We start from the raw sequence: 41693 nt of genomic DNA on the forward strand, positions 1-41693 counted from the left end.
CGCTTCTGCCGGCTTCTTGGCCGGTCCGGATGTCTGCTTCATCTTCGCTCCTCAGGGGCTACGATGAACCAGCCATCCTCCGTTCGTGAAGACCCTCATTCTGTCCCACAGGTGCTGACGTCGGACATCGGATCACGAGCGAGACAGCCTCGCCGGAGAGACGTTCCTCCTTGACGTGGCCATGTCGATCGACGGGTCGGAAGATTGGCCCACTATGTATGTCCGAGTGCGAGAGCCAGGCCTGTAGAGCGGCTACGGGACAATTCCGTGTTCGGCCGTAAGGAATGCCAATTTCGCGGCCCTTGCCTTCCTGATCGGTTTTCGAGAAGCGCAGCGTCGCAATGAGCCCCTGACGAACTTGCACGATGTCGTCGTGGTCGAGGCCTACCAACTCTGAACGGCGAAATCCTCCCAAAAAACCCAGCAGCAGCAACGCGCGATCGCGTGTATCTCGTACCGTCTCGTTGAGGCTGTTAAGCACGAGGACGAGGTCCTCCTTAAGAAGCGGCTTGGCTTGCCGCTGCGCAGTTCCGCGAGTGCGTTTAATTCCCCGCAGGGTCGCTCGCACAATTTCAGAACGGCACGGGTTAGGATGCCCGGCCATCTCATGAACCTTCGAGAGGGTGGCGATGCGGCGGACGAGAGTCGCCACGCTTAGGTCGTCAGCGTAGGCAGCGAGGTAGGACGCTACGTGCTCCGGGGAGGCGGGCAGCCGACCGCCCCACGCTTCAAAGTGAATGAGATCGGACTGGTAGGCACGGCGGGTACTCTCAGAAATGCTGTTTGCGGCAAGTTCCGCTACCCGTGCCAAGAGGGTGTCCTGTTCCTCTCTGACAGCCACCACAGGGCATCGATCAGCCCAAGTGACATTAATTGCACTTAGGTCAAGCTGTATACGATCGCTCCTGTTGGGGCCCGATAAGTGATGATTATGACGAGTGAGCGCGTCAGAGAGCATGGCGGACGCTCCCCATTACGGCAGCGCGGATCTCGTTGAGGCTGGGGACGTCGCTCCTTATCAGCGTCAGCACCTCGACCGCCTCTGAAGGGCTTAGACCCTGGCACTCGATGTCGAGAAGGCGCCGAAGCTCGAGGGCGATAGGCCAGCGCAGGCGGCGAGCAACGAGCCCACCTTCGACCCGGAAGAGAATGCCACCGAGCATGTCGAGCCGCTTAGCTGGTGGAATGCGGTCCCGGACCCACTTCGCCGTGTTTGTCTCGCCTGCCCCGAACTGATTCAAGGCAGCTCGGCCTTCGCGGGTATAGATGTCCAACGCCCAACCGGGTACGGGACCGATCATCGCTTGCTCGGGCAGATCGTCATCCTCGACGCTGCTCCCCTTTGGCTTCCTGTCGGCCATAAGCATTCCGACGAAGGGACACAAAACCTCTCGGGTGCGCCGGAAGCCCTCTCGCGCAATTTCGACCATCGTTGGCGGCGTCCCAAGCTCGTCGAGGAGATCGAACACGATGGTCGGCTCGCCTCGATACGCCCGGAGGTGGCGAGAAGGCCTACGATCCGTCCCAAGCACGTACCACAGAGCAAGTGCCCGCTCCTGCAGGGTGGCTTGGCTCAGCACGATCCGTCGCAGCTGATGGACCGACAGTTCGGCTTGGGTCTGACGGGCTTGTGTGAGATCGGGATGGAGTTCCACGCTCATGAGCAGATCGTCGGCCCCGCGACACTTAGGTGCCTCAGCCATCGCTTCGACGATGAAGCTGGCAACCTGCCACTCCCCACCGAGGGTTACGCGTATTCGTTTACCGCCGAGTGCGGCAGTCACAAGACCGACAGTCTCGGGATCTGCGGCTCCCACATCCTCGAATGCGATGCCTCCGCAGCGCCGCCAGAGCCGCTCAGGTGAGTCCGTCAGCAGCCTCGCTGCAGCCTGCAGGGCAAGGCGTGGGAGGCCACGGCGAATGGCCTTCTGGAGAAGGCTCATTGCGATCCATGGGGAGACTGGCAGAGGATCAAAGGCAGGGAGTTGAGGGCGTGATGCGATCTGCTTTCCAAGCTGATCACGGAAGTCTGCGAGTACGTCAGGGCCGAACATGTACCTCTCCTTGAAACCAAGGGAGGTCGAAAACGTCTGACCCTCTATGACTTTAGCTTAATTGCGGTACTGATAAAGAGGGCTGGCGACCACGGCCAATTTAATGCGAAGTCTCCGTCAATTATCTTCGCCGAACAGCCATAACGAAGTCGCAAAAAATGAAGAAAAGCTTCAGTGTCTCTGATCGGAAAGCAGTTCCTTTTTCCACCCTCAATCCTCTGCTAAACACTTGCTTGGCACTACGTGAGCTAAACACCCGGCAATGTGCCTCAACCTGTCCCTCAACTCATGAGGTACATAATTTTTGTCCCCACGATGAAGCCGGGTTTCTGGGGACATATATTTTCAGTCTGGCCAGTCCTTGAGCGGGACCAACCTCATGTTTTTTAAGGTCTCAGGCCATTGCGCCCACACCTTCTTTACGTCCCACCAAGGCTGCTCGTATCCTTTGAAGTGCTTCCGATAGACGGTCATTTTTGCCTGGGGTAGCAACTTGAGGGCTGGGCCGAGCGTCCGCCTTGCAACGCTATCTAAAAACAAAGTCCATATGTATTTGTTCTTCGGCGTTTCCTCCCCCGCAGGAGGGCCGGGCGGCGTCGACACGATATTGAACCCGAGGAACGGATTATCTAGCTTGCCGAGCTGTGATAAGGATTTGCCGAGTTTTTTTAAGCGCTTCTCAATTCGAACAGTTGGTACGGGGAGGGGCTTACCACTTGCCGCCATCTCTGCACTTTTCGAATAAACCGCGAGCTGATTACCGGTCGGCTTTCCAACGTAGATCGTTTTCAGCTTCGCTTGTTTTTCATAGGTTTTCGTAACCAGCACCTGCTGAGGAAGCAGATGGAAATGGTGCATCCGAATCCCTTGGACATCGACAGCTATGTCTAGCCGAGATATTTTGCCCTTCTCGTATAGGAAGTCCCAGCCCCCAATGGGCAGTAGGTGGTGCAATACCTCGCGCAGTGCTCCCATCCCGAATGGTCCCGCCCTCACGGGATTGAACTCAAGCCTCAGATCCGGGAAGTAGCTCTTCTTTGGGTCGAAAGAGATGTGAGCTGTTTCCTCCCCAAGTGCAATTAACTTCACAATCGCATATGCGGCTGATGGGTGGGCGTCCTTGAGCACATTGGCTTCTTGCAACTCGGCGAACGCAGAGTGGGTCTTGTTCCAGCAGCTGTGAGGCAGCTTCGCCGTAATGACTATTTTGTCGACAAGCAGGATGACAGTAGGAGTCGAGCCGCTTTCCTCGGTGCCCTGCGCAGGCGCCTCCGAGGATGTTTTCCCCTTGTTAGAGGCCTTCCAAAAATTCATCGGCACGGGGCATAATCTCGACGTCTTCCCGATCTAGCACCAACCTCGTTAACACTTCAGCGCGCGACCGCCCTCTCGCTAAACGGTCGCGGCTGATCTGATTGCTGGTACGGGGTACTCGACCCTCTCGATCGCCTCCCTCAGCTTGGTCAATGAGAGGCCCTGACCGTAGTTGTCGTGCGTGTCTTCGCCCTCGTGTCCCGCAATCTCTAGGCGGACCTCTTTAGGCACCCCAGCCTCTTTCATCGCCTGGATCATATTATGCCGGAAGCTGTGAAAGGTTGTTTTCTTAGTCCAGAAGCTGATCGCGCGGCCGTAACGACCCCAATGTTTCGTAAAATTTGCGGAGGGATAGCCGTCAAGCCCGAAGCTCACGTCCTCGAAGATGCGCTCGCCCTTCTTTGCTTTGGCGACATGATCTAAAAATCCTGCTTCAATCAAGGCTCTATGAATTGGCACCCTGCGGACGCCCGCAGCAGTCTTGATATGCTTATTCTCGTTTTCGCCCTTCGAAACGTCAAAGTACCAAATCTCACTCTCATGCTTCACGTCAGATTTGAGCAGCTGCACAATCTCGCCAAGTCTCATACCCGAATATAGGCCGATCCAAGGAATCCAGAACTTGCCGTCGCGGATTAGCATGTCGCCCGGCTCCATCCGACGACTAGGTGTACGATGACCAGTCAAAGCTGGTGACGTGAAAATCGTGTTCAGTTGCTCCGCAGAGTAAGGGAAACGCGAGTCCTTTTTGCTGCCCTTCTTGACAGCCGGCAGCTTCACATTAGCTCCTGGCTGTTTCGGTATCAGCTCCATCGCCTCAGCCCATTTTAGTGCGGCTTTAGCAAAGCGGAAGAGCTTTTCCTGAGTCGCAGGTTCAAGCCTCTGACCGCTGATGTTTGCAGCTGCGGCCTCCACAAGCGAAGTCTTGCTCTTCAGCTTGGCGTAGTTTGGGGGGACAGTGCCGATTACCTGTGCGAGAAGAGCTACGTCGGCTGTCGTGATGCTCGTAGCTGGCTTGTCCGCCCCGATCACTGCATAGGCAAGGCGGAGTGAACGCGAGAGGTCGCCGAGCGTCTTCTGCTGGTTTCCTGCCTTCCCAGCGTAGGCAAGATAGCGGTCGCCTAGCATTTCGAACGTTAGGACCGAAGGCGCAGTAGCTGGCTCTTCACCGGGTAAAGGCGGGAGGGTGTTGGTCTTCAGGCCTTCGAACAGCGGATCGCGGAGAGAAGCCTCATCGTACCTTCCCTCCAACCGCGCCGCGAGGATGCGGGCGTTCTCAACCCTAGCTCTTGCAACGCCTTCACATGCGTGCTGAACGGCCTCTAGCGGTTGCGACTCCATGTCTAAAGGCGATTGGGCGAGGAGATTGCGTGCGGCGCTGACGATATCTGGCCCAAACGATTGTGTAGCAAGCTGGTGGCGGAGCCGCACAATGTCCTCGCGGAGGCCAATCACCTCCGTCTTCGTGTCGATCATCGTGTCGCCCGGCAGGAGGCGCGCAAATTCCAGTCCTTTGTCGAGGCTTTCCTGCATGTAGGACCGGAGACGGTCATCAATCTCACTGAATGTCAGCTCGGGCATCCGGCCCAACTCCTCGAACAGCATCTCGCATGCCTCGCTCAGACGTCGCGCCCGCGTCCGAGCCATCAAGAGGTCGCTCGTTCGCAGCGTTGTTTTCACCTCGGTGCGACGTATGGCTGAGACGAGCGCTTTTGGCACTGCCATGCGAAAATAGAAGATGCCTTCGCGTCTGACGAGTCGCGGCATTGAGCGCACGCAGGACGTCCCTCTGTACCAGGATTCTGTACCAGAGAGAGGGGTCGGCGGTGGTGCCCGGAAAATTTGTGAGTTGCATAAAGCGGTTGCAACTAAAGTGGCGGAGACGGAGGGAGTTTCCCTGTAGGAACGCTAACCCATTGTTAACCATATAAGTGTTTGCGTGTGCTGAGGTTTCCGGGACATGACCAGGGACAAATCGGGGACATATGGCCCCCGCCAGGGGTCTCCCTCGTGCCTCGCAAGCCCCATCCCAAGAACGCCTACCTGGAGATGCACGACGGCCACTACCGCGTGACGATGGGCGTCCCCGCGCCACTGCGCGGCATACTCGGCAATCGCCTGAAGCACTCCCTCGGGACCAAGTCGCTCATCTCGGCGAACGTCCTCAAGGTCCCCGTCGTCAAGCTGTTCAAGTCGCGCATCGAGAAGGCCTGGGAGACCATCGGCGGACGGAAGAGGTCCGAGCTTCAGGAAGCCGTCTCGTGGGCGAAGGTGCTGGGCGATGCCGGCCTGCCGGGCGGCGATGCTCACGACCACTATGCCCAGCAGCTCCGCGAGCGGGTGGCCGAGATCAAGCAGAAGGGGTCTCGCTGGATCACGGATGTCGACGAGGACGGGGAGGCCTACGAGGTTGAGGTGTTCACGAACGAGTCCCTGAAGGCGGCCGAGACCTTCTCCGCGGTTGCACGTGGGACGGCGACGCCCATCGCTCTTCACCACGACGCCTACATGAAGACATTGAAGATCAAGGCGCGGTCCCTGACCGACGATCCGAGGTCGCTCAAGATCCTGCTCGACTGGTGCGCCGCGCGTGAGATCCAGCCCTATCTGGAGCGGATCGACATCAAGGTCGCCGTTCGCTTCATGGACGAGCTTCAGGACTTCACCGGCTTGAGCTGGGCCACCTCGGCGAAGTACCTCGGCCGGCTGAACCGGTACTGGACCTATCTCGTCCGGCGAACGCCCATCGACCGGAACCCCTTCGAAGGCCTGAACCTGGAGAAGCCGACGGCAAACCGCAGCGAGGAGGAGAGGTCGTTCAAGGACGTCGAGGTTCAGACCCTCCTGATGGGCAAGGCTGATCCGGGTATGATGGACGTCATGCTCATCGCGGCGCTAACGGGTGCGCGGCTGGACGCCGTCATCGACCTGCGGGTGGGGGAGTGCGCCGACGGCTGGTTCACTTTCAAGCCGCAGAAGAAAGAGGTCTCGGCACGCGACGTACCGATCCATCCCGACCTACGTCACCTCGTCGCCGCGCGCGTGAAGGGGAAGTCACCCGAGGACGACCTTTTTCCGGAATGGCCCGGCCCCGCGGCTACGGACTCGATGCGTGAGCGGAGCGCTTACTTCTCGAAGCGTTTTACTAAGTACCGGAGGGATCTCGGGGTCGACGAGGTGGTCGAAGGCAAGCGCCGGTCGCTGGTCAACTTCCATAGCTTCCGGCGCTGGTTCATCACCAAGGGGGAGCGCGCGGACATCGACGGCAACCTGCTGGCAGCCATCGTCGGGCACAAGCGATCGGGGTTGACCCTGGGCCGCTACAGCTAGCGTCCCGAGATGCCGGCAGCGATAAAGGCCGTCGCAAGGGTCAGGCTTCCTCCCCTCGACGGTAGCCCCATTACAGAGGCGCAGGCTTTGACGCCACGCAGCCGGAAGTCTCCCACGAAAGCCGGCCAGGCCAAATAGGCCAATGTTCGCCACTAGGTCGGAGGGCCTACCCATCATCGTGAACCGTAACGGCAGGTGCCGGCCGTTACGGCTGCTCGAAAGGTAGCAGTTACCTTCATGGTGCATCCTTACAAAAAAGGGGGTGTTCCATGGTTGCGAAAGCAGAGATCTACCAAGTGGCTGACCGCATGGTCGCTGAAGGCAAAGTTCCCAAAAACCGTGAGATAAGAGACCGGCTTAGCACAAAGGGTTCTCTGGAGGACATTTCGCCAATCTTCAAGCAGTGGCGTGAAGAGCGACGATACAGTGCGGCACTCGCCTCTCTTATGTTGTCAGATGCTGAAGCCACCGCATTAGCAAATGCGGTGGCTTCATTGAGGGCTCCATCTATGGCAACTAAAAAAGCGGAGGCTGCAAGCCCATCGAATGTTGGCCTCCCGGAAGCCACAAAGATTTTGACCGCTGATATTGAGGCCGAGCTTATTGCTTTGAAGAACGAGAATGCACGGCTTCGCACCGAGACTGTCGAAGCTCGCTCGCTGAAAGCTTCCATCTCCTTTTTGAAGCCAGTCCGTTCAAAAGGTGATCGACCAAAAGGGGTCTATGCCGCCACCCAACGCTTTTTCTGGAATGCCGTAATGAGAGAAATCTATGGCCTCCTCAAAGACGGCCCTAAAGACGCATCGAAGATATTAGACCAGCTTAATCCAGACACTTTGCTGATGGTTCAGATGCTAGGGAACGAAGCCCTCGACGAACCAGAACTTGTATCACAGATGCGAAAACGTAAAAACGAAGGGTACTACTTTTCCGAACCCATCGACCGTACTTTCGCACGAAATGGCAAAATCCGCGGCCGCCCAATTCTATGATAGATTGGCGGACAGGATCGGGGCAAGCCAGACGCTGAGGGCGTCTTGAATGCCTCCGATCTCGTCATCGTGGTGCCGTAACGACGAAAGTCAGCCGTTACGCAGCATCCGTCCAGAGCTCTACGGGGACCCACCCTTCTGGGTCCATATCTTCCGGTTCATCAAGTTGCTCGCGTAGCGGGGTAGTCGCAATGAAATGCTCTATGTCGAAATAGCTCTGCTCTCCCATCGACGAATGCATTTCCCATCCGCCTGGATCGCAGCCAAGCGAGCTTATCATCCTCTTGCGGATATCGTCTGTGTCGAGAAGGCGTTCGGTATATAGGTCGGCAAACAGCCTTGCTGGGACGATGCGCCCGCCTATCGATACGTCGGCTTCGAATGGCTCGATTTGGTTGTGCTCGAACCACGTCGGGAGGTTCCGCAGGTAGTAGCGCCATCCGAAGGTTTCTCCGACGGCCAACGGAGCGCCTGGAGCCATCGGGACGACACGGAACTCGCCCCGGACGCTCTCGATGATGCCTTCGCATCCGTGGTGGCGTCCTACGACATGCTGAAGCCCACGCGGCGGGTAATGGGGCTGTGTCGGATCCTGATATTCGATGGGTCCGCCCATCTGCAGTATGTTGGCTGCCGCCTGAACGGCCGAGTGCCTTTCCCAACCTCCCGGATCTCTGCCGAGGTCGGCGATCATCCGCTCCCGAACAGCATCGGTCGTCACCACCGCTTGGCTATCCATGTCCACAAAAATGCGAGATGGGACCACCTCGTACTCTATGAGGAGCTCTGCATCGAGGATGGCAATCCGGGCGATCTCGAACCAAGCGTCCAAGTGCGGCAGGAGGTATTTGGACCCGGCAGACTCGTACTCGCTCAGGTGCAAAAACGGCGTAACGGGCTTGTAGGAAACTTGACGGAAACGGCCCTGAACACCATCGATCAGGCCCACGTTTTCGACCGTTTTCCCTGCCAAACCCGTCAAATCCCTAGTTAGGCCGCGGGGCAATGCTTCACTTATAACCCCATCTTTGAGCGCTTCACGCCTTGCGGCGGCAATGGCCTTGGCGGAATTTTGACGGAAAAGGGACCCGCCGGACAGTTCGTCGAGCTCCAGGAGAATGCCCTCGACCGATGCCATGGCGGAAGCGAGGTACTCCTCATCGAACATGCCATACCTCATGTGGTTCTTAGTGAAGACGGCATGGCCCATCCAAACCATCTGCTCGATAGCATGGGCCTTGGGCACGCCGTACAGCTTGCGCGCCTTGCGCATCTCGGTACCCATGAAGTCGCGAATACAGGAAGGCATGAAATCGCGGATACCCAGAGCCTTGCAGAGCGTTCTTGTCTTTTTATCAATGATTGCAAGCGTCGAGTTGACCCAATGGTCTTCTGGCCATCCGCGAACCTCAGCTAAAATCGCATCAGCAAACGGCAGGATCGGGCGCACCTTCTTTGTTGGGTTCATAGTGGCAGGTAGCAGGTTGAACAGACGTGTCCCTTCAATCATGCTCGTGCTGTGTGCTTGCAGTGCGCACCCGGGCCTTGAAGCCCATGTCAACGTGAGAAGAAACCAGCGTCTGAGAAGCTCATCATCTGCCGCAGCTTCAATTAAGCGAGCCATATTCTCCAATGTCGGATGCTTATTTAGCGGCTTTGGGTAACTCATATCTAGCTTGTCACAAATAGCCTCGACATTCGACATTACCCTGTGTCGATTATTAATGAAGAGCCCGTATGTCTCTCCCCATTCCTCTACCCAGGTGATAGCCGCCGAGGCAAACCTCATTGCATTCGCCATATAGTTCGGCGCTCGGCCTTCCTTCTGATAGCGCTCCAGAATTCTGAGTTGGAATGGCTTAGTGAAGCGCCCAACAGTCACAGTAATGTCGATTGCCTGGATTGCTTCGACCAAAATCTTAGTTGCTCCGCCCCAGGTATCAGTCTTGAGGTTGGCGTTCTTCAAATAGCAATCTAGAACGACCATCATATGAGGGTCTTGCGCGAGGCCCGCCGCGTCTTGGCCCTTAGCCTTAACAATGGCGACAAGCTTCTCCTTTGCCTCATCGAGATCTGCAGTGCTCAGCGTAAGGCGGCGGTTCTTTCCCGTCTCTGGGACATACCAAAAGTAATAGAAATTCGGCGAATTGGGGACTTGATCGATCCAGTATACACCATACTGGAAAAGTCCGCGAGACTTAGGCTCCGGCGAATTAAGCTTTCTATACATGCAAAAACTGCCCATCAGATCAGAAGATTTCGATTTTATTAGATTTTTTATTTAACAAGCATCATCAGCTTTTTCTTGGCTTCTTCAAAATCTGTTGTGCCAAGCGAGTAACAGCGGAGATTTCCATCTCTCTCATCGTCTTTGACGAGGTAGTAGTATGGCGATCTTGATCGAATGCAGAGTTTGTGCCCCTTGTATTCCCAGTTGGTTGGGGTGAACTGTTGTTCAATCGTTCTAGGCATGGTGGAACATAATCCTGTAGAATGAGCCGATTTACAAAGTTGATGAGTTCGTCGCGCCGATAAAAAATTGTTCGCTTTCGGCGGAGGAAGCCGATGCGTCCTTCCTGTCGCGCATGCCGTAGTTCCTTGTCCTCAAGGACATGACCAAAGGCGGCGTAGGCCTGGGTCTCAGTAAGAAAGCTGTTTGCGAGGCAGCCAGAGTCGTCTGGGTTGGCATCACGACGATCTTCGATCTGCCTATCTCGCCCAGCGGAACTGGGCTCTTGGTCCGACATCATCGGAACCTCCAGTGCATATTTGATTGATGTGATGAATTCTCTGGAAAGGAACTTCCGGCCAGCGTTACCGGACTGTGACTAGCTAAACGGACCTCGGCGGATCCGTTTGGCTAATGCTGAGTAGCTATTTTATGCGATGGCGCCCGGCCCACTTGATCGAAGCCGCCGTAGATGTTGGCGGGGGGCAGGCGAACGAGGGTGGAGAACCCGGATTTCCTCAACGATGGCAATGACTGTCGGGTAACGGGAAAGAGATCACGTTACTCTCTGTCCGGCGCCGAAACTTGGCTTCCAGCGCCATTTCGTCGGCAAGCTGCATTCCCATGTCGACCTCGGTCAGGATCGAGCCGATGAGGTCGTCGAAAGTTTGCGGATCGAGGGTACGCCTTGCCCTCATCAGGTCCATGAGGACCGTTCCAATCTGCTCGTCGGCAGTGTCCCTACTCATGGCTGCCTCCCGTGCTGATCGAGCCGTCATCCTCAGCGCCAATCTCGGGCGGGGCTTCGGTGATGGCGCCTGCCATTTCGAGCTCGGTGCCCCGAGAGCCCATCCCTCGGCTGAGCGCCACGAACGGAAAGCGGATGACATTGCACCGCTTCGGACTCGTCGGAGGGGGCTCGTGGAGCAGCCCCGAGCGCCGTTCGGCCTCGGCCATGGCAGCCGCCCCAATCTCCTTCATGATGGCCCCGGCCAACGCCCTGAAGTGCTCCGGAGCGATGACTCGCTGGATCATGGAGAGGCGCTGGTGGACCTCCGTAACGAGTTCGGCTGACGTTACCTCACGCATGGTTGCCTCCTGTGATGAGCAGGGGCTCGTCGGTGACGGTTGGCTTCCGCTGAAATTCACCGATGATGCGGCGCAGTCCCTGGCCGTCGATGATCCGTGATGTGGCAAGAACGTGGGCCACGGCGTCGATCACGTCGGCGTTTGCGGCGACCTGCGATTGAGCCTGGGCATACAGCCGGGCGAGATCGCGCTCTACGACCGCTCTGAAGGTCGCATCGGTTCGCACGAGATCGATGGCCTGTTCATCGGTAGCTCGCATGGCAAGGCTTCCACCAAGGCCGAGCGCGGCGTGGCAGGACGCGATGATGCGGGTGGCGGTTCCGAGATCTGACGTGGGATGGCCCCCGGAGCCCGCGGAGACGGCGCCCCAGTGTTCATCCGCCGCCCTGCCGGCGAGGATTGTCACGACGTAGGCATTGAGCTCTTCTCGGGTGGGCGAACCCGAGCACAACAGCTTGGCCTTCATGTTGCCCGCCGTCATCCCGGTGGGGATGATGGAGACGTGGGAGACTTCCGAGACCCCCATGATGACGGACAGGCACGCATGGCTCGCCTCGTGTCTTGCCGTCGAAAGGATCTCAGCCGGGGAGCGCCTGTCCGGCGGAGCGATCTCGGCCATTAGGTCAGAAGCGACCATCGGGCGGCCGCCGATCCTAGCGGTCCTCCTGGCTGCCTTCACCCAGCCGGCGATCTCCGCACCCGTGGAACCTGCGCCCAGGGTCGCGAGGCCTGATAGGTCGAACCCCGCCAGGTCGTTCCCGAGATGCTGCCGCATGATGCCGGCGACGGCGCTCGCATCAGGACGCGGCAGATGGATGACACGATTGAGCCGGCCTGGGCGGATCAGGGCCTCGTCGAGCGAGCTCGCATGGTTGGTCGCGCCGATGATGACCAGCTTCCCGGCGTCGCCGGAGACGGCCGAGTCCAGCGCCAGCAGGATGTGCCCAATGATCGGCGTCCAGTAGTCCCGATTGCGGCTGCCGAGCGCCGATCTCCGGGGGAGTCCATCCAGCTCATCTAGGAGTAGTACCGCCGGTCCGTTTGCAACCGCCTGGGCGAGAAGCGTGTCGACGAACTTGATGACCTCGTTGATGTACCCGCCGGTCGATGAGAACCAGTGGGCGACCGAAGTCGGGACTAGGGGCATGCCCAGCGACTTGGCTACCGCGCGGGCGAAGGTGGTCTTGCCCAGGCCGGGGTCGGACGCGATCACCACGGCGCGGTCAATCTGGTCCCACGCAAGGTGACCCTCGCGCCATAGCTGCACGTCATCGATGAGCTTCAGCGCCCATTCCTGGGCGCCCTGGTAGCCATGGAGATCCCGGACGTGAGGGACGTCGCCGAGATGGGGATCGGCCATCGACCGAGATCGCGTCATGGCAGTCAGCCTGCGCACGCAGCCAGCCGCGGTAGACTGAATGCGGATGGCCGCGCACAGGTCGTGGAAGGAGAGGCCCGAGGCGACCCTGGGCGGAAGCTTGCGCGGGCGCTGCTTCGTCACCTCCCGGATCGTATCCGAGATGACCCTGTTCGAGGGCGTGGTGATCTCGATGCGGATGTCGGCCCCCGCCACTAGGGCAGCTGGGAGATACCGTTCCGGAAGGTTGGAGATTCCGACCACGTTGTGGTTGGCTGAGAGGTAACGGCCAACTTCGTCGTTACCCACCTCGGCGCGGTCCTGGAGACGGGAAGCCCCAGTCCTAGCCACGACGTGGGGGAAGGGGCCGAACCGCCGTAGGGCATCCTTGATCGGATCAACCCATTCGGCCGAGGGGACCTGGATGACGACGCCTACCGCGAGGAAACCTTGGATGCGGGCGCAATCCCGGACCGAGAACGCCTCTTCCAGGACCGCCCGCGCCAGGACGCTGGAAACGGGACGGGCCTGATGCGGTTCGAGTTCGGAGTCGGCGACCTCGGCGAGGTAGTCGTCGAGGCTGGAGGGCTGCTCGCCCTTTGCGAGCGTCTTGAGAGATGGTTGCTTCTTGGCCATGGGGCTGCCTCCGTCACGAGGCAGCCGGGCTCAATCGAGCGCGCCGGTCAGGCCTCGGGGGTTGGATCGGAAAAGAGTTCGGTGGCGCGGTTCTTGGTTATTCGAAGTTTCATCGGAAGCCTCTGGATGGGCGTTTCGCCATGTTCGGCGGGACCGGCCTCCTCGCGTCGGGGAGGGTGCTTGCGGCGGTCAGCGAGAGGGCTTGCTCGCCGTGGCGATGCGATGATCCAGCGTTACCAGGACGGCCCTCAGGGTGCCGGCGAGGCCATCCTCGCAGCGTGCGGCATCCTCGAAAATTCGACGGATCACCGTGGCGAGAAGGGCGTCGGTGCTGATCGCACGCGGCGGCGGGTCTGCGAACGATGGATAGGACTGCGTGTGTCGGGTCGGGGTATCGGTCATGACGCTCGCCTCGGACGGAGGCGAGCGGACGCAAACCGGTCAGGCCTCGGAGGAATTTCGGGGAATGGGCGCTGGTCCGCCGGTCGGCGGCAGGGCTATCCCTATGAGGCGGCGATGGGTCGACACGGTCCTGGCCCAGGCGATGAGTGATGCTCTCGAACCCGCGATATCGGGAACGGATGAGGAACGGAAATAAGGAACGTCGGCGCGCGAAAATCAAGCCCGCCGGAAGAAAACAACGGGTTTGGCGCTCGGAAATCAGCTTGGGGGTGTGGATCCCTTGGATATCTTGCCGGGGACGGCAGTACGCGAGGACGGGATCTTCAGCCCGATTAACCGCCAAAGCCGGAACGCAAGTTCCGATAAGTGGTTAGACTGTCAGGATATTCGAACTTCGCCGAAGATGGGCTTTAGGCTCCTGGACCCTCCATAGCGACGTTGTCCTGATAGCTCCGGACCTTGGGTGCCGGTTGGATGCCATTAGCGCTGAGGTCGTCGTGGACGGTGCCCCCTTCGATCCTGCCGAGCTTCAGAGAATACTCGCAGGCCTGACTAGCAGCCATGACGACCTGGGCGTCCGGATCCGTACGCTGACCCACACCACCAAGAGCGGCAGCGCGGACGTGCGATTGCATGGCCACTATTTTCCGTTCCGTGGCGGGAAACCCACCGTCGAGGAGTTCATCGAGCTGCTGACGACCAAACTCGTGTCGTTCTGCATGTCCCGGAAGTCCATCAACGCCGCCCAGGAAAAGTGGCGCGACCTGCCCGCCGAGAAACAGATCGAGAAGGTCCTGCACCTGCGCAACAAGGCGTTCGACCTCTTCAAGAAAGCCCAGCGCAACACCAACCGGAACGGCGAATTCGGGGAGGTCATCACCTACCTGCTGATCGAGTACGTGCTCAAGGCGCCTCAGCTCGTTGCCAAGATGAGCCTCAAGACCAACCGACAGATGCCCATTCACGGATCAGACGGCATTCACGTCAGCTTCGACCCGGCGACGGGCGGCCTCTCCCTGCTTTGGGGCGAGTCCAAGTGTTACGCTTCGGTCACGGATGCCATCTCGGAGGCGGCTGGATCCGTCGCCGAGAACCTCCGGCACGACAAGATGGGGCATGAGCTGTTCCTCATCGAGGAGCATGGCGACCTCTCGGCTTTTTCCGAGGCCGCCCAGGAAGCGCTCATGTCGTTCCTCAATCCGTTCAACGAAAATTACAACAAGCGCATCGATAGATCGGTCATCCTGATCGCGTTCGATTTCAAGCGATTCGCGGCCATGAATTCCCTTAAGCCCCATGAAGTGGAGGCTGCCTTCGAGGCCGCCCTCCGGACCGAGCTCGACGCATGTGCGGTCCGTCTCGACGGGCATCTCAAGAAGCATGGGATCGAGCATCACGCGCTCGACGTGTTCTTCCTGCCGGTGCCGTCCGTGCATGACTTCCGAACCGGGTTCCAGGACAGGATCGGCTGGGCCGCGTGATCGAGGCTCTGGGCGACCGGATCTGGGGCGCTGACGAGTTCCATGTCCGCAGGGCGGAACTGGGCGGGGCATGGTTGCAGCGCGAGCTTGGGATCGATCAGACGCTCGCCGTGTCGGATGCCGATCTCCTGCGCTGCGTGCAGGCCGCGACGATCCTCGCACTATCCGGCATTCCAGAGCGCCAAGGGGCGGCCTACGGCATCGCGGCTTGCGCGGCGGGCCTTGACCGCGAGGATCTACCCGGACTGGCGGGGGTCCTGCGTATCGTCCTGACCCGACTGGGCAACTTTCCCGCCCTCGCGTCGTCACCCCACGTCGAGACCTTCCGCAGGTTGCCGTTGCTCTCGGCGCTCGCGGAGGAGGTCCGTCGGGACGGCAACCGTATCGACATGGGTGACGTCCCGGTCGACCTCACCGATTTCCAACGCGACCTATGGCGCGATCTCTCCGACGGGGCCAACGTTTCCATTTCGGCACCCACCTCCGCCGGCAAGTCCTTCGTCCTGCAGTCGTACCTGCGAAGCCTTGCCCGGGACGGGAAGCTTTCCGTCGCATGCTACATCGTGCCCAGCCGGGCACTCATCGCCCAGGTTACCGAAGCCGTTTCCAAATGGCGTCGTACCGACGACCTGCAGGACTTCCAGATCGTGAACGTGCCGCTGTCGGCGGAGACCCGGCTTCCGAAACGGGCGATCTACGTGCTGACGCAGGAGCGGCTCCAGGCCATCATGGGAGCCCACCCCGAGTTTCATGCGGACGTCGTCATCTCCGATGAGGCGCAATCCATCGAGGACGGTTCCCGCGGCGTCCTTCTGCAGGACGTGATCGACCGGCTGATCGCCAAGCGTCCTGGGGCGCAATTCATCTTCGCCGGACCGAACATCCGTGACCCTGGGATCTTTGGCCGGATATTCGACCTTTCGGAGATGAAGCCGGTGTCGACGCGTTCGCCGGCGGTGCTCCAGAACCTCATCGTGGTGAAGACACGCTCTCCCCTCCAAAAACTCGTCGTCGAACGGATGGCGGGCGGGGGGCGGCTTCCGCTCGGGCATGTCGAGATCGACGGCCCGTTGCCCAGCATCAGGGAACGGTTGGTTCGCGTCGCCGAACGGTTCGGGCAATCGAAGCCATCCATCGTCTACGCCAATGGCCCCAGCGACGCGGAGCAGGTTGCACTCGGGCTAAGGGAGGTCTCTGCGGCGGATGCGTCGGAGGACCCTCGGATCCTGGAGCTCATCACCTTGGTCAAGGCCGCGGTGCACGAGCATTACGATCTCGTGAAGTGCCTGGAGAAGCGTGTCGGGTTCCACTACGGCCGCATCCCGGCAATCGTCAGGCGCGGGGTCGAGGCGGCCTTCGCCGACGGCGGCATCACCTACCTCGTTACGACCAGCACGCTGATTCAGGGCGTCAACTTCCCGGCAGCTAACCTCTTCGTGTGCAAGCCGAGGAAGGGACAGGCAGGCCCGTTGGGGACCGCCGAGTTCTGGAACCTCGCGGGACGCGCGGGTCGCTTGGGGCGCGAATTCCAGGGCAACGTCTTCCTGATCGACTACGACGATTGGGAGACGAAACCGGCCGACGAAGGGAACGAGGTCGACGTGCAAAGCGCCCTAAGGCGCACGTTGTCGGGGAGCTTCGAGGACGTCGTGAATTGCGCGCTGGAGCCTGCCCCGAAACGCGAAACGGCTGGAGTCGTCGACGTCGAGGCGACCTTCAGCAGATTGCTGTCTGACCTCGGATCCGGTCAGCTGGGCCGGACACTGGACAAGTGCGGGGTCGGGCGAGCCGATCAGGTTCGTCTCGTCGAAGCCCTGGAACAGGCGAGGATGCGGATCACCATCCCGCCGGCGGTCCTGGCAAAGTCCCCGACTGTTTCCCCCCTCCGGCAGCAGCGGCTGGCCGGCTACTTCGAGGCCGAGATCAAGGGTGGGGGCTTCAGGCGCCTAGAGGAGTTGCTACCTCGCCATCCCCGCGACGAGGATGCATGGATGCACCTCAGCGAAGTCTTCCGCGTCTGTCATGAGGAGCTCATGGGCATGGATGTGCCTAGATTGCATCTTCGCATGGCGGCGATTGCGGTGAAGTGGATGCGCGGGGAACAGCTTCCGGAAATCATCGAGGAAAACCGGCGTCGCGATAAGGACAAGTCTCTTTCCGCGGCGATCAGGGGCACGCTGAAAGACATCGAGGAGGAAATCCGGTTCAAGTATTTCCGCCTGACGCTATGCTACTTGGCGATCCTTGAGCATGTTCTGGTTGCGACGGGTCACACGGACTACGTCAAGAGCCTGCCGCCGCTGCCAGCCTTCCTTGAGGTCGGCGCGTCGGATCCCACGATGATCAGCTTCGTCGGGCTGGGTATATCCCGCTTCGTCGCGAGTACGCTCACGGACCGGACGCTGAACAAGCGCATGGACCAGGCGCAAGCGCTTGTCTGGCTCAGGGACCAGGATCTCGAAGCGATGCTCGGGACCGGCCTGATGCTGGCCGACGTGCATAGGGCGTTGGCGAATGCGCCAGCCGCCTAGGTAGGCTGGCGCGGTGGCTCAGGCTCCAGCCCGCGCTGGGGCAACGCAAGTCTTGTAGGAGAAGCGGGACCAGGTGCCGTCCCGTCGCACGGCCCTGAAGCACTGCGTCCCGAAATCAGCTTTTTGCACCTCGAAGTGGTCGATGCCATCGCCCGACCTCTCATCGTATTCGGGATGCCTTCGGAATAGGTCGCCGAGCTCCGCCGCATCCTCATCGGATACCCGGTCCCCTGGCCTATATCGCCTCAGCATGGACGCGAAATGCTCGCGCGCTCGTAATTGGTTGTCGAATTCTCGCGAGGCGAGGACCACTGGTTTTCCACGCGCCATATCTGCGTCTCCGCTTGATCCAGGCTATTTAAGGTTGTGAGTGCAGCCCTTCAAGATTGTCCAACTGATCCAGCGGATGATCATTAGCCTGTTTTGAGATCGCCTGGTGGTGCTTCAGGAGCGCCGGCGAAGGGTGGCCTCCCAGCAGCTTGGTGGAGTTATGCAAAAAATCTCCTGACAGTTCTACGGAACGTATGCCCCGGCGGTCCTGTAGTCTCAGATACCCGACCGGCACGATCCAGGCCTAGCATCCTGTCATTGCCAATGACCGGAGTACGGCCATGACCGAACGCAACAGCCCAGCAGTCGAAGCCATCATCCAGGAGGCACTGACCACCGTGAGGCCGACCCAACTCCTCGCCGAAGCCGTTCGAAGGACGACTAAGGGCGGTCGCTGGAAGGGAAGACTGAAGATGACCCGGGACGAGGCGCTGGCCGCCACGCGGGTCGTGACCGACCTGGTGCACCGTCATGGCCTGAGGGCGACCACGGTGCTGCAGCGTGATGGACGGGCTTCGGGACGCGGCCAGACCTATCGGTTCTTCCTGACGGAGGAGGAAATGGCGACGGGCGCGATCTCCCCCGAACGTTCCCTGGCGAAGGGGATCTCGGCCCATGTCGACAATGTCCGGGCGGTGGCGGCGGCCGCCCGTTCGGCCGGGTGCGAGGTCGACGAGGACGCGATGATGGCCGAACTGGCGGACGCAGTCGCGGGCTTCCTTGATCAGTTCCGGGACATGTCCGACGAGGACCCCAACGCCGAACTCGCCCGGGACGTCTGCAGCATCGCCACATGGCTGGCCAAGCCGAGCCGGCGGTTCGAGTTGGTCCGGTGCCTTTCCGGCGCGAACCGCCTCGACCTCGACTACGACCGCGTGACCGGCGAGATGTCCCACGTCGGGCAGGACGTCAGCTCCTATGCCTATGGCGTCATGCCCTGGGTGGCGCTGAGGACGCGTGCGGTCGCCCGTGGGGACTGCATCGTCTTCCGCCGTGACGAAGCGGAGCTGGCCGAGGAGACCCGTGACAGGGAAGGGGGCGGCTTCTCCTTCTACGCGAGCCCCAAGATACACGAGATCGGGCGTGAGGGTGCCCTCGTCTGCGAGAAGGTCGGGCTGGGGGTATGCGTGGACGGTGCCCGGGGTCTTCGTATGATGTTCACGGTCGACCACGTCACGTGTGCGAGCACCTCGTTCTTGATGAATGCGGCTTCCGGTCCGCCAAGGATGCCGGGACATCTCGCCTGCCCGGGCATCCCGGAGATCGGAAGCCCGAAGCTCGCTTCGGATGAGGTTCACTACGTGCAGGTCGCATCCCCGCTCGAATACCTCTGCCCGGACTTCGAGGCCTACGTCGCCGAGGCGTTTGGCGAGGAGAGCCAGTACGGTATCGGGGAGGCCATGTACGTCCGGCGGTTCCTCCCCGTCACGCCCGAGACCTGCCGGTTCCTGCTGGACGGTGGCGGTCGCGATGCCATTTTCGCCTGGCGCCACTTCGCCGCCGTGGCCGAAGAAAGCGTCCTGCCGTCGTCGGCAATCAATGACGAGGGCGCCGAGTCCTGGCTTATCCGGGAACGGTTCTCCGAACTCCTCTACGACCGTGGGGAGAGGGGCTTGGTCGGGTTGCTGGAAGCCGAGTCGATGAACAGGGCGCAGGCCTACGACGACTTCCTGATGAGGTCCGAAACGGGGGCGCGCAGGCGCAAGCTCGAATTCCGGTCGCGGATGCGGGGGTAATCGCCTGGCGAGTGCTCGGATTGGGGTACCGACGGTCGCCCCGATCCGCGATCAAGTCGTCGACGACTTCAGGCGGCGGCGACCACGGGCAGTTCGTCGAGTCTGGTGGTGTAGCGGGGCGAGCGCATCTCGAACTTGGTCGACCACTCGCGCTTGGGGGCGAACCCGGCCGCGCCCGGTACGACCGCCCCGCGTCCGAAGCGCCGGTTGCAGGCGTCGAGAGCCTCCATCAGGGCCGCCCCCATCTCGCGGTCGAGTTGGCCGAGGCCGGGCATCGCCCGTTGCGAAGCGGCCAGCGGCATGAGGTCGGTGGTGACCACCCCGGCCTTCGAATAGCGGTACCCGTCCCGCCAGGTCTTCCGGACGCCGTGCGTGGCGGCCTTCACGAGGGCGAGGGTGTCGTTGGTCGCCTCAGGGAGCGTGACCACGGTCGAGACCGAGCGCTGCGGACGGTCGCGGTCATGCTCCGAGGTGTGGAAGAAGACCGTGACGTGGTTGGTTGCCAACCCCTCGCGCCGGAGCTTCTCCCCGAGCCTGGACGCGTGGGTGGCGACGGCCTGCTCCATGGTGGCGCGATCCTCGACCCGCTCGGAGAACGACCGCGTGACGGCGCATCCCTTCCGGGTGGCGGCGACCGTCTCCAGGTCGAGGCAGGGGGTGCCGCGGAGCTCGTGCACGAGGCGCTCGCCGACCACGGTCATGGTCTTGCGGGCGACCTTCGGATCGAGGTCGCGGACGTCGGCGGCGCTGTCGCATCCCAGCGCCTCCAACCGCCGGGCGTTGGCCGGCCCGACGCCCCAAATGTCGGCGACCGGCACCCGGATGATCCAGTGGTCGTACTGCTCTGGATCGGTCAGGTCGCAGACCCCGCCGAGCACGGGGTTCTTCTTCGCCACATGGTTCGCGAGCTTGGCCAGCGTCTTCGTGGGGCCGATGCCGACGCAGGTCGGAATGCCCGTCCAGGCCCGGACGGTCTCGCGCATGTCGCGGGCCAGGGACTCCCGATCCCTCTCGCGCACGTCGGAGATGTCGAGGAAACTCTCGTCGATGGAGTAGATCTCGATGCGGGGCGAGAAGTCCCGGTAGACAGCGTTCACCCGGGCCGACATGTCGCCGTAGAGGGCGTAGTTCGAGGAGTAGACCCTGATGCCCTGGGCCTTGCACAGGTCACGGATCTTGAACCAGGGCTCACCCATCTTGATGCCGAGCGCCTTGGCCTCGTTGGTCCGGGCGATGGCGCATCCATCGTTGTTGGACAGCACGATCACCGGCAGCTTGGCCAGGCGCGCGTCGAAGACCCGCTCGCAGGAGCAGTAGAACGAGTTGCCGTCGGAAAGGGCGTAGGCCCGGGCGCTCATTCCGAGCGGCGCCTCGGGCTCACCGAGCTGGACACCACGCCCCAGACCTCGATGACGGCGTCGGGGGAAAGCTGGAACTCGGGGAAGCGGGGGTTGGCGAAGTGCAGGGTGATCCGCGGACCCTGACGCCTCCAGACCTTGAATGAGCGCTCGCCGTCGATATCGACCACGACGATGTCGCCGTTGCGCGGTGTCAGCGACCGGTCGACCACGGCGAGGTCACCGTCGTGCAGGCGGGCAAGCAGCATGCTGTCGCCGGAGACGCGGACCAGGAAGGTGGCCGGGCGGTTGACGATCAGCAGGCGCTGGAGGTCGATCTCCTCCTCGATGAAGTCGTCGGCGGGGCTCGGGAAGCCGGCCCGGACTGGCTTGGAAAGAAGGGACACCGGCATGGGAAAGCCGATGGTGACGCCGCTGACCTGCATGGTGCTCCTCCGCGAATCCAGGAACAAAAGCAGAACACGTTCGCGCGGTTCCGTATAGCGGCTACGCTTGGTCGGGGATGCACATTCTGGTGGGGCCGGACATGCCCGGCTCGACGTCTCGGCGCGGTGTCAGGCTACGCCGAAGGCCCGATGATATCGGACCTCGCCCTGCGAGTGGTTCCCGCGTAGGCGCAGGCATTGGAAGAATTCGGGGGGCACTCCGGCGAGGGAGACGGCCGGATCGGCGAGGAAACCGAAACGTCGGTAATAGTGCGGATCACCCAGCACGACGCAGCCAACGGCATCATGCTCGCGCAGGCTGCTCAGTCCCGCCTCGATCAGACGCAAGCCTATTCCCTGGCCGCGATATTCGCGCTGAACCGCCACGGGGCCGAGCCCGAACCAACCTTCGGCCGTGGCCCCCACCACGACGGGCGAGAAGGCAACATGTCCGACGATTTCGTCGGCCAACGTGCAAACCAAGGACATGCTCAACGCGCCGTCCTCGCGGAGGGCGTCCACGATATCCGCCTCGGTGCCGCTTGCGTGGGGCGCATCCCGGAAGGCGGCGGAGACAAGGGCACGTATCGCGACGGCGTCGGAAGGGTTTTCTGGACGGAGGACCATGCCGACCGCATACCCTGTTCACGTCGCGAGGTCAGCTGTGCGAAGCGGCCTGCGGCAGGTTCGCCGGGGTCGGAACGCCGGCATCCAGGACCGGTTCGCATTTAGGGGACCGTCTCCCCGGAGCTTGGTCCCCTTGCAGTCATCGCCGCCACGGTTGCGCTTCCTCGTCGCCGAGAGCGAGCCACCGGACGCACGCGAGAAGCGTCGCGAGAGCGTGGGGAAGTCGTCCGGCGAGACCTACGTCGAGCTCCTCGGCCGTCTTGCGCCGGGCGCCATCTGCCACCGGATCATGCCGGCGGACGCGGATTGCAGCCTTCCGGACGGCGAAAGCCTTGGCGGGTACGATGCCGTCTTCCTCTCCGGCTCGCCCCTGTCGCTTTACGAGGAGACGCCCGAGGTCAGGCGTTCCCTGGCCTTCATGGGCGCCCTGTTCGGTTCGGGCACCCCGTCGTTCGGGTCATGCGCCGGGCTGCAGATGGCGACCGTCGCCGCGGGTGGCACGGTCCGGCAGAACCGCAACGGTCCCGAGGCCGGCTTCGCCCGCCGGATCGTGCCCACGGACGCTGGACGGTCTCATCCGCTGCTCAAGGGCCGCTCGGCTGCCTACGATGCGCCCAGCATCCATACCGATGAGGTCGAGACCCTGCCGGACGGGGCCACGCTGCTGGCGCTGAACCGGTCCACCGTCGTCCAGGCCGCCGAGATCCGCCACGACGGCGGCACGTTCTGGGGCGTCCAGTACCACCCCGAGATCGGGCTCGACGAGGTGACGGGAGCCCTCCGGCGCCAGGCGGACGATCTGGTCGAGAGCGGGCTGGCGCGTACCCGGCGCGAGGTCGAGGAGCAGGCCGACCTCGTCGAGGCCCTCCATCGCGAGCCCGACCGGCGCGACCTCGCCTGGCGGCTGGGCCTGGATGATCAGGTGACCGACGAGGGCAACCGACGGATCGAGATCGTCAACTTCATCGAGGCCCTCGTCATCCCGACGCGAAACGCTCGACGCGGCGGATGACCGAGTGTCCTCGAACGGGGACAGCGCGGATTCAAGAAACTCGTGAGGCCCGAATCGTCGAACCGACGATGGGGTCGCCTAGTTTCGTTGAAGGGGCTTCGAGCGGGCCCTCAAAAACGAGACGCGGCGGAAAGCCGTGCGCCGACCCCAAAAGGGGTCACACTGCGAACCCCGAGGAAACCTGATGCAACCCCCCAAGTTCGACGAGAGCAACATCACCTGGCGGACGCTCGACTGGCTGCCGCACATCGCCTTCTTCGTCTACAAGGTCGACGAGGAGAACCGCATCGTCGACGTGGTCTTCAAGTTCGCCGCGAACCAGCGCGTGATGCTGCACCGGCATAAGAGCCCCTACGTGACGCTCGTGATGCAGGGCGAGCTTCGGTTCTACCGGCAGGACGGCACCCACAAGGAGACGCGCCCCACGGGCAGCTACGTTTCGGGCGTCGCGAACGGCGAGCCGCATCTGGAAGGCGGCGGCGACGAGGACGCCATCGTCTTCTTCAGCAACCGCAACATCGAGGACGCGCTCTACGAGTTCCTCGACGACGCCGGCAATGCCGTCCAGGTTCTCGGGATCGCCGACTTCAAGGCGCAACTCGAAGAGCAGGTCGCGACGGGCACGTACGAGAAGGTTACCGCCAGGGCCGCATGAAGGCGCGACGAACGCCGGGGATGCGGCAATCATCCCCGGCGTTCGTCGGCGACCGATCTGGTTAGCTCGTACGGACCCGGACCTGTCCCCGGCCTTAGAGGCGTGTGGTGAGGGTGGTCAGCCAAACCGGCGAGGCATTGACCAAAGCGGTCTCGGCCGCCTTGTCGTAGCCCGAGGCGATCATCAGGCCGGTCGCGACGAGGATCAGGCCGAGAGCCGCCTTCAGCCCCTTGCCGAGCCCCATCATCCGGTCGCGCCAGCGCATCAGCACCTCGCGCGAGAGGGTGCCGAGCAGGAGGAGCGGCAGGGCCGCACCGAGGCCGAACAGGAGCATGGTCAAGGCAACGATGCCGAGGTCGCGCCCCTGGGAGGCGAGCAACGAGGCCGCCCCGAGGGTCGGCCCGACGCAGGGGCTCCACACCGCCCCGAGCAGCATCCCGACACCGAACTGGCCGAGCAGGCCGGCGGTCGAGAAGCCGCCGAACCGGCTCTCGGTCCAGTTGCTCACGGGGCCCGCCGCCACGGCTAGGCGGGTCTGGGCGGCCGGGACCATCAGGACCAACCCGATCAGGATCAGCATGATGGCCGCGCCGGTCCGGAAGATGCCGGCATCGAGGCCGATGGCAAAGCCGACGGTCGCCACGAACAGGCCGATGATCACGAACGACAGGGCCAGGCCGGCGGCAAGGGCCGCCGGGCCGAGCCTATGCTCCGACGCCGCCGCGCCGAGCACCAGCGGCAGCAACGGCAGCACGCAGGGGGACAGCACCGAGAGGATGCCGGCGAGGAAGGCGAGGCCCAGGCTCGTGACCATGGCTTGGCCTCAGATCGCTTTGTCGAGAAGCGAGGAGATCGCCTCGGGCTTGGTCTCGCCGGCCGAGCGCCCGGTCTCCTTCTCGCCCTTGTAGGTGATGAGCGTGCTCTGCATCGTCGCGCCGAACTTCTTGACCACGTCCTTGCGGCTGTCGAAGTCAACGTCGAAGACCTGCAGGTCCTTGAACTTCGGGTCGGCCTCAAGCTTCGACAGGATCGGCTTCTGGGCGGCGCAGGTGGTGCACCACGGGGCGGTGATGTGCACCAGGATCGGCTTGCCGGCCTTCTGGGCGGCCTCGAACGCGGCGGGGGTGTAGGTCATCTCGGCGGCGCCGGCGGCGGTGCCGAACAGCATGGGAGCGACGGCGAAGGCGGCGAGCAGGATGCGGCGGGTGGTCATGGATGGTGTTCCCGTGATGGATGGCTGGGGGTGGAAGTCGAGGTTCAGTTCGAGACCTGCGTGATCGCCCGGTCAACGTTGACGCGGGCCGACCAGTCCTTGGCGCTGTCCTGGCCCTTGAGATCGATGAGGCGGGCGGCGGTGACGTCGACGTTCTTGAAGTCGGCCCCGGCGACGGTCGCACCGGTGAGGTTGGCCCCCGACAAGTCCGAGCCCATCAGCACCACGTTGGTCAGGTCCGCGTCGGTGAGGTCGGCGTATTCGAGGCGCGAGCGCCCGAGGTTCGCCCCCTTCAGGTTGGCGCCCTTCAGGTTCACCGAGACGAACACGGCCCGCATCAGGCCCATGGACTGGTTCTTGATGTCGGCGCCGCCCTTGAGGTCGACCAGCGTCGCCCCGGCCATGTTGGCGCCCTTGAAGTCGCCGATGGGCATGGACCGGCTGAGATCGGCCCCGCTCAGGTTCGCGTCGCGGGCGGTGATGCCGAACATCTTGGCACCCACCAGCTTGGCGCCCGATAGGTCGGACTTGATGAACCAGGCCTGTTCCAGGTTCGCGCCGGACAAGTCGGCGCCGCGCAGGTTGGCCTTGTTCAGGCGGGCGGTGCGCAGGTTCGCCCCCTTCAGGTTCAGGCCGGACAGGTCGAGACCGGCGAGTGCCTTGTCGGACAGGTCGATGGGCTTGCCGTCGGCCTTGGCGATCAGCGCCTCGACGTCGGCGCGGGTCATCTCGGCCTTCGTCATCGCGGCCGAGCCCATGTCGGCGCCCAGGAGCAGGTCCTGTTCGGCGTGAACTGGGGCAACCAGAAAGACGGAGGCGAGCAGAATGGGGGCGAGGCGGCGCATGGTTTTCTCCCGATGGTTCTGCCCCGGGCCGCGGGAAGCCTTTGCTTCCTCATGCCGTCGCCCGAGCGGATTTTTGTTCTCTAGGGACGGTGGTACTGAGGACGTTTCCAAGCGTCTGTGACCCAGGTCACCGAAGGCTGTGGATACCCAAGTTTCGCGCATCGACCGGGGCATGGTGGCGTTCAATGACCGCCAGCCCGAGGAGGAAGACCATGCAGAGCGCCCATCAGGTCGAGCGCTGGATCGAGCGCTTTCCGCTGGTCCGAAATTTCAGCGCGAGCCATCTGCAGCTCGCGCGGGGCACGGTCGCATTCCCCATCCTGGAAGCCGGGGCGATTGCTTACGAGCTTCAGGACTCATGCGCGAACTACCTCATGTGCATCGACGGCCGGACCCGGGTGTTCCGGATGTCGGAGGGCGGCCGGGAGATGCTGATCTACAAGGTCGGCGCCGGCGGGACCTGCGTCCTCACCACCCAATGCCTCCTATCCGGCGGGGGCTTCCCGGCGCAGAGCATCGCGGAGGCTCGGACCGAGTTGGCGGCTTTGCCGGCCGATACGTTCCGCCAGCTGATGCGCGAGAGCGACGCCTTCCGGGACTTCGTCCTCGACGATTACACGAGGCTCCTGTCGGCGGTCTTCGACCTGGTGGAGGAGGTCGCCTTCGCACCGCTGGAGCAGCGCCTTGCGCGTCGGCTGTTGGTCGAGGCCGACGCCGAGGGGATCGTTTGGAAGACGCATCAGCAACTCGCATCCGACGTTGGCAGCGTACGCGAGGTAATCAGCCGCCTCCTCGGTGAGTGGGCCGACACAGGCCTGGTCGAGGTCCGTCGCGGACAGGTCCAGCTTATGGATCGCGCTGGTCTGGCGGCTGGAAGGACGGCTTGATTACCGAAGCGCGCGGGGCCGGGGGTTCAGGGCCCCAAATCCGCAGACGTGACTGAAATCGCGCCAACGCCGTCGCGACAACGGGAAGCACGAGGAGGTCGATGCGCACGTCCGACTGCAGCACCTTGAGGCCCGAGGCGCCGTCTCCCGCCTCCATGGCCGCGTAGCCGAGATCCTCCAGAACCTCGGTGACTAGCATCCGCACCGTGGGCTCGTCGTCGACGACCAGCACCCTCTCGCCGGCCTTGGCCCGCGCCGCCGTCGACAGGTCCGGGACGGCCTCGAACGTCTCGGCCTCGCCACAGTGACGGGGGAGGTGGACGCAGACCATCGTGCCCTTGCCCGGCTCCGAGTAGATCCGCACCTGCCCGCCGGATTGCTTGGCGAAGCCGTAGATCATGCTCAGGCCGAGACCGGTTCCCTCGCCCATGGGCTTGGTCGTGAAGAACGGGTCGAACGCCTTCGCCACCACGTCAGGCGCCATGCCGGTGCCGTTGTCGGAGACGCAGAGCGCCACGTACGGCCGGTTCGCCATAGGTGCTGAACCACGGTTCGGGGTGGACCGATGCGCGCGGACGTCGGATCACGGTTGGAGGAATGCACCGGCATCGAAGGCGGGCCGGAGCGCATGGAGGCACGGCGCGGCATCGCGCCGATCCGCTTCGCCCGATGGGTCGTGCCGCAAGTCAGGAGGCGGGGACGACCATCCGGAAGTGCAGGCCGCCGTCGTCGATGGTGCGCTCGAACCGCCCTTCCAGGCTGCGCTCGATGGTCTGCTTGAGGAGGCGCGACCCGAACCCGGTGCCTTCAGGCTTGGTGGTCCCGGATGCCGCGGCGCCCTCGGTCCAGTCGAGGGTCAAGGCGTGGTCGACGACGCGCCCGACCAGCTTGAGGCTGCCGCCTCCGGACAGGGCGCCGTACTTGGCCGAGTTGGTGGCGAGCTCGTGGAAGATCATCGCGTAGTCGTTGACCTTGTCGGGGCTCGCCACCGCGGCGTCCTCGACGTCGACCGAAATGTTGGCGCCGTTCAGGTACGGCGACAGGATGCGCTCGGCGAGGTCCTTGAGCCTGACGTTGCCCCGGTCGAGGCTGTGCGAACGGGTCGCCATGGTCGTCGCCTCGTGCAGCACGCCGAAGCGCTGAGACAGGTCCTCGGCGAAGAGAGGGGTCGACTTCGCGTCCCGGGCGACGATGGCGGTGAGCGCGCGGGCGACCGTGAACATGTTCGAGACGCGGTGCGCGAGCTCGGACGTCAGAAGGTGCTCGGCCTCTTCGGCCCGCTTGCGGTCGGTGATGTCGAGGAAGATGGCCTGGACCCACTCGCCGACCTTGCCGGCATCCCCGCCGACGCCGCGGGCCGAGATCCAGCGGGCGCCGGCACCGTCGCCGATGCGGAAGTCGAAGCTGTAGGGCTGCGGGTCGGTGGCGCTCGCCGCCCAATCGAGCATCATGCCGTGGCGGTCCTCCGCGGCGACCTTCTCGAACAGGGCGTCGATGGTGACGACCGACTCCGTCGTCCCCCAGAACTCACTGCAGAGGTTGTCGAGCTGTGCCAGGCGCCGTTCCGGAGACCAGGCCCACAAGCCGACGCCGCCGCGATGGATCGCCCCGGTGAAGCTCTCAAGCGTCCACTCCTCACCGGTCAGCTTCGTGCCTTCAACCATGCGTCTTCCCGAACGGAGCATTGAGCGGTGCGACCGCGTCGACGCGGCCTGGCTCTGGGAACTCCCCTCGGACGCCTTTGCTCCGACGGGCATCGCCTCGGCCGATGCGGTCGGCCTCGACCACCATCACGAATGCGGGAGCGCCCAGGCCGGACCAGGGACGGCTCCGGCAATGCCCGGCCGCAATCATGAGGGTCGTACGGTCGGGAGAAGCAGATGACGCAGCGTTGGCACGCAACCAATCACCTTAACCTGTGTTGCGACACCATGACGACGAAGCGCTCAATGGAAGCCTCGGCCGTCCTCGTCGTCGAGGACGATGACCTCGTGCGCCTTTGCGCGGTCGAGATGCTGGAGGATGCGGGCTTCTCGATCATCGAGGCCCGCCATGCCGACGAGGCGTGGTTCATTCTCCACGAGCGCTCCGACATCGGCGCACTATTCACCGATGTCGACATGCCGGGCACCATGTGCGGGGTGACCCTGGCCGGACGCGTCCACGACGCCTGGCCCGATATCCGCCTCGTCGTGACCTCGGGACGCCAGCGCTTCGCCGACGGCGAAATTCCCGACCACGGCCTGTTCGTTCCGAAACCCTACAGCGCGGGCCAAGTCATCGACGCGATCCATGACGCAGTCTGAGCGACGTCCGGGGACCTTCGATCGTTGGCGGCTCATTGTCGGAACCTGACGGCGGCGGCTCGTCGCGAGCGTCTGCAACGAGTCGGGAAGTGGCCCTGACCCTTCGCCCCGGAGGAGACGTTCCGCTTCGCAACTAATCCGGTTGTAGGGCAAACGGACGGGCCCCGACCCATCCCGGCCACGCTGACGGCCATCGGCAGGTCCCGAGAGCGGCCATTCATCAACCTTGGCTCGGGGTGGGGAGCGGAAGCCAACGGCAACGCTTGGAGCGGACGTGATCACCGCGAGGTGATGAGATCCTTGATCCGCGCGGCGAGCGTATCCATCGCGAAGGGCTTGGTCAGCACCTGCATGCTGGGGTCCAGGTGCCCGTTGGTGATGACGCTGTTCTCGGCGTAGCCGGTGATGAACAGCACTCGCAGGTCGGGGCGTCGTTCGCGGGCCGCATCCGCCATCTGGCGCCCGTTCATCCCGCCGGGCAGGCCCACATCCGTGACGAGCAGGTCGATGCGGACGTCGGACTGGAGCACCTTCAGCCCCGCGGCGCTGTCTCCCGCCTCGATGGCGGTGTAGCCGAGATCCTCAAGCACCTCGGTGACCAGCATGCGCACCGATGGCTCGTCGTCCACGATGAGCACCGTCTCGCCCTGCTCGGCGCGCGAGGCCTCGTCGAGCTTCTGCGCGAGCCCCTCCTCGTCGGTCTCCCCGTAGTGACGCGGCAGGTACAGGCATATGGTCGAGCCCTCCCCGACCTCGGAGTAGATCCGCACCTGCCCGCCCGACTGCTTGGCGAAGCCGTAGACCATCGAGAGGCCGAGCCCAGTGCCCTGCCCGAGCGGCTTCGTCGTGAAGAACGGCTCGAACACCTTCGCGATGAGGCTCGGCGACATGCCGGTCCCGGTGTCGGTTACGCAGACGCTGAGGTACTGGCCCGGTGCCATGTCGTGCTGGCGCGCGCCGCTCTCGTCGAGCCACTTGTTCGCCGTCTCGATGGTGATCCGCCCGCCGTCCGGCATCGCGTCGCGGGCGTTGATGCAGAGGTTCAGGAGCGCGTTCTCAAGCTGGCCTGGGTCGATCAGTGCGGGCCAGATCCCTGCCGCTCCGACCACTTCCATATGGATCGCCGGCCCGACCGTGCGTCGGACGAGTTCCTCCATGCCGGTGATGAGCCGGTTGACGTTCGTGGGCTTCGGATCGAGCGTCTGGCGACGCGAGAACGCGAGCAGGCGGTGGGTGAGCGCCGCGGCCCGCTTGGCCGCCCCCTGCGCCACCGTCATGTACCGGTCGACGTCCGTGAACCGGCCCTGGTCGATGCGCTTCTGCATCAGCTCCAACGAGCCGGAGATCCCCGCGAGCAGGTTGTTGAAGTCGTGCGCCAGCCCTCCGGTGAGCTGGCCCACCGCCTCCATCTTCTGCGATTGCCGCAGCGCCTCCTCGATGGTGTGAAGGGCCTCGGCCTGCTCCTTCTCCGCCGTGATGTGTCGGCCGCTCGCGTAGATGAGGTCGCCATCGGGCGCAGCCACCCACGAGATCCAGCGGAAGCCCCCGTCCTTGTGGCGGTAACGGTTCTCGACGACCGGCAGGCTCTGGACGCGGGCGTGCTGGAGCGCACGGTCGGTCACGCCTTCGTCGTCCGGGATGAGGAATGCGAACAGGGGTTTGCCGACCGCATCTTCGGATGTCCAACCGAGGATCGCGGTGAAGGCCGGATTGACGGCCTGGAAGACACCCTTGCCGTCGACGATGACCTGGATGTCCTGGGTGTTGCTCCAGAGCCGGTCGCGCTCCTGCGTGCGTTGATGAACCTGCTGTTCGAGCGTGTCGTTCAATTGGCGGAGCGCTTCCTCCATGCCCTTGCGGTCGTTGATATCGCTGAAGAAGATCGCGACGCGGTGGTCGGCCGGGTCGCCGACGCGCAACGCGCGCACGTCGAACCAGCGCCCGAACACGTCCGCCTTGTTCTCGAAGTGCGCCGGCTCGCCCGTGAGCGCAACGTGCCCGTAGGTGTCGAACCAGTGCCGCTCCAGGTCCGGGGCGAACTCGCTGACCCAGAGACCGGCGACCTTGGCGCCGGTCTGCCGTTCGAAGGCCGGATTGGCCTCCACGATGCGGTAGTCGACCGCTCGGTCCGCATCGTCGAACTTCATCTCGACGATGCAGAACCCGACGTCGATGCTCTCGAAAAGGGTGCGGTAGCGCGTCTCGCTCTCTCGGAGTTGCTTCGAGACCGAGCGCCGCGCGATCTCGACCTCGGTGCGGTCCATGACCCGGCGGGCGAAGGCCAACTCCTCTGCGGACCAATACTGGGCACGGTCACGATGCAGGCAGAACACCACTTTGAGATGCCCGTCCTCCATCAACGGCAGGTTGGCCATGGACCCGATGTCGAGTGCACGAAAGCTATCGACTTGTCCCACGGTGCGGGGATCGACGGTCACGTCGGCGACCGCGACATCCTCGCCGCGCCGCAGGGCTTCATTGAAGTTGCCGTAGTCAGCGAAGCTGTGGCTTCCGGCCGCGCTGCGCTGACCCGATGCCAGCCAGTCCCGTGCGATGACGATGTGCTGGCCCGGCTCGTCCACATCGCCGTAGGCCGCGCGCGAAAGGCTGAGCGCGTGGCCGACGGTCTCGGCAGCGGCAAGGGCCATCGCCTGCGGCGTGTCCAGCGTGCGCAGCCGCTCAGCGAGCTCGACCAGCATGCCCTCCATGCGCCTTTGCTCGATGTCGATCAACACGCCCGGGAAGGTCAGGGCCGCCCCATCCGGGGCGAGATCGACACGCCCGTTCGCCTCGATCCAATAGTAGCGTCCGTCGGCGCGGCGCACGCGATACTGATGGGCGTAGGCGCCACCCCGCGCGATCACCTCCTCGATGGCGACGGCCAGACCCGCCTGGTCGTCGGGGTGCACCGTCGCCACGATCTGGGCGAGGGGGATGCCAGTCCTCCCGAGCGTGAGATCGAGCCCGAATGAGCGGGCGAAGCCCTCGTCGACGGTGAACCGGTCGGAGGGTATGTCCCAGTGCCACGTGCCGATGATTGCGCCGGCCGAGAGCGCGAGTTGCACGCGCTCGCCGTTCTCCCGCGCCAGCGCCTCGCTCTCGCGCAGGGCGTCCTGGACCAGTCGACGCTCGGTGATGTCGACGATGAGCATCGCCACGCGGTCGTCGCCGGCCGGGAAGAGATGGGCGTCGTACCAGCGGGCAAGCGGCGCCGCCTCGCCCTCGAACCGGATCGGCCGCTTCGTCCGGACGACCTGCCCGTAGGCGTCGTGCCAGTGCTGTTCGATACCAGGCGCGATCTCGGTAGCCCAGCGCCCTACGGCGTCCGTCAGGCCCGTGTGCTTCTCGAAGGCCGGGTTCGCCACTAGGACGCGGTGATCGACCGCGCGTCCGTCCCCATCGAATTTCACCTCGCAGATGCAGAATCCGGCATCGATATTCTCGAACAGGGTCCGATAACGCACCTCGCTCTCGCGCTGGCCCTTCTCACCGTCCAGCCGCTCGTAGACTGCCGACAGCAGGTGGGCGAGCGTCTCGAAGAAGGTGACCGCGTCCTTGTCGAACGCGGGCACCTCGGTCGAGGCAAAGGAGATCACGCCGCGCAGGCTGCCGCGGCTCATGATCGGAAAGCCGGCGTAGGCGTTCAATCCGATGTCACGGGCGGTCTGGTAAGCGGGCTCCTCGCTGTTCTGTACATCGGTTAGCATCAGCGGCCGACCCTGCTCGGCGACGATGCCGCAGAGCGGTGCGCCGTAAGGCATCCGCTGCAGGAAGGCTTGCACATCAGCGCTCGCGTTGAGCGAGTGGGTCAGGCGTAGGTGTCGGCCGTCCTGCCAGATGTCGTAGATGTAGCTGCGGTTGAACCCGAGGGTGCCTGCGCTCGCGGACAGGATGGGATCGAGCACCGCGGCGGGGTCGGTGGCGGTCAGCAGGGCCTGCGAGGCCTTGGCGAGAACCTCGATGCGCCGGGCCTGCCGCAACTCGGTCCGCTGCCGTTCCAGGGCCTGGTCGCGGCCTTCGACGGCGCGGCGCATCTCCAGCAGGTTCGCCACTTGGCGTCCGAGCGCCCTGAGGTCGTCGGCCTGCTCCGGGGTCAATCCGCCGGGCCGGGGCACGGTGTCGATGACGCACAACGAGCCCAGCACCTGTCCTTCGAGGGTGCGGAGGGGCGCGCCCGCATAGAAGCGGATGTGCGGCTCGCCCGTGACCAGCGGGTTGGTCATGGTCCGCGGATCGGCGGTCAGGTCCGGGATGACGAGAAGGTCGGGCTCGACGAGGGCGAACTTGCACACCGAGCTGTCGAGATCGGTCTCGCAATGGGGGAAGCCGACGCGGGCCTTGAACCACTGCCGGTCGGCGGCGACGAGGCTGACGAGGGCGACCGGCGTCGCGCATAGGCGCGTCGCGAGACGCACGACGTCGTCGAAGCCCTGCTCGGGCGGGGTGTCGAGGATGTCGTGGGCGGCGAGCGCGGCGAGGCGGGCGGTATCGGCCACCGCGTACGGATTGGTTGCCATCTCGCGTCAGGCCGACTTTTGCCCGGGCAGCGGTCCCACTACCTCGGTGCGGGGCACGAGGATGGTGCCCTCGCGGTCAATCATTTGCCGCAGGGCCGAGCGCACGACCTCGCTGGCGCTGGCGTACCGCCCCGACGCGACTTGTGCCCGAAGGTAGGCCTCCAACTCTTTGGTCAAGGCGATGCAACGGGTGGGCGTGCTGGACATGGGTTTGCTTTCGCACGAGCGGCTTGGGCTATCAATCCTTATCAACATCACGTTTTACGGCGCTTGAAATCACGCTGTGCGACCGTTCGCCGGACCATCACCGGCGATGCGCGGATGTCCCCGAGGCTCGACCTTTTGTTCACGGCTTCTGCCGATGATGCGGCCATCGGATCGGGGTGGCGGGCATGGTCGGGAAGAACGAGGTCTGGAACGCGGCCGCCAGGATACGTGCCAGGCCGCCCGGGCCGGACGGCAGGAAGGAGCGGGTTTCCGTTCGGAACGTGAGGAAGGAGCTCGGCAAGGGGTCGTTCAGCGACATCTCCCGGCCGCTGTTCGAGTGGAAGCGGAACGAGGCCTACCAGCCGATCATCGAGGAGGCTGCGCTATCGGATGCGTTCGCTACCAGGCTGACGACGCTCGGGCGGGAGATGTTGGAGCAGGCACGGGTCGAGGTGACCCGCGAAAGGTTGGCGGAGTTCGCTGTCCGCGCTGAAGCCGCCGCCGGGGAGCGGTCCAGCCTGGACGAGGCCCTGGATCGGGTGGATGAGCTTGAGGAGCAGCTCGCGTCGCTGCGCCTGGAGATGGAGCGGATGCGCTCCGGCGGCGAGCGGGCGCTGGAGGCCCGTCCCGTCATTTCGGCGTCGGTGGAGGCACCGACCGATCCGGATGCTCCCGACCTTGCCGGGTTCGTCGAGACCCTGATGGGCAGGAAGCGCGCCCGCGATGCCGATGCGTTCTGGCAGGATGTGCGGAATGCGGTCGAGGCGTCGATGCGCAAGAAGGGACCGATGCCTGTTCACGGGCTTTACAACGCGCTTCCGGAAGCCCTGAAGGCGCGGAGCGCGGAGGTGGGTCTCCCACTGACGCCGGCGTGGCTGCGGTATCACCTGCTGAGACTGTCTCAGCCGGGCGAGGGGCTGGCCGAGATCGACGGGAAGTTCGGCCTCGCGCCGATTGCCCCGGAAACCGACGAGAGCAAGGATCTTCGCGAGTCCGTCGAGGCCGATCCTCTGGGCAAGCGTCCGTTCTGGCGGAGGTTCGTTCTTCGGGTGCACGAGGTTCTGGTGGAACACGGCCCGCTCCGGGTGGAGGACATCCTGGCGAGGTTGCCGGCCGAATTGATCCTCGAAACCAGGCGGTTCCAGAAGATCACGCCTGGCCATCTGCGCTTCAAAATCTTGGAGCGCATCAAGAAGGGTAGGCCTTTTGAGCAACTGGCGGACGGTCGGTTCGCCGCGGTGACGAGCGCGTGTCCCTGGGATGGGGAAGTGCCGTTGTCGAAGATGGCAAAGGCCGGGTAGCCTCTCACCTCGGACCGGAGGGAGCGAATTCGGTGATGGCGGCAGAGATCAAGGCGAAGGTCCAGGACGCCTACGTTCGGGCGCTGAAGGACCGGTTCCGGCATATGCAGCGCGGCTCGAATATCGACGAGCTGTTCCGAAACGTCAGGCTGTATGGCCGGGATGCCGGGATCGATTTCGTCGAGACGAACCTTGCCCGGATCGTTCAGGAGGCCGTCGACCGGGCTGAGTGCAAGGAGGCCTCTCTAGAGATGTCGGCCTATGGCTTCGGCAAGGGGGCCCGCGCGGGAATGGAGCAGGCCTTGCGGGATGCCACCGGTCTGAAGGTCGAGTTGAACGGCGCGACCTTGAGGCTGATCTGGGCCGAGGCGACACCTGGTCTCGTCTAGGATGCAGTCAGGGCCTCCGACGCGGGGACGGAGGTTTCGTAGAGGAGGGGCGCGCGGTCGCGGTGCCTTTGGCGACCCTTTTCGGCGGGAGGGATGATGCTGGTTTGCGCGCAGGTGCGGAGACCGCCTTGGGTGCCGCGGCCGGCTTCCTCGGCGTGGCTTTGATCGCCTTCGAGACCAACTCCTTGCGGACCGTGGCGACGACGCGCCGGATACCCTGCGCGACGTTGAGATAGGCATCGTCTGCGCTGCGCCAGCGGGTGACCTCCCTGCCATCCTCGGGCAGGAGCTTGAAGCCCGCCGCGGAAGTCGACTTCCAATCACAGGGGCGAACGACGACGGCGACGACGTGCATGGTGCCGTTCGCGCGCCGGTTCATCGCGCGCCGGTACTCGATCTTCCAGCAGTAGTTGCTGGCGAGGTAATCGGGGCTGAGCAGGCCTACGAAGACGTGGGCGTTCCGCAGCGCGCGGGCGATCTCGGTGTCGAGCTTGTCGCCGGCGTTGAGGTCACCATCGAACCAGGTCGTGACGCCGTCGCGCTTGAGGGGAGCAAGGTGGGTTTCGAGGCGGGCGCGGGCGTCTGCGTCGCGGTGCGAATAGGAGACGAAGATCCCAACCTCGGGCTTCTCGGCCTTCGCCTTCGAAGGTGCCGCGACCTTCGGCGCCGCTCGGGATGGCGCGGCCGCCCTCGGAGGGGCTGCGGGCTTATCGATGGGTTTGCGGGCGCGGGCGCGCATGGAAGCCCCCGTCAGGATCACGGCCAAGTTAGGATTCATGCGTCCCGAACCCGTTTTGTTCCGTATGCTGGGGAGATGCCTGTGGATGTACCCGATGCCCTAGCGGGACGACGGTCGTTGGACTCCGAAGATAACGCGTAGCGGGTAGCGTTCTCCGCAACGCGTTACACTTACGGGAAGCTCGCCGGGCCTGGACGTACGCGGTCGGGTCTCGCCGGGCAGCCACGCGTCGAATTCGGGTCTTGCAGACCCGACGTCCGAGATCAGGGCAGAGCTGGGTGATCGGGTGTCTCCGCCATCCGTCGCAGGATGTCGGGGAGCGAGACGGGGGCCCATTCCCAGCAATCGACCCCAACGTCGAGACTGGTCCGGGTGCCGGGCAGGCTACCGTGGGAATGCCCGTAGAGGTGCAGGTCGCCGTGCCAGGAGTTCGGCCAGGTGCGATGGGCGTAGTGGCTGCACCAGAAAGCAAGGGGCTTGGGCATACCCGGATTTTGGACGTGGACCCGTTGGACGTCGACGACGGGCCCATCCCATTCGAGGCGCCGACCGATATCGTCGTGGTTCCCGAGGATCAGTCTGATGCGGCCGTTTAGGCGTGCCCTGACGGAGGCCGCATACCCGACCTGGCACTTGTAGGCGAAATCGCCGAGGTGCCAGACGATGTCCGTCGGCCGGACGACTGCGTTCCAGGCGCGGATCAGGGCCTCGTCGTGTTCCTCGATGGAGGCGAAGGGCCTGGGCCGCGCCATGCCGACCTTGAGGATGCCCTTGTGTCCGAAATGGCTGTCCGACGTGAAGAAAGTGTTCGGCATGATGCCTCCGGAAATGGCGGAGGCCTGCGGTCGGCGCGGCACTCCACGGTCAGCGGGAAGGGCGCGGCGTCTCGCATATCATGGTGAATTCTCCTCGGTGGATGAGGGATCGCAGCTCTGTCAGTACCCGACAAGCGACTGGTGTACGCGGTCCACAGCCTCAGCTTTCGAAACGACCGGACATGAGAGGCTTCTCGTCGTGCCTCTGCGCATTCGAGGTTTCAAAAAAATTGACCGGAGCCGAGTCGGCGAAACCGATCTGATCCGGTGAGAGCCTGGCGATACGCCCAGGCTTTCGCGCCCGTTTCCACAGGCAATCCGCGCGGGGACATATCGGGGACAAAAGCTATTTCAGCGCAAGCGAAAACCCAATCAAAACAATGAGTTATGAGGGGTTGTCGTAGATGGCGGAGACGGAGGGATTCGAACCCTCGATACCCCTTTCGGGGTATGCTCATTTAGCAAACGAGTGCCTTCAGCCGCTCGGCCACGTCTCCGCAGGCCGTCGATCTAGAATTTCGCGTCGGGGCGGTCAAGCCGCGATTCGGGGTTGGCGCGAGAATCCGCGCGGCGGCGCTCGTAGTGCTTGGCCACGCGCAGGTGGCGGGAGATGGCGTAGTTCATGGCCGTGAGGAAGCCGTAGGTGCCGCGCACGAAGTGGCGGCGGCCGAGATAGGCCTTGAGGAAGTTGCCCGGCAGCTCGACGAACAGGCGCCAGGTCGGGATCGCGACGCCGCGGGCGGCGAGATCGTCGGCCTGCTGGTCGGAGTAGCGGTTGAGCTTGTCGAGCTGGTCGCCCAGCGAGCGCACGGAGAAGTGGTGGATCACGCCCCGCAGGGTGCCGATGGCGGCGCCGGGGGCGAGGTCGACCCGGTCGTGGACCGGGGACGGGGAGTAGCGGCCGCGATCCTTGCGGTAGAGCCGCACGGGCGTCAGGCGGTACGCCCACGGATGCGGGCGGCCCTCGCCGGGAAAGATTTCCGCGATGGCGATGCGGTAGGCCGGTCGCGCCGGCTCGCCCCGGGCGAAGGCGGCTCGGATGGCGGCGGCGAGATCCGCCGGCACCACCTCGTCGGCGTCGACGTTGAGGAGCCAGACGTGGCGGCACTGGTCTTCGGCGAAGCGCTTCTGCGGGCCGTAGCCGGGCCAGTCGTTGTGGATCACCCGGGCCCCCAGGGACGCGGCGAGCGCCTGGGTGCCGTCGGTGGAGCCGGAATCCACCACCACGAGGTCGTCGGTCAGATCGCGCACCGCCCGGATCGTCGCCCCGATGCGGTCGGCCTCGTTCCGGGCGATGATGAAGACGGAGAGGGGGAGGCACGTCACGGCGGGAGATGTCATCGCGGGGCGGAATTCCTTGGCCTGCCCCCCGCTCTATCGGGCGCCCTCCCCCGCCACAACCGTCACGCCTGCCCGGTCACGGCTGCCCGAGCCGCCGGCGCCTGCCCGAGCCGCCGGCGCTGGACCTTGCCGTTGGGGGTGCGCGGCAGGGCGTCGAGGAAGCGGATCTCGCGCGGGCACTTGTAGGCGGCGAGATGCTGCCGGCAGAAGGCCAGGAGGGCGTCGGCGCTCGGTGCCGCCCCGGCCCGCGCCACCACGAAGGCGGCGATGACCGAGAGGTCGGCCCGGACGGCGAGTTCGGCGACCCCGACCTCGGCCACATCCGGATGGCGGGCGAGCACCGCCTCGACCTCCCCCGGCGAGACCCGGTAGCCCAGCGCGTTCATGAGGTCGTCGTTGCGGCCGTGGAACCGGAGGGTGCCGTCGGCATCGAGGCTCGCGAGGTCGCCGCCGGTGAACCAGTCGCCCCGGGTGACCGCCGCGTCCTCGTCGGGCCGGTTCCAGTAGCCGAGCATCAGGCCGGGCTCGGAGCGGTGGACGGCGAGCAGGCCGGTCTCGCCCGGCGGCAGCGGCTCGGGCGGTCCCTCCGTGGGCAGGATGGCGACGCGGCGCCCGGGCTGGGGCCGGCCGGGCGAGCCGGGGCGCACGGGGATCGTCGGCCCGCTCGAGACGTAGGTCGAGATCTCGCTCATGCCGAGGGCCTCGTAGAGGGGTTTTCCCGTGGCGGATTCCCAGGCGGCCAGGAGCTCGGCCGGCAGGGCCTCGCCGGCCGTCACCCCGTGGCGCAGGCGGGTGAGGTCGTGGGCGGCGAGATCCCCGTATTTGAGGATCTGGCGGTAGAGGCTCGGCACGGCGGCGAAGATCGTGGCGCCGTGGCGGGCGATGAGGGCGGGCCACAGGGCCGGGTCGCGTGGGCCGTCGTACAGCACGGCGGTGGCGCCGCAGGCCCACGGATCGGTGACGCCGACGCCCAGGGTGTAGGTCCAGTTCAGGGTGCCGGCATGCAGCATCACGTCCGTGTCCGTGAGGCCGAGCCAGTGGGCATGCATGGGCCGGCGGCCGCGCACGGAGCGGTGGGCGTGGAGCACGCCCTTGGGCCGGCTCGTGGTGCCGGAGGTGTAGACCAGGATCGCCGGGTCCTCGGCGGCGGTGTCGGCATAGTCCGGCAGCGGGTCCCCGGCCTTCAGGGCGGCGATGTCGGCGGGGCGCAGGACCCGGCGGCCGGCCACGGTCTCCGGATCGAGGACCACGTCCGCGCCGGCGACGATGGCGGCGGCCCCGGAATCGTCCGCCAGGAAGGCGGCCTCGGCGGGGGTGAGCTGGGGCGAGGCCGGCAGGGCGACGAGGCCGGCGGCCAGGGACGCGAAATAGGTCAGGACGTAGTCGGCCTCGTGGCCGAGGCGGACCATCACCCGCGCGCCGGGTTCCAGGCCGAGGCCGAGGAGGCCGGCCGCGATGGCGCGCACGGCCCGGTCGGCCTCGGCGTAGGTGAGGGTCGCGGCGGCCCCGTCCGGGCCGGCCATGACGAGGGCGGCCTTGTCCGGCCGCAGGCGGGCGTTGCCGGCGAGGCAATGGGCGGCGGCGTTGAAACGGTCGGACACGGACCTCTCCCGGACGGATTTTTCGCGATCAGAGGCGCAAACGAGGGCGCGACACAAGGTGTTTCAGCCGAACCCGAGTTGGGCGCGGATGGCCGCCGGGTCGACGCCCTCCGCCCGGAGGTCGGCGAGGCTCCGCGAGCCGCGGGACTTCGCCAGCTTGGCGCCCGCGGCGTCGAGCAGGAGGGCGTGGTGGTGGTAGCGCGGCGGCGCCAGGCCCAGGAGGGCCTGGAGCAGGACGTGCAGGTCGGTGGCGGCGAGGAGATCGGCGCCGCGCACCACGTGGGTGACGCCCTCGGCGGCGTCGTCCGTCACCACGGCGAGGTGATAGCTCGCGGGCACGTCGCGCCGGGCGACGACGGTGTCGCCCCAGCGGGCCGGATCGGCGGCACGGAACCCCGTCGCCCCGTCCGGGTCGAAGGCTGAGAAGCTGTGCGGTCCGGGGGCCGCCGCCAGCGCGCGGTCCATGGCGAGGCGCCAGGTATGGGGCTCGCCCCGGGCCAGCCGCGCCGCGACGGCGGCGTCCGACAGGTGGCGGCACGGGCCGGGATAGAGCGGGGCGCCGTCGGGATCGCGCGGAACCGGTCCGTCGCCGGCGGCACGCCGCGCCGCAGCAGCGACCTCCGCGCGCGAGCAGAAGCACGGATAGGCCAGATCCCGCGCGGCGAGGTTTTCGAGTGCCGCCCGGTAGGTCTCCATGCGAGCGGACTGGCGCAGGGGCGCCGGGAAGCGCAGGCCGAGCCAGGCGAGGTCGGCCAGGAGGGCGTCGACGAGGTCCGGGCGCGAGCGGCCGGGATCGATGTCCTCGATGCGCAGCAGGAAACGCCCGCCCGCGGCGCGGGCGAGGCGGTCGTTGAGCAGGGCGGAATAGGCGTGGCCGAGGTGCAGGCGGCCGTTGGGGCTCGGGGCGAACCGAAACGTCGGCGCGGTCACGGCGCCCGGATCAGCCGCCGGTGCGGCGCAGGCAGCGGGTCTCGCCGGCCACGCAGGCGATGCCCGGCAGGGAACAGGCGGCGCCCGCGTCCCGGCGCTGGCAGACCCGGCAGCCGTCGCTCCACTCGGCGCAGGTGAGGTCGGCGGCCGGCGCCACGGCGGCGGGCCGGTGCGGGGCCGGCGCCAGGGTTCCGATGAGCACGGTGGCGAGGACGAGGGCGAGGATGCCGCCGAGGACGCGGCGGTCGGTGCGGGCGGACGCGGGGTCCGGTGTCGCGACGCTGCTGGGGGCGATGTCGTGGGGCGAGGAAGCGGCCATGGCGCCCGTGTTCGCGCGCCGGCCCGGACCTGTCAACGGCGGGCCGCCGCGCCCGCGCATTGCGACCGGTTCACGCCGCCGACCGGTGCTCCAGGAGGGCCGGCAGGGCGCGCAGGTTGAGGGGTTTGGGCAGGAAGCCGTCGAACCCCGCCGCGCGGGCGGCCCGCTCGTCGTCGCGGCCGGCATTGGCCGTCAGGGCCACGAGGTGGAGCGGCGGGCCGCCCCGGCTCGCCTCGAGGGCGCGGATGCGCCGGGCGGTCTCGAGGCCGTCGAGGCCGGGCATGCGGATGTCGATGAGGGCGAGGTCGAAGGCCCCGCCCTCGGCGAACAGCGCCAGGGCCGCCAGGCCATCCCGGGCCGGGACCACGGTGGCGCCGAGGCGCTCCAGGGCCTTGGTGGCGAGGAGGGCGTTGATGGGGTTGTCCTCCGCCAGGAGGACGCGGATTCCGCCCCGGGCGACGGCGGCCGGCGGCGGCGGCGCGATGGGCGCCGCGCCGTCGGGCGC

At 64.7% G+C, this 41693-nt stretch carries 36 protein-coding genes, 1 tRNA gene and 1 pseudogene; 11 read left to right on the forward strand and 27 right to left on the reverse strand.

Annotated features, from left to right (window positions below; genetic code table 11):
- Window positions 1-58: 58 nt before the first annotated feature.
- The 4 genes from FV218_RS11875 to FV218_RS11890 form a co-directional block, all read right to left on the reverse strand.
- Window positions 59-958, reverse strand: coding sequence for a site-specific integrase (locus FV218_RS11875; protein WP_147709857.1), 900 nt, complete (start codon window positions 956-958; stop codon window positions 59-61).
- Window positions 948-2054, reverse strand: coding sequence for a hypothetical protein (locus FV218_RS11880; RefSeq protein WP_147709858.1), 1107 nt, complete (start codon window positions 2052-2054; stop codon window positions 948-950). Before FV218_RS11880 ends, FV218_RS11875 begins: the two co-directional genes overlap by 11 nt.
- Window positions 2055-2399: 345 nt before the next feature.
- Complete coding sequence (locus FV218_RS11885) at window positions 2400-3374, reverse strand: hypothetical protein (RefSeq protein WP_147709859.1); 975 nt, start codon at window positions 3372-3374, stop codon at window positions 2400-2402.
- A 72-nt stretch (window positions 3375-3446) separates the two neighbouring features.
- Window positions 3447-5135: a site-specific integrase gene (locus FV218_RS11890; RefSeq protein WP_147709860.1), complete on the reverse strand. Its 1689-nt coding sequence runs from the start codon at window positions 5133-5135 to the stop codon at window positions 3447-3449.
- Between the two features lie 243 nt (window positions 5136-5378).
- Between FV218_RS11890 and FV218_RS11895 the strand changes: the two genes are divergently transcribed.
- A complete protein-coding gene (locus FV218_RS11895; RefSeq protein ID WP_246685085.1) occupies window positions 5379-6698 on the forward strand; it encodes an integrase in 1320 nt (439 codons plus the stop codon).
- Between the two features lie 269 nt (window positions 6699-6967).
- Window positions 6968-7690 (forward strand): DNA-binding protein, encoded by a 723-nt coding sequence (locus FV218_RS11900; RefSeq protein WP_147709861.1) that lies wholly within the window; start codon window positions 6968-6970, stop codon window positions 7688-7690.
- Between the two features lie 97 nt (window positions 7691-7787).
- On the opposite strand, the gene FV218_RS11905 is transcribed toward FV218_RS11900, so the two are convergent.
- From FV218_RS11905 to FV218_RS11925, 5 genes are all read right to left on the reverse strand, one after another.
- Window positions 7788-9920 carry a hypothetical protein gene (locus tag FV218_RS11905; RefSeq protein WP_147709862.1) on the reverse strand — a complete coding sequence of 711 codons (2133 nt, stop codon included), beginning with the start codon at window positions 9918-9920 and terminating at the stop codon, window positions 7788-7790.
- Window positions 9921-10657: 737 nt separating this feature from the next.
- Entirely contained in the window at window positions 10658-10888 is a 231-nt protein-coding gene (locus tag FV218_RS11910) for a hypothetical protein (protein WP_147709863.1), read from the reverse strand.
- A complete protein-coding gene (locus tag FV218_RS11915; RefSeq protein ID WP_147709864.1) occupies window positions 10881-11228 on the reverse strand; it encodes a hypothetical protein in 348 nt (115 codons plus the stop codon). The genes FV218_RS11910 and FV218_RS11915 overlap by 8 nt, the downstream gene beginning before the upstream one ends.
- A complete protein-coding gene (locus FV218_RS11920; protein WP_147709865.1) occupies window positions 11221-13221 on the reverse strand; it encodes an AAA family ATPase in 2001 nt (666 codons plus the stop codon). The genes FV218_RS11915 and FV218_RS11920 overlap by 8 nt, the downstream gene beginning before the upstream one ends.
- A 189-nt stretch (window positions 13222-13410) precedes the next feature.
- Complete coding sequence (locus FV218_RS11925; protein WP_147709866.1) at window positions 13411-13623, reverse strand: hypothetical protein; 213 nt, start codon at window positions 13621-13623, stop codon at window positions 13411-13413.
- A gap of 497 nt (window positions 13624-14120) precedes the next feature.
- On the opposite strand from FV218_RS11925, the gene FV218_RS11930 reads away from it, so the two are divergent.
- From FV218_RS11930 to FV218_RS11945, 3 genes are all read left to right on the forward strand, one after another.
- Entirely contained in the window at window positions 14121-15104 is a 984-nt protein-coding gene (locus FV218_RS11930; protein ID WP_147709867.1) for a DUF1837 domain-containing protein, read from the forward strand.
- Window positions 15101-17635, forward strand: a complete 2535-nt coding sequence (locus tag FV218_RS11935) for a DEAD/DEAH box helicase (RefSeq protein ID WP_147709868.1) — start codon at window positions 15101-15103, stop codon at window positions 17633-17635. Before FV218_RS11930 ends, FV218_RS11935 begins: the two co-directional genes overlap by 4 nt.
- A gap of 611 nt (window positions 17636-18246) precedes the next feature.
- Window positions 18247-19701, forward strand: a complete 1455-nt coding sequence (locus FV218_RS11945; RefSeq protein WP_147709870.1) for a hypothetical protein — start codon at window positions 18247-18249, stop codon at window positions 19699-19701.
- 68 nt (window positions 19702-19769) lie between these two features.
- Here the strand turns inward: FV218_RS11945 and FV218_RS11950 are convergent, their stop codons facing one another.
- The 3 genes from FV218_RS11950 to FV218_RS11960 all read right to left on the reverse strand — a co-directional run bounded on the left by FV218_RS11950 (window position 19770) and on the right by FV218_RS11960 (window position 22111).
- A complete protein-coding gene (locus FV218_RS11950; protein WP_147709871.1) occupies window positions 19770-21059 on the reverse strand; it encodes a Y-family DNA polymerase in 1290 nt (429 codons plus the stop codon).
- Window positions 21056-21484 carry a S24 family peptidase gene (locus tag FV218_RS11955; protein WP_147709872.1) on the reverse strand — a complete coding sequence of 143 codons (429 nt, stop codon included), beginning with the start codon at window positions 21482-21484 and terminating at the stop codon, window positions 21056-21058. Before FV218_RS11955 ends, FV218_RS11950 begins: the two co-directional genes overlap by 4 nt.
- Before the next feature lie 129 nt (window positions 21485-21613).
- Window positions 21614-22111: an N-acetyltransferase gene (locus FV218_RS11960; RefSeq protein WP_147709873.1), complete on the reverse strand. Its 498-nt coding sequence runs from the start codon at window positions 22109-22111 to the stop codon at window positions 21614-21616.
- Window positions 22112-22244: 133 nt separating this feature from the next.
- Between FV218_RS11960 and FV218_RS11965 the strand changes: the two genes are divergently transcribed.
- Both FV218_RS11965 and FV218_RS11970 read left to right on the forward strand, forming a co-directional pair.
- The gene (locus FV218_RS11965) at window positions 22245-23123 is read left to right on the forward strand and encodes a type 1 glutamine amidotransferase (RefSeq protein ID WP_246685086.1); all 879 of its coding nucleotides are present in this window, start codon (window positions 22245-22247) and stop codon (window positions 23121-23123) included.
- 184 nt (window positions 23124-23307) lie between these two features.
- The gene (locus FV218_RS11970; protein ID WP_147709875.1) at window positions 23308-23778 is read left to right on the forward strand and encodes a regulator; all 471 of its coding nucleotides are present in this window, start codon (window positions 23308-23310) and stop codon (window positions 23776-23778) included.
- Between the two features lie 94 nt (window positions 23779-23872).
- Here FV218_RS11970 and FV218_RS11975 read toward each other — a convergent pair whose 3' ends face one another.
- Genes FV218_RS11975 through FV218_RS11985 form a run of 3 tightly spaced genes read right to left on the reverse strand, consistent with a single transcriptional unit; the run spans window position 23873 to window position 25836 of the window.
- Window positions 23873-24592, reverse strand: coding sequence for a cytochrome c biogenesis protein CcdA (locus FV218_RS11975; protein ID WP_147709876.1), 720 nt, complete (start codon window positions 24590-24592; stop codon window positions 23873-23875).
- 9 nt (window positions 24593-24601) lie between these two features.
- Complete coding sequence (locus FV218_RS11980; RefSeq protein WP_147709877.1) at window positions 24602-24991, reverse strand: thioredoxin family protein; 390 nt, start codon at window positions 24989-24991, stop codon at window positions 24602-24604.
- Window positions 24992-25035: 44 nt separating this feature from the next.
- Window positions 25036-25836, reverse strand: a complete 801-nt coding sequence (locus FV218_RS11985; RefSeq protein ID WP_147709878.1) for a pentapeptide repeat-containing protein — start codon at window positions 25834-25836, stop codon at window positions 25036-25038.
- A gap of 212 nt (window positions 25837-26048) precedes the next feature.
- Here FV218_RS11985 and FV218_RS11990 point away from each other — a divergent pair, with 212 nt between their 5' ends.
- Window positions 26049-26723 (forward strand): Crp/Fnr family transcriptional regulator, encoded by a 675-nt coding sequence (locus FV218_RS11990; protein WP_147709879.1) that lies wholly within the window; start codon window positions 26049-26051, stop codon window positions 26721-26723.
- 88 nt (window positions 26724-26811) lie between these two features.
- On the opposite strand, the pseudogene FV218_RS11995 reads toward FV218_RS11990, so the two are convergent.
- Window positions 26812-27243, reverse strand: a pseudogene (locus FV218_RS11995) (ATP-binding protein); the annotation flags it as partial.
- 166 nt (window positions 27244-27409) lie between these two features.
- Window positions 27410-28387 (reverse strand): HWE histidine kinase domain-containing protein, encoded by a 978-nt coding sequence (locus tag FV218_RS12000; RefSeq protein WP_147709880.1) that lies wholly within the window; start codon window positions 28385-28387, stop codon window positions 27410-27412.
- A gap of 267 nt (window positions 28388-28654) precedes the next feature.
- Between FV218_RS12000 and FV218_RS12005 the strand changes: the two genes are divergently transcribed.
- Window positions 28655-29029 (forward strand): response regulator, encoded by a 375-nt coding sequence (locus FV218_RS12005; protein ID WP_147709887.1) that lies wholly within the window; start codon window positions 28655-28657, stop codon window positions 29027-29029.
- 278 nt (window positions 29030-29307) lie between these two features.
- Here FV218_RS12005 and FV218_RS12010 read toward each other — a convergent pair whose 3' ends face one another.
- Both FV218_RS12010 and FV218_RS12020 read right to left on the reverse strand, forming a co-directional pair.
- Entirely contained in the window at window positions 29308-33546 is a 4239-nt protein-coding gene (locus FV218_RS12010; protein WP_246685087.1) for a GAF domain-containing protein, read from the reverse strand.
- A gap of 6 nt (window positions 33547-33552) precedes the next feature.
- Window positions 33553-33753 carry a type II toxin-antitoxin system ParD family antitoxin gene (locus tag FV218_RS12020; RefSeq protein WP_147709881.1) on the reverse strand — a complete coding sequence of 67 codons (201 nt, stop codon included), beginning with the start codon at window positions 33751-33753 and terminating at the stop codon, window positions 33553-33555.
- Window positions 33754-33938: 185 nt separating this feature from the next.
- On the opposite strand from FV218_RS12020, the gene FV218_RS12025 reads away from it, so the two are divergent.
- On the forward strand, window positions 33939-35054 hold the full coding sequence (locus FV218_RS12025; RefSeq protein WP_147709882.1) for a DNA-binding protein: 1116 nt from the start codon (window positions 33939-33941) through the stop codon (window positions 35052-35054).
- Between the two features lie 35 nt (window positions 35055-35089).
- Window positions 35090-35443 (forward strand): hypothetical protein, encoded by a 354-nt coding sequence (locus FV218_RS12030; RefSeq protein WP_147709883.1) that lies wholly within the window; start codon window positions 35090-35092, stop codon window positions 35441-35443.
- Between the two features lie 7 nt (window positions 35444-35450).
- Here the strand turns inward: FV218_RS12030 and FV218_RS12035 are convergent, their stop codons facing one another.
- From FV218_RS12035 to FV218_RS12070, 8 genes are all read right to left on the reverse strand, one after another.
- On the reverse strand, window positions 35451-36203 hold the full coding sequence (locus tag FV218_RS12035) for a toll/interleukin-1 receptor domain-containing protein (RefSeq protein WP_246685088.1): 753 nt from the start codon (window positions 36201-36203) through the stop codon (window positions 35451-35453).
- 242 nt (window positions 36204-36445) lie between these two features.
- Complete coding sequence (locus FV218_RS12040; protein ID WP_147709884.1) at window positions 36446-36997, reverse strand: metallophosphoesterase; 552 nt, start codon at window positions 36995-36997, stop codon at window positions 36446-36448.
- Window positions 36998-37402: 405 nt separating this feature from the next.
- Window positions 37403-37494, reverse strand: a tRNA-Ser gene (locus FV218_RS12045).
- A 13-nt stretch (window positions 37495-37507) separates the two neighbouring features.
- Complete coding sequence (locus FV218_RS12050; protein WP_147709890.1) at window positions 37508-38323, reverse strand: glycosyltransferase family 2 protein; 816 nt, start codon at window positions 38321-38323, stop codon at window positions 37508-37510.
- Between the two features lie 77 nt (window positions 38324-38400).
- Window positions 38401-39939: an acyl-CoA synthetase gene (locus FV218_RS12055; RefSeq protein WP_056088277.1), complete on the reverse strand. Its 1539-nt coding sequence runs from the start codon at window positions 39937-39939 to the stop codon at window positions 38401-38403.
- A gap of 63 nt (window positions 39940-40002) precedes the next feature.
- Entirely contained in the window at window positions 40003-40869 is an 867-nt protein-coding gene (gene gluQRS, locus FV218_RS12060; RefSeq protein WP_056088280.1) for a tRNA glutamyl-Q(34) synthetase GluQRS, read from the reverse strand.
- Window positions 40870-40879: 10 nt separating this feature from the next.
- Window positions 40880-41188: a hypothetical protein gene (locus FV218_RS12065; RefSeq protein WP_147709885.1), complete on the reverse strand. Its 309-nt coding sequence runs from the start codon at window positions 41186-41188 to the stop codon at window positions 40880-40882.
- A gap of 70 nt (window positions 41189-41258) precedes the next feature.
- The coding region (locus tag FV218_RS12070) for a response regulator (RefSeq protein WP_147709886.1) at window positions 41259-41693 on the reverse strand (435 nt) is incomplete at its 5' end.

It is taken from the genome of Methylobacterium sp. WL69, assembly GCF_008039485.1.
In the GTDB taxonomy this organism is placed as follows: domain Bacteria; phylum Pseudomonadota; class Alphaproteobacteria; order Rhizobiales; family Beijerinckiaceae; genus Methylobacterium.

Excerpts from the sequence above, each read along its gene's own strand:
- FV218_RS11875 (WP_147709857.1), bottom strand. The coding sequence starts at position 958 with ATGCTCTCTGACGCGCTCACTCGTCATAATCATCACTTATCGGGCCCC.
- FV218_RS11880 (WP_147709858.1), bottom strand. The coding sequence starts at position 2,054 with ATGTTCGGCCCTGACGTACTCGCAGACTTCCGTGATCAGCTTGGAAAG.
- FV218_RS11890 (WP_147709860.1), bottom strand. The coding sequence starts at position 5,135 with ATGCCGCGACTCGTCAGACGCGAAGGCATCTTCTATTTTCGCATGGCA.
- FV218_RS11900 (WP_147709861.1), top strand. The coding sequence starts at position 6,968 with ATGGTTGCGAAAGCAGAGATCTACCAAGTGGCTGACCGCATGGTCGCT.
- FV218_RS11905 (WP_147709862.1), bottom strand. The coding sequence starts at position 9,920 with ATGTATAGAAAGCTTAATTCGCCGGAGCCTAAGTCTCGCGGACTTTTC.
- FV218_RS11910 (WP_147709863.1), bottom strand. The coding sequence starts at position 10,888 with ATGAGTAGGGACACTGCCGACGAGCAGATTGGAACGGTCCTCATGGAC.
- FV218_RS11915 (WP_147709864.1), bottom strand. The coding sequence starts at position 11,228 with ATGCGTGAGGTAACGTCAGCCGAACTCGTTACGGAGGTCCACCAGCGC.
- FV218_RS11920 (WP_147709865.1), bottom strand. The coding sequence starts at position 13,221 with ATGGCCAAGAAGCAACCATCTCTCAAGACGCTCGCAAAGGGCGAGCAG.
- FV218_RS11925 (WP_147709866.1), bottom strand. The coding sequence starts at position 13,623 with ATGACCGATACCCCGACCCGACACACGCAGTCCTATCCATCGTTCGCA.
- FV218_RS11945 (WP_147709870.1), top strand. The coding sequence starts at position 18,247 with ATGACCGAACGCAACAGCCCAGCAGTCGAAGCCATCATCCAGGAGGCA.
- FV218_RS11950 (WP_147709871.1), bottom strand. The coding sequence starts at position 21,059 with ATGAGCGCCCGGGCCTACGCCCTTTCCGACGGCAACTCGTTCTACTGC.
- FV218_RS11955 (WP_147709872.1), bottom strand. The coding sequence starts at position 21,484 with ATGCAGGTCAGCGGCGTCACCATCGGCTTTCCCATGCCGGTGTCCCTT.
- FV218_RS11960 (WP_147709873.1), bottom strand. The coding sequence starts at position 22,111 with ATGGTCCTCCGTCCAGAAAACCCTTCCGACGCCGTCGCGATACGTGCC.
- FV218_RS11970 (WP_147709875.1), top strand. The coding sequence starts at position 23,308 with ATGCAACCCCCCAAGTTCGACGAGAGCAACATCACCTGGCGGACGCTC.
- FV218_RS11975 (WP_147709876.1), bottom strand. The coding sequence starts at position 24,592 with ATGGTCACGAGCCTGGGCCTCGCCTTCCTCGCCGGCATCCTCTCGGTG.
- FV218_RS11980 (WP_147709877.1), bottom strand. The coding sequence starts at position 24,991 with ATGACCACCCGCCGCATCCTGCTCGCCGCCTTCGCCGTCGCTCCCATG.
- FV218_RS11985 (WP_147709878.1), bottom strand. The coding sequence starts at position 25,836 with ATGCGCCGCCTCGCCCCCATTCTGCTCGCCTCCGTCTTTCTGGTTGCC.
- FV218_RS11990 (WP_147709879.1), top strand. The coding sequence starts at position 26,049 with ATGCAGAGCGCCCATCAGGTCGAGCGCTGGATCGAGCGCTTTCCGCTG.
- FV218_RS12000 (WP_147709880.1), bottom strand. The coding sequence starts at position 28,387 with ATGGTTGAAGGCACGAAGCTGACCGGTGAGGAGTGGACGCTTGAGAGC.
- FV218_RS12005 (WP_147709887.1), top strand. The coding sequence starts at position 28,655 with ATGACGACGAAGCGCTCAATGGAAGCCTCGGCCGTCCTCGTCGTCGAG.
- FV218_RS12010 (WP_246685087.1), bottom strand. The coding sequence starts at position 33,546 with ATGGCAACCAATCCGTACGCGGTGGCCGATACCGCCCGCCTCGCCGCG.
- FV218_RS12020 (WP_147709881.1), bottom strand. The coding sequence starts at position 33,753 with ATGTCCAGCACGCCCACCCGTTGCATCGCCTTGACCAAAGAGTTGGAG.
- FV218_RS12025 (WP_147709882.1), top strand. The coding sequence starts at position 33,939 with ATGGTCGGGAAGAACGAGGTCTGGAACGCGGCCGCCAGGATACGTGCC.
- FV218_RS12030 (WP_147709883.1), top strand. The coding sequence starts at position 35,090 with ATGGCGGCAGAGATCAAGGCGAAGGTCCAGGACGCCTACGTTCGGGCG.
- FV218_RS12040 (WP_147709884.1), bottom strand. The coding sequence starts at position 36,997 with ATGCCGAACACTTTCTTCACGTCGGACAGCCATTTCGGACACAAGGGC.
- FV218_RS12065 (WP_147709885.1), bottom strand. The coding sequence starts at position 41,188 with ATGGCCGCTTCCTCGCCCCACGACATCGCCCCCAGCAGCGTCGCGACA.